This window comes from Micromonospora sp. NPDC048040, from assembly GCF_055587185.1.
Window position 1 is genome coordinate 55061 of record NZ_JBVJGT010000011.1, and the last position, 56730, is coordinate 111790.

Consider the following 56730-nt stretch of genomic DNA (forward strand, 5'->3'; position numbering starts at 1 on the left):
ACGTCGCGCGGCGACGCCTACGTCGACCCGCGCTTCGCCCAGGAGGACGACCTGGCCCGGGTGGTGCGGGAGTTGACCGCCGAGGGGGTGCCGCACACTGTCCGGCAGCTCATGCGCGGGCGGGACGCGGCCGAGGAGATCGCGGAGATCGTCGACACGGAGGAGATCTCGCTGGTGGTGATCGGCATCCGGCACCGCACCCCGGTGGGCAAGCTGATCATGGGTTCGACCGCACAGGAGATCCTGCTGCGGGTGCCCTGCCCGGTGCTCGCGGTGAAGGCCGACTGAGTGGAGTGCCCACCACCGTTCACGGGGACCCCGGGCTGACCGGGGTCCCCGTGCGTACCCAGACGGTTCTGCTGCTCGCCCACACCGTCGCGGTGCAGGCGGTCACCTTCATGCTGCGCCCGGCGTCCGCGTACCAGGCGCTGGACCTGGACGTGCCGGCGGCCTGGCTCGGCGTGCTCGGGGCCAGCTTCGCCGTCGTGCCGCTGGTGCTCGCGGTCCCCTCCGGCCACGCGGTCGACCGGTTCGGCGAACGCCGGATCGTGCTGGCCGGCTCGGGTCTGCTCGCCGCCGCCGGCGCCTGCTTCGTGCTGTTCGCCGACTCGGTCGCCGGCCTGGTCGTGGCCAGCATGGTCCTCGGCACCGGCCACCTCTTCGCGGTGGTCGGCCAGCAGGCGCTGGTCGCCAACCGCACCGCGGCGGACCGGTACGACACGGCGTTCGGCTACTACACCTTCGCCGCCTCGCTCGGCCAGGCGTTCGGTCCCGGCCTCATCGTGGCCTTCGGCGGTGACCGCCCGATCCCGGACACCGGGGCGATCTTCCTCGGCGCCACCGCGCTCGCCCTGCCCCTGCTGGTCGTCGCCGCGTTCCTCCGCCCGTCGGCGCATCACCGGCAGGCGGCGGGGCCGGCCGCCGGCGGGTTGGGCGACCTGCTCCGGCAGCCGGGACTGGTGCGTGCCCTCGCGGTCAGTTGCGTCGTCCTGGCGGCGGTCGACATCACCCTGGTCTACCTGCCCGCCCTCGGCGCCGAGCGGGGCATCGCCGCCGGCACCATCGGCGTGCTGCTGGGGTTACGGGCGGTCGCGTCGATGGCCTCGCGGCTGATGCTCGGCCGGCTGGTCGCCGCCGTCGGTCGGCGCCGGCTGCTCGTCGGCACCGTCGCGATCTCCGCCGCCGGTCTCGGTCTGCTGCTGCCGCCCCTGCCGCTGTGGGCGATGGCCGGGGTGGTCACGGTCTCGGGGTTGGGCCTGGGCGCTGGGCAACCGCTGACCATGTCGTTCCTGGCCGAGGCCGCGCCGCCCGGGCTGCGCGGCCGGGCGATGTCCCTGCGCCTCACCGGCAACCGGCTCGGGCAGGTGCTCATCCCGAGCGCCGCCGGTGCGCTCGCCGCCGGCGCCGGGGCGGCGGGCGTGCTCGCCTGCACCGCCGCCGGCCTGGCCGGCGCGGCCGTCGCCGCGACCGGCCTGCCCCGGCCGCCCCCGGCAACCTGAGCGCGGCCCTCGCTCGCCGGATGGGGAACTGGACCTGACGTGGACACCTGGACGACCACCGCCGGCGCGAACGCCAGCGCACCCACTCGGTCGCCTCCAAGATCACGAACACGTAAACGTCCTTCCCGGACACATCGACGGTGGTTACAGTCTCCGCCGTGAGGATTCCCTGGACTCCACGCGCGTTGCCGGCGGCGGCAGCTGATGTTGCCGCCACGTCGGCCGCCCGCGCATGTCACCGCTGAACGCGACCCTTCGACGACGTGGCGTCATCGCGCATGCCCACGTACGCGAGGTTCGCCGGGCGGAGGCAGACAGCGCCAGACCGGCGCCGTGGTGGGCGCCTCACACTCCCCCATTGCCCGTCCCTGCATCCGAGAGGCACCCATGCTCAGCAACACCCCCCTGCGGCGCCGCACCCTGTTGGCCGCCGCGGCCGGCGCCGCATTCGCGCCCATCGTCGCCGGCCAGGCCCGGGCCGCGATCCCCCGCGTCTACCTCGACCCGGGGCACGGCGGCACCGACCCCGGCGCGGTCGGGAACGGCCTGCAGGAGAAGGCACTCACCCTCGACATCGCCCTGCAGCTGCGCAGCATCCTGCTGGCCAACTGGAGCGTCGACGTGCGGATGTCACGGACGACCGACGTCACCCGCAGCCTCACCTACCGCACCGACGACGCCAACGCATGGGGCGCCGACCTGTTCGTGAGCGTCCACATCAACTCGGGCGGCGGCACCGGCTTCGAAAGCTACCGGTACCCGACGGCGGACTCGGCTACGGTCAACCTGCACAACGCACTGCACTCGAGGGTCCTCTCGGGCATGCGGACGATCGGTGGGGTCGCCGACCGGGGCCAGCGGACGGCCAACTTCCACGTACTCCGCGAGACCACCATGCCGGCGGTCCTCACCGAGAACCTGTTCATCGACACCGTCGCCGACGCGAACCTGCTCAAGCGGGCCGACTTCATCACCGCCACCGCCCACGGGCACGCCCAGGGCATCGCGCAGTACCTGGGGCTCGGCAGCACTCCCCCACCCGCATACAGCACCATCGTGGACAACGCCACCGCGGGTCGCTTCACCGCGAGCACCAACTGGGGCACGTCGACCTACTCGGCACAGCGGTACGGAGCCGACTACCGGTTCGCCAACCCGGTGGCCGCGAGCGACGCGGCATGGTTCAAGGTCAGCATTCCGCAGTCCGGCAACTACCGCGTCGAGGTGCGGCACCCGGCGGACCCCGGCTACAACAGCGCGACGCCGTACGTGATCGTCACCGCGGCGGGAAACCAGACGGTGCACGTGGACCAGCGCGCCAACGGCGGCGTCTGGCGTTCGATCGGCACCTTCAACCTCGCTGCCGGCGACCGCAACCTGGTCGGGGTGAGCCGTTGGAGCAGCGCCGGCGGATACGTGATCGCCGACGCGGTACGGGTCACCCGGGTCTGAGGCGCCGGCCTCAGCGTCGAGTGGGAGGGCGCGGCCCGTGCCTGGTCACGCTCCGCGCCCTCCCTGGCAGAGTGACGACGCGGCCGACGGCAGGTGGTCACGCGGGCTGCCGTCGGTGCTCGTCGTCGGTCACGTGGTTGAGCTGCGTGACCCGGTGGCCGGATTGACGACGGTGCTGCGGCGCGGCGTGCGCTGCCATGGCGGCTGCCCGCTCAAGGTGGCGCGGTTCGTCAGGGATTGAGGAGGACCTTGACGGCCCGTCGCTCGTCCATGGCCTTGTAGCCCTCGGCGGCCTGCTCAAGGGGAAGACTGAGGTCGAAGACCTTGCCAGGGTCGATCTGCCGGTTCCAGATCAGGTCGATCAGGTCTGGCAGGAAACGGCGCACCGGTGCCGGACCGCCGTGCAGGTGTACGTGCGAGAAGAACAGCTCCTCGCCGGGCAGTTGGACATCGTGGGCCACCCCGACGTAGCCGACGTGGCCGCCGGGACGGGTCGAGCGGATGGACGTCATCATCGACTCCTGGGTGCCGACCGCCTCGATCACCGAGTGCGCCCCGACGCCGTCGGTGAGGTCCTTGATGCGTGCGACACCGTCATCGCCGCGCTCGGTGACGATGTCGGTGGCACCGTAGTGGATCGCCAGTTCCTGACGGGGCTCGTACCTGCTCATCGCGATGATGCGTTCCGCGCCGAGCTGCTTCGCCGCCAGAACGGCGAGAAGACCGACCGCACCGTCACCGACCACCGCGACGGTCTTGCCCGGGCCGACCTCGGCGGCCACGGCGCCGAACCAGCCCGTGCCGAGCACGTCGGAGGCAGCGAGCAGATCCGGGATCAGGTCGTCCGAGGGAGTGTCGGGTGCGGCGACCAGGGTGCCGTCGGCCAGAGGGACACGCAGGTACTGGGCCTGGGCGCCGAGTCCGCCCACCGGTTCCCGCTGGATGCACGAGGTCTGGTAGCCAGCCCGGCAGATCAGGCAGGTGTTGTCGGAGGCGAAGAACGAGCCGATGACGAACTGGCCCGGCCTGATGTTCTCGACCTCGCTGCCGACCTCCTGGACGACGCCGACGTACTCGTGGCCCATCGGGGACGGCCCCCTGACCGCTTCGACGCCCCGATACGGCCACAGGTCCGAACCGCAGATACAGGTCGCGGACAGGCGAATGATCGCGTCGGTCGGAAGCAGGATCCGGGGATCCTCCCGCGTTTCCACGCGGACGTCGCCAGGGGCATGCATGACCACACCACGCACAGGTTCTTCCTTTCCGAAGGACCGGACGCGATCCGGTCTGTTACGCTCCCCCGCCTACCCGAGTAGGCCGTGATGATGCCGCCATCCGGGCGTGCTACCCGCCTGGGGACCACGACAGTCGCTCCCACCGGGCGCGGCGGCGCGCTCCTCGCCATCCAGCGAAGCCCGGCAGCGCCCGCTCAGGGAGCTTCTCCTGGAAGGTGTACTGACAGGGCACCCCATTGGCCAACCGTGACACGTACGGTCGAGACGTGGACAACCGCACGGAGGTCCGCGAGTTCCTCGTCTCGCGGCGCGCCAAGATCAGCCCGGAGCAGGTCGGCCTGCCCGCCGGCACCAAGCGGCGGGTCCCGGGACTACGCCGCAGCGAAGTCGCGTCGCTCGCCGGCGTGAGCATCGAGTACTACTCGAAACTCGAACGAGGCACCATCGCCGGAGTGTCGCCTGGTGTGCTGAACGCCATCGCACGGGCGCTCCAACTCGACGACGCAGAGCGGGCGCACCTGTTCGACCTCGCCCGAGCCGCGGAGGGCAGCGGCGCCCTCATGCGGCCCCGGCGCCGCACCGCGCGGCAGTGGTCGGTGCGTCCCAGCCTGCAATGGACCCTCGACGCGGTGACCCAAGGCCCCGCGTTCGTGCGCAACGGCCGCATGGACCTGCTCGCCGCGAACCGGCTCGCCCGCGCGTTCTACGCCGACGTGTACGCCGATCCGCAGCGCCCCGCCAACATCGCGCGGTTCACCTTCCTGGACGAGAAGGCGCACCGCTTCTACCCGGAATGGGACCTCGCCGCCGACGTCTGCGTCGCCATCCTCCGTACGGAAGCGGGCCGCGACCCCCACGACAAGGACCTCCACGACCTCGTGGGTGAGCTCTCCACCCGCAGCGGCGAGTTCCGCGAACGCTGGGGAGCCCACAACGTGAGGCACCACGGCACCGGCGCCAAAACGTTCCGCCACCACATCGTCGGCGACCTGACCCTCGCCTACGAAGGGCTGGAGATGGCCGCGGAGCCCGGCCTCACCCTCACGATCTACACCGCCGAGCCCGGCTCCCCATCCGAGGACGCGCTACGCCTGCTCGCCTCCTGGGCCGCCTCCCAGGAAGCGGACGCCGACGCACAGGCCGCTTTCACGGAGTGACGCAGCGGCCGACCTGACCGCCCCCCACGGCCGTGATGACCGGGCACCCCACGGTCGGATGAGCGGACGTGGCATCCGAGCACCGGACCCGCCGCGAACGCGGAAGAGGCGCATCTTTCGGTCGAGGGGGCGCCCCACCTGATCGACCTGACCCGGCCGAACATCACCACACCCCCGTCCCGCCGTCCGCTCAGTGGGCTTTCTCGGGGCTTTCAAGCGCTCGTGATTGCCTGGCTCACGCGGACCGTCAGCGGCCAACGGAACACGCTCCCCAGCAGTCTCGGAGGAATCAGATGGCAATCGTCACGACAGGCAGACGGTGGCGTGCGGCGTGCGCCGCGCTGCTCATCGTGGGCGTGCTCGCCGGCTGCGGCAGCGGCCCTCGTGGCGGGGACCAGTCCGGTCGAACGCCGCAGGGGGTGGCCACCAGCGCCGCCACCAGCACGCCGTCAGGACGTCCCGATCTCGACGGCGGCGAGGAGATGGCGCGGGGCATCGACGTTCCGTGGGGCCTGGCGTTCCTGCCCGACGGCGACGCCGTGGTCACGGAGCGGAACACGGGCCGGGTGCTGCGGTTGAGCTTGGGCGGTGGAAACCCCCGGCAGATGTACGAGGTGCCGGGTGTGGCGGCGGGCGGTGAGGGCGGACTGCTCGGCCTCGCGGTGTCACCGACGTTTGCCGACGACAACCGGATCTACGCCTACTTCACGGCGGAGCAGGACAATCGGATCATCCGGTTCCGGCTCGACGGCGGACGCCCCGAAGTGATCTTCGACGGCATCGCCAGGGCCAGTTACCACAACGGCGGGCGGATCGCGTTCGGCCCGGACGGCATGCTCTACGTCGGCACCGGGGACGCCGGTGACACGCTGCGGTCGCAGGACCCGGCGAGCCCCAACGGCAAGATCCTGCGGCTGACCCCCGACGGGGCGCCCACCCCCGGAAATCCGAGCGCGGGTTCCCCCGTCTACAGCCTCGGACACCGCAACGTGCAGGGCCTGGCCTGGGACTCGGCTGGACGGCTCTTCGCCACCGAGTTCGGGCAGAACGAACTGGACGAGGTCGACCGCATCGAGCCGGGACGCAACTACGGCTGGCCCCGGGTCGAAGGAACCGGTGACACGGACGGTGGGCGGTACACCAACCCACTCGTCACCTGGACCGTCCGCGAGGCCTCGCCGTCGGGCATGGCCATCGCCGCCGATGTCGCATACGTGGCGGCGCTGCGAGGCGAACGGCTGTGGACCATCCCCCTCGACGGCGGCACCGCCGGCGAGCCGTCGGCGCGACTGGAGCAACGCTACGGCCGCCTGCGGACCGCGCAGGTCGCACCCGACGGAGCGTTGTGGCTGACCACCTCCAACACCGACGGCCGCGGTGACGTACGCGACGGTGACGATCGAATCCTGCGCTTCCCCGCCCGATAGCCACGAGGCGTGGAACCTCGCGGACCTCGATGCGATTGTCCACGTTCCGACGCACCTCTGCGGCTCGCCGTGGGGTGCCCTGCCAGTACACCTTCCATCAGAGACTCCCCAGCAGGTCACAGACGAGGTTTCCTGGATGGCGAGAACGCGCCGAGCAGCGGGCCGCCGCCTGAGCCCACATAATGCGGCACCAGCGCCATCCCGCGCGACGGCGGCACCCCGACGCCCTGCTCGGGCGGGTGCCCGTAAGCGCAACCGGCCGCGCCGCGACCAAGCCTCGTCACGAAGAACAGGAGCAACCATCATGCGTGTTCACGCCTACGCAGCACCCAGCCCGTCCGAGCCGCTGGCCCCCACGATCATCGAGCGGCGTGACGTCGGTCCCAACGACGTGCTCATCGAGATCACGTACGCGGGCATCTGCCACTCCGACATCCACACCGTTCGCGGTGACTGGGGACCCCAGCCCTACCCGCTGGTGCCCGGCCACGAGATCGTCGGCGTCGTCACCGAGGTGGGCCCCGAGGTCACCCGGCACCAGGTCGGGGACCGGGTCGGGGTCGGCTGCATGGTGAACGCCTGCCGGGACTGCGTGAACTGCCGCACCGGCGACGAGCAGTACTGCGTCAACGGCATGGTGCCCACCTACGGCGGAGTCGACCGGGACGGCACCGTCACCCAGGGCGGCTACGCCACCCACGTCGTGGTCGATGCCGATTTTGTCCTGTCGGTGCCCGAGGGAATCGACTTCGCGGCCGCCGCGCCGCTGCTGTGTGCGGGCATCACCACCTACTCGCCGCTGCGCCGTTGGGGCGCCGGCCCGGGCAAGAAGGTCGCCATCGTCGGCCTCGGCGGGCTGGGGCACCTGGCAGTCAAGATCGCCCACGCCCTGGGTGCCGAGGTGACCGTGCTGTCCCAGTCGCTGAAGAAGCAGGAGGACGGACTCCGCTTGGGCGCCGACCACTACCACGCCACGAGCGACCCGGACACCTTCCAGCAGCTCGCCGGCCGGTTCGATCTGATCATCAACACGGTCAGCGCCCCCATCGACGTCGACGCCTACCTGAACCTGCTCGCCGTCGACGGCACCCTCGTCAACGTCGGCGCCCCCGCCGAGCCGCTGACCCTCAACGTCTTCTCCCTCATCGGCGCTCGACGCTCCTACGCCGGCTCGATGATCGGCGGCATCCGCGAGACCCAGGAGATGCTCGACTTCTGCGCCGAACACCGCATCGGCGCCGACGTCGAACTCATCTCCGCCGACAAGATCAACGACGCCTACGAACGCGTCCTCGCCTCCGACGTCCGCTACCGGTTCGTCATCGACACCGCCACCCTCGGCTGACTGTGAGGCTGGCCTGGTCGGTCCGCAGGTGATGGGCTGATGTCGGCAGCAGTGGGCGTGACTCTTCGTCTGACTGGCTTCGTGCCTTTGCGCGGACTTGTCCGTCTGCTGCTGCCGGCGCCGGCCCGGCGGGAGACGTTTGGCCTGATCAGGAGCTTGACCGCCAGTTAGCGGCTGGCGTGTCTCATCACAGTCCTGCCATCTCCGCACCGGACCGGACCCTTGCGTCCCCACGGTGAGGAGAGAACGCATGTCCATGCTGGCAGATCTGGTCGAGGTCGTCATCGGCGTCGACACGCACAAAGACACGCACACCGCCGCGGTGCTCGACGCCCGCACCGGTGGGGTCCTGGGCAGGGCCACGGTGCGCACCGACCCGGACGGCTACGCCGAGTTGATGGCCCTGGCCGACCGGCACTCGGGGCTGCGGGCGTGGGCGCTGGAGGGCTCCGGCGGCTACGGCGCGGGCCTGGCCCGGCACCTGGCCGATAGTGGTGAGCTGGTCGTCGAGTTGGACCGTCCGCAGCGTCCCGCCCGCCGCGGCGGGGCGAAGTCCGACCCGATCGACGCCGAACGCGCCGCCCGCGACGCCCTGGCCCGCACCCGCCTGGCGCAACCCAAGACCGGCCCCGACAGGGCCGCACTGCAGGCACGGCTGACCGCCCGTCGGGCCGCCGTGGAGGCCAGCGCCACCGCTCAGCGGCAGCTGCACGCCCTGGTGATCACCGCCCCCGAGGCGGTGCGGGCCCGATTCCGCGGCCAGAACACCCGGGCCATGCTCACCACCGCCACCCGACTGCGCCCCACCACCAACGCCGACGTCGAGGTGTTCACCTGCCTGAGCGTGCTGCGCGACCTCGCCCGCCGCGTCCGCTTCCTCGAAGCCGAAGCCACCGAACACGAGAAGGCGATCCGAACGATCGTGCGCTCCTGGCGACCGGACCTGCTCGACCTCACCGGCGTCGGACCGATCGTCGCGGCCACCGTGCTCACCGCCTGGTCACACCCCGGCCGCTGCCGCAACGACGCCGCGTTCGCCATGCTCGCCGGCGCCGCCCCCATCCCCGCGTCCTCCGGCAAGACCGTCCGCTACCGCCTCAACCGCTCAGGAGACCGCCAACTCAACCGCGCCCTGCACACCATCGTCCTGACCCGCCTCCAACACGACGAACGCACCCGCGCCTACGCCGACCGCCGCCGCGCCCAAGGCAAAACCGACCGGGAGATCAAACGCTGCCTCAAACGTTACGTCGCCCGAGACCTCTACCGACGCCTCGAAAACCCACCCCAGCCACTTGACGCGGCATAGGAGCGTCCCGAGGTTCCCTGACCGGCTCCGAGGACAACGCTGAGCAACAGCCCGCCAGTCAACTCGGTCCTGCGGTGTCTCGTGCTTCCCACCTATTCCTGTCGGAGCCGCGAGACCAGTCTCGCGACCCGGCGCGCTCGCGTGTCCGGGTTCGGGCCGCGAGGATGGGATGGAGGGCAGCGTACCGGGCGGCGCGGGTGAGCCTCGCGAACGCCGCTTCGGCGGTCGGTTGCGCGCGGAGGGCGTCGGCGAGGTCGATCGGGACCTCCGCGGTCGCCTGGCCCGCGTACGCACGGTTCCATCGCCCGTCCGCTTTCGCGGCGTCGACTCGGCGACGCCGCGAGCTCTCAGGCGTCCTTCCGCGCCGAGCCGGGCGACGGTCTCGACGTTGCGCCGTGACCAGATCGAGCGCGGACGGCGCGGAGTGAATCGCTGGAGGAACGTCTCGCACGTTGGTGCTCGACATCGCGGCAGAGCATCACGCGGCCTGACATGCGGCAAGCGGCCGGCAAGTGACGTTCCCTCTCGCCGGCCGCTTGCGTGGCGGCCGGAACCCGGCGACCGTCTGCGGCGTCAGTCGACGAGCGCGGTGGCCTCCACCTCCACGAGGACGTCCTCCTCGAACAGGGCGTCGACGCCGATGAGCGACGCCGGGGGCATCGGGAGTTCGAGACCGATCTCCCCCGCGACGGCCTCCACGCCGGCCATGAAGTCGCCAATCTTGTCCGGACGCCACTGCGTGACGTAGAACGTCAGCCGCAGCACGTCGGCGAACGTCGCACCGGCACCCGCAAGGCCGGTGGCGGTGTTCCGCAGCGCCTGCGCGACCTGCCCGGCCAGATCACCGGGAGCGACGGGAGTGCCGTCTTCCTGGCGGGCGACCTGCCCGCTGACGTGCACGTGCCGGGTGCCGGCGCCCACGGCCACGTGATGGTAAGGGGTGGGCTGCAGCATGCCTTGCGGTGTGAAGTGCTGGACAGTCATGTCGATCTCCTCCTGGGTGGTATCAGTAAGATACTTAGCATCAGAAGGACACTTCAACGAGACCAGGTTTCAGCATGGATACTGCCGATGAGATCCACATCGCCACCGCACATCGAGAACTCCTCGACCAGGTCCTCGACAAGTGGTCCCTCAGCGTCCTCAACGAACTGTGCGAACGCCCATGCCGCTTCAACGAACTTCGCCGGGCGATCCCCGAAGTCACTCAGAAGTCGCTCACCGCGACGCTCCGGCGGCTCGAGCGCAACGGCATCGTCGAACGACAGGTGACCTCGACGCGGCCGGTCGCGATCACCTACCAGATCACCCCGCTAGGCAAAACCCTCCGCCACCCGGTCGACGTCCTCCTGGAATGGGCCGAGCACCACATGCCGGCGATCGAACGCGCCCGCGACAGATTCGACGGGAGCACTGCAGGCGGCTGAGATCTAGGCGGGCGAAGCTCCCAGTCAGGGTGGGCCGACCGCCGGGTGCTCAATGCGCGCTTCGACGATGAGAGACCTCGTCGTGATGCCGTCGTGATCGGCCCCGGCCCGACGGGAGGCGGCGGTACTCGGCCGGGTGCGCGCGCAGCAACAGATGGCGGCGCTCCAGATCTCTCGCACCAAACCTCCGGCAAGACGGGGCGCGCCTCGGCGGGTGGCACGGGCACCCCTGCGCAGACGGGCGGTGGCCACCTCGACGTTACGGCGCAACCGTTCGGTCTCGGCAGCGAGCAGTGTGTCCCCGTTCGAGGTGGGCAGTCTCCAGGGCAATGCCGGGGACCAACTTTCACTTCTCACAGCACCGCGCTAAGCCGCCGCCGGCTGACCGCGGCTTGAGTAGATCGCTGAATCGGTCGCGCGCTCGGTCTGCGGTCTGTTCGCACCACGACGGTGTTGAGGAGGTGGGATCGGGCGCCGATGAGAAATGGCGCCGACAGTAGTCTGAGTACGGTCTGGTGAAAAGGCGCTGCGCGCATCAAGGGAGAGCAACGAGATGAGACCACTTCGATACTCGATCAACGTCACACTCGACGGCTGCTGCCATCACGAGGCAGGGCTCCTCCCCGACGAGGAGTCGATGCGCTACTGGACCGCTGAGATGGAACGAGCCGATGCCCTGCTATTCGGCCGGGTGACCTACGAGATGATGGAGTCGGCGTGGCGGCAGCCGGCCACGGGCATGTGGCCTGACTGGATGGGTGAGTGGGAGATCCCGTTCGCCGAGACCATCGACCGGGCGAAGAAGTACGTCGTGTCGAGCAAGTTGAGCGGGGTCGATTGGAATGCCGAGCTGGTGCGAGGCGACTTGGGGCATGCGGTTCAGCGGCTCAAGCAGGAGCCAGGCGAGGGCCTGTTCGTGGGTGGCGTGACGCTCCCCCTGGCGTTGGCAGATCTGGGACTGATCGACGAGTACGTGTTCCTTGTGCAGCCGGTCCTTGCCGGACACGGGCCGACGTTGCTCGCCGGTCTGCGCGAGCGCATCCAGCTCGAGCTCGTGGATCGCCATGAGTTCCGGTCGGGGGCGGTCGCCCTGCGATACCGGCCCACGCGAGTAACGGCTTGACGTGATTTGTCCTGGCACGTTGGCCGCTGCCTCGCGACGCAACGACGGTTCTCGCGCCTGATGCGAGGGTTCGGACCGTCCCAAACGTGCGGACAGAACGGCGCAGCCTGCATCCCCGAGTGCCGGTAGATGACGGTTCGGGCGGGGTGTCGAGCTACTCAGCGTCCGCACGCTGCGTGACGAGATGACCATGTCCGGGCAGTTTCAATTGGCCGCCGGCGGGCAGATGCAGCTGGCCGCCCACACTCAATCCACAGGTCTTGACAATTCCTCTCAGTAACGAACTCACACCCGGTGAACGCTCATGGTCATCAAAACCAGGTAGCCGAACCCGAGGCCGGTGCCGGGCGCTGCGCTTGTCAGCGGCGGAGAAGGGCGAACGACCGCGAGGCGGTACCGTATCGGAAACCGAGGCGCTGGAGAAGGCGGGCGGAATCGACTATGGGGCAGCCGGGCCGGGAAACCGGTACGCGGGTCGAGCACCGGGCGGCCCCTGGTGGCCACGTCGACCTCTTCGGACGGTGGTGGAGCCTGCGCACCGTCTGCGAGCTGCGAAGCGGCCCGCTCGATTTTCGGTCGCTGCGACAGCGTCGCGACAACGTGCCGGCATGACCGGCTTCTCCCGCCGCGACGTGACGATCGTCGACGCCTGCACGCTCGGGGGACAAGGCGGCAGCCCCACCGCCGTGCTGATCGACGACCCGGCACTCGGCGATGGCGCGCGCCGCGCGGCAGTTCGCGACGCAGGTACCTCACACGCGGCGTTCGTGGACACCGGTACGGACACTGTCCGGTTCTTCACCACGCATGGCGAGCTCACCAACTGCGGGCACGGCACCGTGGCCGCCCAGGCGTTCCTGCTGCGCCGTCGCGGCTCAGCAGAGCATTACGGGCACCAGCGGACCGGTGGCCGCATCTTCGGCACCACGGCGGTCGAGCGCGACGACGGCATCGAGGTGTGGTTCGACCAGGGCCTCATCGGTCTTCAAAACGGCGTTCCCGCAGGCCTCGACGGGGTCCTCGGCGCCCTCGGTGTCGGGCCGGACGCCATCGCCGCGGACGACACCCCGAGCGTCGCGTCGCCGGGAACGCCGCGACTGCTCGTGCCCGTCAAGACGGCGCCGATCCTGCGCTCCCTGCGTCCGGATCTGCCCCGGCTCGCCGCTGAATGCCGCCGCCTCGGTTATCTCGGCTGCTTTGCCTACGCGATGTCTCCGGTCGACGGCAGGGCGGTGGCGCGCATGTTCGCGCCCGCCATCGGAGTCGGCGAGGATGTCGTCAATGCCAACAGCAGCGGATGCCTCGCCGCGCATCTTCATGTGACACATGGCCGGAGCAGCGTCGAGGTCGAACAGGGACACTCGGCCGGGCGCCCGTCCCTGGTGTTCGCCACCGCGACGACCACCCCTGAGGGCATCTTGACCCGGGTCGGCGGAACGGCCGTTGTGCGAAGCGGAGTCGAGGGCACGGCGGCCTGACGCTCTGTCCTGGATGGCGCCCTGACGCGAGCCAGTGGTGTCCGGGTCGTCTAGGCCTCGGACCGGCGCCTGATCGTTGGGCTACCCCTCGTCTGTCGCCCTCCGAGTTGGCTACCACCCAACCGCAACGCTGCCTAACAGTGCGCCGTGAGCTCCACCGTCAATCGCGGGCTGCTCGTCACGGTCGTCACCGTCGCGGGACAGCGCAACTTTGATCTGACGGCATAGCCGTCAATGACCCAGACAGCGCGGCTTGTGCGACGGCTTGCCGGAAATGGGGGGGGTGTCGATGGCTCCGGTGGAGCCGGGCGTTTAGGTAGGTCGCCGCTCGCCGGCTGGCTCCGCGCCGCCGGTACTCGGCGTCAGCAGCGGCCTGCGGCCGGGCACGGCACTTCGTCACGCCCGCACCGTACGATGCCTCGCCGTACGGTGGGCCGGCATGCCACGCCGTCGAGTGGGTGTGGCATTTCCGTGGCATCCCTCAGGGCCCATCGCTCCAGCGTTGTGGCCGCTCCCGTGGGCCCTGGCTTCTCACCGCCCGACGCAGCGCTGGTCGCCCCTCGTGCGGGTGTGGGGCGAGGCGACGGCCAGGGGCACCCAGGTCGGCCAGACGGGCCGATTCGACAGCGGCTCCGCGGGTAGGCTCGGCCATGGCGGACTCCCGACCACAAGCGCGTGACCGCATGCCGCTTGCTTCGCTTGATGCCAGCGCGCGACGGGTCGCGGCCCGCGCATGGCGGCACGGCGAGCGAGGGGGGCGGCTGCGGCGACGTCAGATGGAGATCATCGCGGTGATCGCGGTGCAATCCGGTCTCGCCGCGGCGCTGGCATGGTGGTTGGCGCATGACCTGCTCGGCAATCCGAGTCCTGTCTTCGCACCCAGCGCAGCGGTCGGCACCATCGTCGCCGCTGTCGGCCAGCGTGCCCGACGTACCGCCGTTCTGCTGGCCGGGGTAGGGCTCGGGATCGCAATCGGCGACGGTCTGATCTTCCTTATCGGCACCGGCCCGTGGCAGACCGGCGTGGTGGTCTGCCTGGCCGTCGGGTTTGCGCTGGGCATCGCCGGAGGCGCCGGAACGCTGGTCAGCCAGGTCGCCGGCACGGCCGTGCTGATCGCGACGTTGTCCCCGAGCGACCGGAACCTCGAGGTGCCCAGGATCGTCGACGCGGTCGCCGGCAGCCTGGTCGGCCTCGTGGTGGTCGCGCTGTTGCTGCCCCTCAACCCGATCAGAGTGCTCAACCGGGCCGCCGCCCCCGTCGTGCACACCCTCAACTGCTACCTACGCGGGATCGCCGAGGCGCTGCGCGCCCACGACGCCGACCAGGCCCAACAGGCACTGGACGGACTGCAGGCGATGGAGCCGGACGTGCAGCGGCTCCGCGAGGCGCTCAGCGGCGCCCAGGAAGTGGTGACCATCGCCCCGGCCCGGTGGAACCGACGCACGGAGTTCGAGCGGTACGCCCGAGCTGTCACCTGCATGTACTGGATCATCGGCGACAGCCGGGACCTCGCCCGCCGAGCGGCGATCCTCATCCGCCACCAGGAACCGCTGCCCGCGGCACTGCCCGACGCCGTCGACACCCTGTCCGACGCGATACGGCAACTGCAGCAGGACTGTCCCCGTGGACGTTCCCTCGATGCCGCCAGGCACCGGGCCGTCCAGGCCGCTGAGACAGCAGGACAAGCCAGCCGCGAGGAGGTGGGAACCTACGGCAACGCCGTCGTGACACAGGTACGCGTCGCCGCCGGCGACCTGCTCCGCGCCACCGGCTGCTCCAGCGACGACGCCGCTCGCCTGATCCGCGACGCGGCGCGCCGCGGCGAGAGCGACTGAAGAGCATCTGATCCGCGTAGTGGCTGATTCATTTCGGCCGTAGCGGTGGGGTTGGTTCGTGGGCGTGCAGCGGCGTGGATATCGGTCGGACTTGTCGGGTCGCCATCGCTGGATGTACGGCTGCTCGACGGGAGGCCGCTGAGCGGGGCGCGCCAGAGAGGTGAGAGTTGCCGGAGGGGATCCGCCCACGGGACGACGAGGGCACTCGTTCTGGTGCGTACTTGATGCGGATTCCGGCTGTTATGCCCTGAATTAACCTTACGATGAGGTCTCTTCATGGAGGTGAAGGACCGATGCCAACGTATGTCGCGTTGCTGAACTGGACCGATCAGGGGATCCGAGGCTACAAGGACACCGCGAAGCGCGCCGAGGCTTTCGCCGCAGCGACCCAGAATCTCGGGGCGAATCTCCTGAACATTTACTGGACCGTCGGTCCGTACGACGTCGTGGCCGTCGTCGAGGCGCCCGACGACGAAACCGCCGCCGCAGCGCTCCTGCAGCTCGGCGGGGCGGGCAACGTCCGTACCACGACCCTGCGGGCCTTCGGTCGAGATGAGATGGAGCGCATCATCGCCAAAGCCGCTGGCTAAGGCCTTCCACACACTGCCATACGACGGGCCGCCACACCTGCAGCGCAAGGGCGGCGTCGAGCGCGGTAGACACCGGTGGCAGGAGGATCACGCCGGGAGCGGCCCGCGGCAACCATCGGCAAGCACGCCGCGCACCGGCCAGCGCCGTCGAGGCCAGCTCGCCGAGGAGGCCCAGGCAGAGCAACGTCGCGTAGCTCACGCCGCCACCCGCCGAAGGCCGCCGGTGAGCGGCCCGGTCGCGCCGGTGTCGACGGCGCTTCCGCCGCGCCCGGGCCGGCCGCCCGTCTCCAGTGCTTCGAAGCCGCCGGGCACGTCGCCGCCATCAACGGGCGGCTGTGACAGACTTCGACACAGCCCCGAGGCGTGGGTGGCCAGGATTGTGGTGCGCAGGCCGACGACCGCGGTGACGTGGAGCAGAACCGCCTTGACCGCCACCGAGACAAGTCCCGTGCCGTCCCCGCAGTTCCGTCATCGCCGTACCGGTCAGTCCGACGGCCCCGACCGCCCGTCCGGCCGGTCGCCGTCCGGGCCGGGACGGTCCGGTCTGCGCTCCCGCCGCCGCTGCGCCAGGGCCGTCACCAGCAGGGACACCCCGAGCGCGGCGTCGCCCCAGCGGCGCAGCGCGGACCGGAGGCCGGGAGCCGGCGGCGGGGGCCCGGGAACGACGACGCGGTCCACCCCCGGGTACGCCAGCCGGGACGCCCGGGCCACCTCCTGCTCCGACTCCCCCGACAGGTTTCCGTGGATGGTGACGTCCCGGGCGTCGTCGCGGTAGCGCCAGCGCCACAGGTCGCCCTCGGACCACACCTCGATCCGCTCGCCCGGCAGCGGCGCCTGCGCGGCAGGCGCGGGCGGCCGGTACGCCCGCCCCGCCTCGCCCCCACGGCGGGGCCCACCGACGGCCCGCCGCAGGTCGGCGCGGGTGAGATCGCCGATCCCGGCGGCGTCGCCGCCCTTCAGGGCCCGCGCCACCAGGTACGCGAGCAGCCCGGCCGCCACGGGCAGCAGCAGGACCAGCACCTGCAGCAGCGAGCGCACGTCATGGGTCGGCACATCCAGCAGCCGGGCGATGAGGTCGTCGCCCGCGGCGACGGTCAGCACCCCGTAGAAGGTGATGGCGGTGACGCCGACGCCGGTGCGCGCGGGGTGGTCGCGGGGGCGGTCGAGCAGTTGGTGCGGCCGGCGGTCCTTCGTGCGCAGCCGCTCGGCGAACGGCCAGGCGTACAGGGCGAGGAAGGTCAGCCCGCCCAGCACCACCCCGGGGACGAACGGGGCGGGCACGAGGTACCCGGCGATTCGGATCTCCCACGGCGGGAAGAGGCGCAGCGCCCCGTCGCCGAAGGCGACGTACCAGTCGGGTTGGGCGGGGGCCGTGGCCTCGGCCGGTTCGAACGGTCCGTAGATCCACACCGGGTTGATCTGCACCAGCCCGCCGAGGGCGAACAGCACGGCGAGCACCCAGGCGAACAGGGCCAGCGAGCGCAGGGCGTAGCTGGGCCAGAGCCGGGAGCCGACGACGTTGTGTTCGGTCCGTCCCGGGCCCGGGAACTGGCTGTGCGTCTGCCGCACGATGATCGCCAGGTGGATCGATACCAGCGCGACGAGGATGGCCGGGACCAGCAGCACGTGGCTGACGAACATCCGGGGAATCATCTCGTCGGAGGGAAATTCGCCGCCGAGAGCCAGGAACGCCAGCCACGGCCCGACCACCGGGACGGACTCCGTCACCGAGACGAGGATCCGCAGGCCCATACCGGAGAGCAGATCGTCCGGCAACGAGTAGCCGGTGAAGCCGTTGAAGAGGGCCAGGGCCAGCATGGTGACGCCGATCAGCCAGTTGATCTCGCGCGGCTTGCGGTACGCCCCGGTGAAGAAGATCCGGATCAGGTGCACCACGATCGCGGCGACGAAGACCAGCGCCGCCCAGTGGTGTGTCTGCCGGATCAGCAACCCGGCAGACACGTCCCAGCTCAACCGCACCGTCGAGGCGTACGCGGCGGAGGTGGGGACGCCATCCAGCGGCGCGTAGCTGCCCTGGTAGACGCGTTCGGCGACGCTGGGGTCGAAGAAGAGGGTCAGGTAGACGCCGGTGAGGATCAGTGCGACGAACGAGTAGAGCGCGATCTCGCCCAGCATGAACGACCAGTGGTCGGGGAACACCTTGGCCAGGGCTTTGCGGGCGACGGGAGACAGCCGCAGCCGGTCGTCGAGGGCGCGGGCGAACCGGTCGACGATCACGGCCGGCCCCAGAAGCCGGCGCCCGGTGGGGCGGTGAAGTCACCGGTGGCGCGCAGGTGGCCGTCCGGACCGGCCTCGATCGGCAACCCGGGCAGCGCCCGGGCGGCCGGCCCAGACACCGGACGGGCCGCGGCGAGCAGGTCGAACGCGGACTGGTGGCAGGGGCAGAGCAGTTGCCCGGTACCTGCCAGGTAGAGGCGGACCGGGCAGCCGGCGTGCGTGCACAGCAGCGAGTAGACGACCAAGCCGTCGAGGTGACCGCCGGCCGGTGGCCGGGTGAAGCGTCGCGGGTCGAGGCGGACCGCGAAGGCGGGCCCGTCACCGGCGTCGACGTCGCCTTCCGGGAAGACCGCGACCATCGTGTCCGCCGGCACGTCCTCGGGGCGCAACAGTCGCCCCTCGCGGGTCACCAGCCGCACACCGAACGCCCAGGGCGTGTCCTTCCGTGCCGTCACCGGGCGGGCGCGGTCGAACGGCAGCAGGGAGCGCAGCGGGAAGAGCGCGGTGACGCCGAGGGCGGCCAGCGCCAGCCCGAGCGCGGCGAGTGGGCCACGGCGGCGCAGCGGGCTGTCCTCGGCCGTGAGCTCCGCCGCCGCCAGCGCCTGCGTGCGCGGCGGTGGGGTGAACCCGGCGTGCTCCTCGACGTAGCCGCCGGACGGCACGAGCCGCCGCCCCCAGACCGCGAGACCCACGGCCAGACCGGCGAAGGCCACCGCGAGCGAGACGCCCTCCCACTGCGTCTGGCCGCCGAGGACGTAGGTCACCGCGAAGCCGACCGCTCCGGCGGCGCTGACCAGGAAGGCCGCGACGATGCGGCGGGTCACACCCCGGTCGGGCACCGGTGCGCCGCTGTCGCTCACTCGCCAGCCCTCCCGCCCAGCCAGCGCGCTGCCGCGACGAGCAGCCCCAGCACGACGATCCACGCCACGAGTCCCTCAGCCAGCGGGCCCAACCGGCCCAACGGGTTCCCGCCCCGGTCCAGTCGGTCGCTCTGCAACCTCCGTACGTAGGTGACCACGTCGTTGACCTGCTGGTCGCTGAGGACCTGGCTGGGAAAGACCGGCATCAGACCGGGACCGACCCGCACCGCCTCGGCCACCTGCACCGCGGTCGCGTCGTACAGGGGTGGGGCGATCGATCCGTCGGTCAGGTACGCGCCCGCCCCGGTCGCGCCGTGGCAGGGTGCGCAGGTGGCGGCGAAGATCTCCCGGCCGTTGGTGACGCTGCCGGGTACGACCTGCGGGATCTGCGGGCCGCCGCCGAAGGTGCCGACGTGGCCGACCAGCGCGGCGATCTCGCCGGCCGAGAACACCGGCTCGGCACGTCGGGGCTGCTGCCGCTCGACCGAGAGCGGCATCCTGCCGGTGGAGACCTGGAAGTCGACCGAGGCGGGCCCGACACCGATCAGGGAGGGCCCCCGCTGGGCGCCCTGGCCCTGGGGGCCGTGGCAGCTGGCGCAGCGCTGCCGGTAGAGCTCGGCGCCGCGGTCCGCCGGTGCCGACGTGGCCGGTGCCGACGTGGCCGGTAGGGGGTCGGGCTGCGCCGCGACGCCGGGTCCGGCGGCGAGCGCCAGCACCGCACCGACGGCGAGGGCCCGCCGGGGGTGCAGCCGCGTCCTGCGGCCCCGTCCGGCGGTGATCGTTGCTGGTTGGTCCACGGCCTCAGTCCAGTGTGTACAGGTAGGCGGCGATGTCCTGCGCGTCGATCGGGTCGATGCCCAGGTCCGGCATGGCGGTGCCGGGCTCGACCGCCTGCGGGTCGGCGATCCAGCGCCGCAGGTTGTCGGCGTTGTTCGGCAACGCGCCGGCGATGTAGGAGCGGGCGCCGAAGCGGGTCAGGGGCGGGCCGACCAGCCCGTTCGCCCGGTCGATGCCCGGGATGACGTGGCAGGAGCCGCAGCCGTGCTCGACGATGAGCTGTGCGCCGCGCTCGGGGAAGCCGACGCGGACCTCCGGCGGTGGCGGCGGGGCGGTGCTGGCGCAGCCGGGCGCGACGAGCACGACCGGCAACACCAACAGGACCGGCCACAGCGACCGGATTCTTCGCGTCATCGCGCCCCCGCTCCGGTATGCGTGGTGACGACCGGGCCGCTCTGTTCCGGCGGGGTCACCCGGTCCGGGCTCTGCCGGTGCAGGCGCAGCAGCCAGCGCAGGAAGATGGTCAACGTCGCGACCAGCACGACCACGTCCATCGGCGCCCACATCAGCAGGCCCGCCACCTGTTGATCGGTGAGCGGGTTGGGGCCGAGCGCCTCGGCCGGGTAGACCGGTCGCGGCGCGAAGGTGAGCACCGCGCCCAGCGCCGAGGCCGGCAGCATCGTGGCGACCAGGAGCAGCACCGCGATCGGGGCGGGCAGGCGGTGCTGCGGCGCGCCGAGCACCGGCGCCCACAGCAGCCAGGCAGCGGTGACGAAGCAGAGATGCTCGACGGCGTGCACGAGCGGCTGTTGCAGGGCGGCGACGTAGGGCCCGGGCAGGTGCCAGACCCACAGCACCAGCGTCTGCACCCCACCGGCCAGCGCAGCCGTGGTCATCGGCCGGCGCAGCCACCGGGCGGTGGGGGCGGCCCGGAGCCGGGCCAGTCGTTGCCGTAGCGGCTGCGGACAGGCGAGGGTCAGCGGCAGCCCGGCGGCGCCTGCGGCGAGCAGCGGCCCGGCGACCAGCAGCAGTGCCATGTGCTGGATCATGTGCCCGGTCAACGACCGCCCGGCCAGGTCGGTCAGCGGAGGGCCCTGCGCGGCGAGCGCGACCAGCACGCCGAGGCCGAAGGTGCCCACCCGCCAGCCCGGCAGGACGCGTCCCGCGCCGCGGCGCGCCCAGAGCTCGTGTACGCCGCGACCGTAGCCGGCGGCCAGCAGAGCCAGCGTCAGCACGAGCAGGATGTCGAGCAGCCCGGCCACGACGGACGCCTCCTGCGGCACGCCGCCGGTCGCGGTCATCCCTGGCATGGCGCCAGCACCAGCAGGGCGGCCCCGCCCAGGACGATGATGGTCAGGAAGAGCAGGTTCAGCCAGATCCCCACGACGGCGAGCATCCTGGTGCGGGAAACAGACCGGTCCGCGCCGTCCTGGCGGATGCGCCGCCAGGCCAGCCCGGCGGCGAGCAGCGATCCCACGGTGGCCAGCGCCGGCAGCACCACCGCCAGGGTGACGACCAGGCGCAGCGGCACGGCGCCGACGCGCGTGGAGCCGGAGGCGCAGGTGAGTTCCTCGACGCCCCAGGCGACGATCAGGTGCACGGCCCAGGCGAGCGCGCCGCCGAGGACCCCGTACCAGAGCAGCAGCCCGCCGGCGAGGCGGGCGCGCTGACCGGGCTGGACGCTCATCACAGCCACGGCGAGAGGTAGACGGTGAACAGGATGGCGGCCCACACCGCGTCGACGAAGTGCCAGTAGATGGCCGTGTTGCGGACCCGGTCGTGGCGGTGGCCCCCAAGGCTGCCGCCGCGCAGCGAGGCGGCGAGCAGCCGGCTCAGCATGGTCAGCCCGACCAGCACGTGCAGGCCGTGGAACCCGGTGATGACGTAGAACAGCGAGCCGTAGACGTTGGTGGTCACGGTGAACTCACGCAGCAGTTCGGCGTACTCGGTGGCCTGCAGGGCCAGGAACGTCAGCCCGAGGAGCAGGGTGGCGGCGACGCCGATGTTCAGCCGCCGGCGCCGCCCGGCGCGGATGCCGCGTTCCGCCCAGATCAGGGGCAGGCTGCTGGGCAGCAGCACCGCGGTCATCACCAGCGGGCGCAGCAGCGCCGGCTCGGCGATTCCGTCGGGGGGCCACGGGGACCCGTGCTGGAAGCGCAGGTAGAAGTAGCTGCCGAGCAGGTAGGCGAACAGGGTCGCCTCGGTGGCGACGAACATGACCATTCCCCACCAGCCGATGGAGCGGCCGACCGGCAGTTCCGTGGTCAGCGCCTCGGCGCCGGTGGCCGCCGCGAGGCCGCCTCGGGCGTCTCTCATCCGGTCACCCCCGGCTCCGCCTCCAGCCGGCGCGGCGGCCAGAGCCAGACGGCCAGCGTCGCGGCGACGGCCAGCGCGGCGGCGGCGGCGACCGGGTACCAGGCGAACAACATCGCGGTGAAGAAGACGAGCAGCTCCACGGCGACCAGGAGCGGCTGCAGGGAGGCCTCGGGCATCTGGACCGCGCGTTCGCGCCGGCCGTCCAGTTCGCTGGTGATCAGCGTCGTCCGGCCGTCGGCGAGGATCCGGTCACCCGTGGCGCCTGCGCCCATCGACTCCATGCTCTGGGCGTCCCAGACGGGATGCAGGCTGTGCACCCGCGGCAGCACCGGGAAGTTGTAGGGCTGCGGTGGTGATGGGGTCGCCCACTCCAGGCTGTCCCCGCCCCACGGATCGGCCGGGGCGGGCCGGCCGCGCCGGATCGCGTGCCCGACCCCGATCAGCACGAGCAGCAGCCCGACCGCGAGAAGGTACGCCCCCGCCGTGCTGACCAGGTTCCACCGCTCCCAGCCCAGCTCTCCGGGATAGGTGTAGACGCGTCGGGGCATGCCCCACAGGCCGTAGAGGTGCATCGGGAAGAACGTGACCTGCATGCCGGTGAACACCAGCCCGAACGCCCACCGGCCGAGCCGCTCGTGGTACATCCTGCCGGTGATCTTCGGCAGCCAGTAGTAGATGCCGGCGAGGATCGGAAACAGCGCGCCGCCGACGAGCACGTAATGGAAGTGCGCCACGACGAAGTACGAGTCGGTGATCTGCTGGTCGAAGGCGGTGATCGCGAACATGGTGCCGGTGAAGCCACCGACCACGAAGGTCACCAGGAATCCGATCAGGAACAGCATCGGCACCCGGAGGACCACCCGGCCGAGCAGCATGGTGGCCAGCCAGGCGAAGATCTGGATGCCCGACGGGATGGTGATGATCGTGCTGGCCGCGCTGAAGAAGCTGTAGGACAGCTGCGGCAGCCCGGTGGCGAACATGTGGTGCACCCACACGCCGAAGGAGATGATCGCGATGGACACGATGGAGAGCACGATCAGCGCGTAGCCGACCACGCCCCGACGGGTGAAGGTCGGCAGCACCGCCGAGACGATGCCCAGTGCCGGCAGCACGATGATGTAGACGTCCGGATGGCCGAAGATCCAGAACAGGTGCTGCCAGAGCAGCACGTTTCCGCCGGCCTCCGGATCGAAGAAGTGGGTGCCGAACCGGCGGTCGAGGAACAGCATCGCGTTGTCCAGGTTCAACGCGGGCAACGCAAAGATCACCATGAACGCGGTGGCGACGATCGCCCAGACGAACAGCGGCACCCGGTCGAGCGACATGCCGGGGGCGCGCAGCTTCAGCGCGGTGACGATGAAGTTGATCGAGCCGGCGGTGGTGGCGATGCCGAGGAACAGCAGCCCGAGGGTGTAGACGTCGATGTTCAACCCGGGCAGGCTCTGCTCACCGGCCAACGGCACGTACGCGAACCAGCCGGCGTTCGGGGCGGCGCCGAAGGGCAGGCTGGCCCACATGAACAGCCCGGCGAAGAGGAAGATCCAGTAGCCGAGCGCGTTCAGCTTCGGAAACGCCATGTCCCGCGAACCGATCATGAGCGGGACCAGGTAGTTGCCGAAGCCGAAGAGCATCGGGGTGGCGAACAGGAAGATCATCGCCGTGCCGTGCATGGTGAACAGCTGGTTGTACTCGTCCGGGGTGAGCAGGGTGGACTCGGGGCGGGCCAGTTGGGTGCGCATCGCCAGCGCGCTGATGCCGGCGAGGGCGAAGAACAGTCCGGCGGTGACCAGGTAGCGCCGCCCGATCCTCTTGTGGTCGACGGTGCCGAACCAGGCGACCAGGGACGGCCGCTCGCCCCAGTGCTGTTGCAGCCGTGCCAGGTCCTCGCGGGTCGCGCCGGTCGGCGGTGCGGCAGCGGTCGACATGTCGTCACCTCCCCCGTGTGGTCACTTCAGCGACTGCAGGTACGCGATGAGGTCCGGCAGCCGCGCGGCATCGATCGGTTGCGGCGGCATGTAGCTGCCGGGTTTGACGGTCTGCGGGTTGGCGATCCAGCCGCCGAGGTGGCCGGCGTCGTTCGGCACCGCGCCGGCACCGAGGCTCCAGCGGGAACCGACGTCGGACAGGTCGGGACCGGCCCGGCCGTCGGCGGTGCCGCGGACGGCGTGGCACCCGGCGCAGGTGCCCTGGACGAACGCCTGCCGCCCGCGCTGTTCGGCGTCGGTCCGCGGCTGCCGGGCCGGCGAGCCGAGTCGGGCCAGCCAGGCGTCGAACTGCGGGCGGGGCTCAGCCACCACCAGGAACGCCATGTGCGCGTGCTGGGTGCCGCAGTACTCGGCGCACTGGCCACGGTAGGTGCCCGCCCGCTCGGCCTCCAGCCACGTCTCACGGGTCTCGCCGGCGATCAGGTCGGTCTTGGGCATCAGCTGCGGCACCCAGAAGCTGTGCAGCACGTCCGCGGACCGTAGCCGCACCCGGACCCGCTCCCCCACCGGGATGTGGAGCTCGTTGGCGGTCGCCCCGGCGATTCCCGGCACCCGCACCTCCCACCACCACTTGTGGCCGGTGACCTCGATGGTCGGCGCCTGCGGCTCCGGGCCGGCGCTGAGCATCGCCAGGTCCCGCAGCCCGACGCCGTAGACCGCGACCAGGATGAGCAGCGGAACGCCGGCGCCGGCGACGGCCACGAAGCGCAGTGGCTGGCCGTGCCGGACCCGGGTCGTCGGGGCGCGGCGGAACAGCAGCGCCCAGGCCAGCAGCGCCATCACCTCGACGAAGACCGCCAGGGCTATCCAGAACAGCAGCCACCAGGTCCGCTCGACGCGCTCGGCGCCGGTCCCCGCGGTGTCGAGCGTCGACGGCGCGTCCGTGGCACAGGAGGTCAGGGCGAACAGCGCCGCCAGGGTGCCGAGCGCCATGACGGTGCGACGGTGCGACCGCCGCGCGGTCCCACCGGCCGTTGACGCCGCTGACCTGTCCACCGCCAGGGACGGTAGCGGCACCAACCGCTTTGGTGCCGCAATTACGCCAAAAGCCGTCTATCGCCTTCTTTGGGCCGCTAGCGTCCTGTTCGAGCGATAGTCAGCGGAAGCGCCCGGTCGGGGCGCGGACAGGGAGATCATGCACCAGCGGGTCCTCGATCTCGTCGCGGATACCCCGCGGGCCGCCGCCGGCCGCCGCACCCTGGCCTGGACCGCCGGCGGGTTGGCTGCCGCGGCGACCCTGACCGGCGGGTTGGTGGCGCCTGCGGACCAACTCCAGGGGCAGGCGCAGCGGCTGATGTACCTGCACGTCCCGGCCGCGTGGGTGGCCTACGCCGCCTTCGCGGTCGTCCTGCTCGGCAGCGGCGCCTACCTGCTCAACCGGGATCTGCGGTTCGACCGCCTGGCCCGGTCGGCGGCCGAGATCGGCGTCGTGCTGACCGCCGCCGCGATCGCCACCGGCGCCGTCTGGGGCCATCTCGTCTGGGGCACCTGGTGGGCCTGGGATCCGCGGCTGGTGAGCAGCGCCCTGCTGCTGGCGGTGTACGCCGGTTACCTGGCGCTGCGCCGCCTGCTCAGCGAGCGGCACGCCGCGGCGGACAGCGCCGACCATCGGGTCGCCCGTCCGGTGGCCGCCGTCGGCGTTGCCGCGTTCCTGCTGGTACCGGTGGTGCACTTCTCGGTCGTCTGGTGGCGCTCCCTGCACCAGCAGGCGACGGTGCTCGCGCCGCAGCGCCCCCCGATCGACCCCCGGATGGGGGCGGCTCTGCTGCTCGCGGTCGCCGCCGCGACGGCCGCCGCTCTCTGCGTCCTGCTGCGCCGGCTGGCAGCCCTGGAACGCCGGTACGCCCCTGCCGTGCAGCAGGCGAGGGCGGCGCGGACGCCGGTCCGGACGGGATGACCCGCCGCATCGGCCGGATCGCAGTCGGCCTGGTCGGCCTTTCCGCCGGTGCCCTGCTGGCGGCCGCCGCCATGCAGGGCACTCTCACCTTCTACCGCACCCCGGCGGAGGTGTCCCGGGATCCGCAGGTCCGTCAGGAACGGCTGCGGGTGAGCGGCCAGGTGGTACCCGGCTCGCTGCGCCGTGCCTCCGATCGGACGGAGTTCCGGCTCGCGGAGGACGGCCACGAGATCGCCGTGCGGCAGCGCGGTGTGCCGCCGGAGACCTTCCGGGAGGGCGAGGCGGCCGTCGTCGAAGGCCGCTTCTCCGCCGACGGGGTCTTCGACGCGGATCAGGTCGTCGTTCGGCACGGCAACGAGTACCGGCCTTCGACCACCCCGGGAGGGCCGGCGGATGGCCGGTGAGTTCGGCACCGCGAGCCTCGCCGCCGGCCTGGTCACGGCCACCCTCGCCGCCCTGCTCTGGCTGCGCGCCGGGCTGTCCGGCGGGCCGGTCAGGGTGGCACGCGCCGCGACCGTCGCCAGTTTCCTGGCCGCCGTCCTCGGTGGCGCCGTGCTGGAGTACGCCCTGCTGCGCCACGACTTCAGCGTCCGGTTCGTGGCCGAGAACGGTGGACGGGACGTGCCTGTCTACTACACCGTCACCAGCCTCTGGTCGGCACTGGACGGCTCGCTGCTGCTGTGGCTGGTCATCCACTGCGCGATCGCCGCGCTGCTGGCAACTCGGGCGTCGCGGTACCCGGCCCGGCTGCACGCGTACGCCATGCTCGTGGTCAGCGCGGTCGGCATGTTCTTCTTCGCGCTGACCTACTTCGCGGCGAACCCGTTCCGGGAGGTGCGGCCGGTGCCGCTCGACGGTCCCGGACCCAACCCACTGCTGCAGCAGCACCCCGCGATGGGGGTGCACCCGCCCCTGCTCTACGTGGGCTACATCGGCCTGGTCGTGCCGTTCGCGTTCGCGCTCGCCGGGCTGCTCGCCGGCCGGGACGGGCACCACTGGCTGCGCGCCGCCCGGCCCTGGGCCCTGGTCGCCTGGTCGGCGCTCACCGCCGGGATCGGGCTCGGCGCCTGGTGGTCCTACGCCGTGCTGGGCTGGGGCGGATACTGGGCCTGGGATCCGGTGGAGAACGCCTCCCTGTTGCCCTGGCTGACCGCCACCGCGCTGCTGCACACGGCGCTCGGCGGTGCGCGGGCGCGGGCGGGTTGGAACGTCGTGCTGGCCTGCGCGAGCTTCCTGCTGGTGCTGCTCGGCACGTTCCTCACCCGCTCCGGCGCGGTGGCCAGCGTGCACGCGTTCACCGAGTCGCCGCTCGGTCCGATGCTGCTGGGCTTCGTCCTGCTCGCCATCGCGGTCTCGACCGTGCTGGTGGGATGGCGGGGCCCGGATGCGGTCCCGCGGAGCCGCACGCCGATGCTGTCGCGGGGCGCGGCCGTTCTGGTCAACGGGGTCCTGCTGCTCACCATCGCGGCGATGGTGCTGGTCGGCACGATCTTCCCGCTGCTGTCCGAGTCGCTCGGTGGGATCCGCACGGCCGTGGGCCCCCGCTACTACCAGCGGACCGCGGTGCCGCTGGCCGTCGTGGTGCTACTGGTGATGGGCGTGGTGCCCGCGGTGGTGTCGGCCCGGCGCGCGGGCGGGCTGCGCCGGCTGGGCGTGCCGTTCGGCGTCGCGCTGGCCGTCGTGGCCGTGCTGGGCTGGGCCGGCCGCCCCGGTGCGCCCGCCCTCGCCGCGTTCGGGGCCGCGGCGTTCGTCCTCACCGGCGTGGCGGGGCAGGCCGCCCGGGCCGCCCGCATCGTGACGGCCGCCCCCCGACTGAGCGCTGCGAGGCTCGGCGGCCTGCTGGCGCATGCCGGGATCGCGCTGGTCGCCGTCGGGGTCGCCGGCTCGTCGGCGTACGGCAGCAGCATCGAGCGGGAGATCCGGGTGGGCGAGGCCCTGCGCGTCGGCGGGGTCCAGGTGCGGCTGCTGGAGGTGCGTCGAACGGGCGACACGGATCGGATGGCGGTGACCGCCCGGCTCGAGCACGACGGCGGCGGGACACTGACGCCGGCCCTGCGCTACTTTCCCGCCCACGACACCGCCGTCACCGTTCCGCAGATCCGCACCGGAGTGGTCCGGGACGTCTACGTCACGCTGATCGCCGCCGGCGCGGACGGCGGCAGCGCGACCGTACGGCTCGCGGTGAATCCGCTGGTGGCTCTGCTGTGGGTCGGTGGCGGGCTGACGGCGGCCGGTGGGCTGCTCGCGGTGCCGGCGGCGGTGCGGCGCCGCCCTGCGCCCGGGGCCGCCGTCCCGACCGCGGCGGCGGTCACGCGGCCGGAGGTGCGGGTGTGAGCGTGCTCCGCGCGCGGCTGTGGCCGGCGCTGGTGCTGGTGGTCACCGCCGCCGTCGGCGCCGGCCTCGCCGCCGGCCTCGGCACGCCGGACCGATCGGCGCCGGTCGGCGCCTCGACCGGGGAACCCGCACCGCCGATCGCCGGCACGACCCTCGACGGGGGCCGGTTCAACCTCGCCGACGTGCGGGGGCATCCGGTGCTGGTGAACGTGTTCGCATCCTGGTGCGGGCCCTGCCGCGACGAGCTGCCGCTGCTGGCGGAGGCCGGCCGGCGGGGGCAGCCCGCCGGGTTGCGGATCGTCGGCATCAACCTGCGCGACGGGCCCGACGCGGTACGGGCGCTGCTGCGCGAGACCGGCGCGGAAGCGATGACGGTGGTGCCGGATCCCGACGGCACGCTGGCGATCGGCTGGGGGGTCCGGGGCGTGCCGGAGACCTTCCTGGTGGACCGGGACGGGCGGGTCGTGGACCGGCGCCAGGGCGTGGTCACCCGGCAGTGGCTGGAACAGCGGCTCGGTCCGCTGCTGGCCGGATGAGGCGGCGTCACGCCCTCGGCGGCGCCGTGCTGGCCGTCCTGCTGGCCGCGGCGGTCCTCGGCATGGTTCGTGCGGGCCAGCCCGCACCACGGCAGGATCCGGTCCGGTCGGTCGCCCTCGGGTTGCGCTGCCCGTCCTGCCAGGGCGAGTCGGTGGCCGACTCGCGTTCCCCGATCGCCGCCGGCATGCGGCAGGTCGTGGCCGACCAGCTCGCACGGGGCCGCGACCCGGACGACATCCGGCGCTGGTTCGTGCAGCGCTACGGCGAGGAGGTGCTGGCCGATCCGCCGGTGCGCGGTTCCGGGCTGCTGCTGTGGGTCGTACCAGCCCTGACGCTGGTCGGCGCCGGGTACGCCGCGGTTCGGACGCTGCGCCCCCGTGCCCGGGGGGCGCCGACGCCGGCACCGACGGAACCGGCGCCGGGCGTCGCGGCGGCCCGCCTGGCCTGGCGGGCCGGCTCGCTCGGTCTGGTCGCCGTCGTCGTGGCGGTGGCGGCCGCCGGGGCCCGCCTCGACGGGTCGACCGAGGGCGGCGAGCCACCGGATCCGGCGGCAGTGGCCGTGCTGCTCGCCCGGGACCTGGAGCAGCAGAGCCGCTTCGACGCGGCGGCGGAGCTGTACCGGCAGGCGTTGCAAACCCGTCCCGACGACGACGGCGTGCGGCTGCGGATGGGATTCGCGTTGGTCCGCGCCGGTGACACGGCCGGCGCGGAACGGGAGGCCCGGCAGGTGCTGGCGCGCGTCCCCGATTCGCCGGACGCGCTGCTGGTGCTCGGGCTGGCCCAGCGGCGGTCCGACCGGGCCCGGGCCGAGGTGACCCTGCGCCGCTTCCTGACCGCCGCCCCGGACCATCCCGCCGCCGCCGAGATCCGCCGGCTGCTCGCCTGACACCCACCCGTGCCACGCGGCGACCTCGTTCGCCGGCGGGGTCGGCGCCCACCTCGCTCCCCCTGCGCCGGCTCATGCCCTCGGCCAGTCGCCCGTCGACAGCACGAGCATCCCCACGTCCGGACCATGCTCACCCGATCCGGTGAGTGCCGTCGTCACACAGGGACGACGAGCACTCACGACCACCCGGCCGGATGGACTGGACCGGGGTGACGGCTCACCGGAGCTGGTTGCGTGCACCACGGAGGGAGCACCATGCAGACGCATCCGCGCGGCGGTGGCATCGACGGCGCCGAGGCGGTCCTGTACGAGGGCTACCTGCTCTACCCCTACCGGCGGTCATCGGGCAAGAACCGCGTCCGTTGGCAGTTCGGTGTCCTCGTGCCCCCCGCCTGGGCGGATGCGCACGGCCTGGCCGACAGCACGGTGGCAGGTTCGGCCGAGTCGCCGTGGCAGCAGACCGAGTGCCTGATGGAGGTGCCGGACAGCGCAGTCGTCCGGATCAGGGTGCGGTTCCTGCACCTGCAAAGACGGGTGACCGAGGAACGGACGGCCGACGGCGGCTACCGGCCTGTCGACAGGAGCGATGCCGGGAGCCGCCCCGCGGCCTGTCGAAGGCGTCCGCCGAGCGCCGCAGGAAGGCATCCATGACGTGGTCCAGTTGCGCCAGGCGGGCGATCCACGACCGGAGGTCGTTGCGTCCCTTCGCCGTCAGCTCGTAGCGCCGACGCGCCGGGCCCGCCTCGGCGGCCTCCCACATCGACAGCAGCGAACGGTCGCGCTCCAGCCCGCGCAGCACCCGGTAGACCTGACCGGATTCCACGTCGGACATTCCCATCGCTTCAAGTCGCTCGATCAGGTCGTACCCGTAACCGGGTCGCTCGAAGATCAGGAGCAGGAGGAACGGATGCAGCAGGCTGCGCAGTTCACGCCCATGCATGTCAGTCCCTTCCGCGGTCGGGCCGCCGCTCCTCCTCGCAGCCAAGCACACCGAACCTCCCGAAAATGGATAAATGTCCAACTTGGGGTTGCGGAGTCGATGGCGTGGGAGCCCGGACCGGTGCCCCTTGAGCCACCGCCGGTCCACACCGTGGGTCACCGGGCGGCGAGTCGGGCCTGCCGGAGCAGGTACTCGCGTTCCGGAATGCTCGCCGTCTGCCGCGCCGCGGCCTGGTAATGGGCGACGGCAGCCTCGTGATCACCGGCTTGGTGGAGCAGGTGGGCCCGCACGGCGGCCAGGCGGTGGTTGCCCGTCATCCGGGGATCGGAGTCGAGCGCTTCCAGTAGTGTCAGGCCGGTCCGGGGCCCGTGGACCATGGCGGCGGCGACGGCGCGGTTGAGCGTCACGACGGGATTGTCGTCGAAACGCTGGAGCATGTCGTACAGGTCGAGGATGTGCGGCCAGTCGGTGTCTTCGGCACGGGCGGCCTGGCTGTGCGCCGCGGCGATCGCCGCCTGAATCTGGTAAGGACCCGGTCGGCGGTGCGCCAGTGCCGCGGCGAGCAGCGTGATGCCTTCGTGAATGGTGCGGTGATCCCAGCGGCCGCGGTCCTGCTCTGCCAGCGGCACCAGTTCACCGGCGGGGCCGGTGCGCGCCGCCCGCCGGGCGTCGGTGAGCAGCAGCAGCGCGAGCAGGCCGGCGACCTCGGCGTCGCCGGGGCGGGCCCGGTGGACCGTACGGGCCAGCCGGATCGCCTCGGTGGCCAGGTCCGTGCGGTGCAGGGCGGCGCCGGAGGTCGCCGTGTGCCCTTCGTTGAAGATGAGGTAGAGCACGTGCAGCACCGCCCGCAACCGACCGTCGTGGTCGTGCCGGGTGGGTGGTTCGAACCTGGCGCCGGAGTCCCTGATGCGCTGCTTGGCCCGGCTGATCCGCTGTGCCAGCGTCGCCTCCGGCACGAGCAGGGCATGGGCGACCTCCGCCGTGGTCAGCCCGCCCACCGCTCGCAGGGTCAGGACGATCTGCGAGGCCGCCGTGAGCGCGGGATGGCAGCACAGGAAGAACAGCGTCAGGGTGTCGTCGGACGCCTCGCCGGTGTCGGCCGCCGGAGCCAGCCAGTCGGCGGGTGGTACCTGCGCCGCGAGTGTCGCCTCGCGCCGCAGACGGGACTGCTCGCTGCGCAGGTGGTCGATCAGGCGTCGGGAGGCGACCCGGATCAGCCAACCCCGCGGGTTGTCCGGTACGCCTTCGGCGGGCCACTGCGTCGTCGCCGCCAGCAGCGCCTCCTGGGTGGCGTCCTCGGCCTCGTCGAAGTGCCCGTAGCGGCGCGTTACCGCTGCCAGGACCTGTGGCGCCAGTTCGCGCAGCAGGTCATCGCTCATCCGTGCACGGGCCGCAGTTCGACGCGGGTGGACACGACGCCGGCGAACCGGGCTGCCAACTCGACCGCACGGTCGTGGCTCGCCACATCGATGATGCCGAACCCGGCGAGAAACTCCTTGGTCTCGGCGTAGGGCCCGTCGGAGACCACCGGCGTGCCGCCGCGCAGGTCGACCGTCTGTGCGCGTGCCGGCTCGGACAGCCCGAAGGCGCTGACCAGCTCGCCGGTGGCGGCCAGTTCCTTCTGCAACGCCTGCATCGCTTCGAAGTGGGCGGCGATCTCCTCGGGCGACATCGCGTCCGGGCCGGTGCCGGCCAGTGCTTCCCAGGCCGACGGGCCACCGTAGGTCATCACCATGTATTTCACCGTCACCCTCCGCGTTCGCTCGATCGGACATTGATACCAGATCACAACGATCGGATTCGGCCGGCGGCCCGCGCACCAGCGGGTGCGGTGTGCCCTCCGCGCGCCACACGTTCCGCCGGCTGCCCACAACGCCGGCCTTGTTCCCCGCCGGCCGCCCCCATCCTCCCGGCGCCTCCGTCACCGGCGGAAAAGATCTTGGCAAAGATTCTCGACCGGCGTGTAGAGAACGGATGGCCGGCTCCGACGTCCCGGGTACAACGACGATCCGACGAGGAGAGCCCGATGACCACCAACGTCACCACCCGTCCCGCCAGCCGCCCGACCGGTCGGCGCCGCACCGGATCGATCGCCCGGTGGATAGTGCAGGTGTTCCTCGCCGTGCAGTTCGTCTCGGGCGGGGTGCTGAAGCTCATCGGCGACGCGCGGATGGTCGACCTGTTCACCGACATCGGTGCGGGGCAGTGGCTGCGCTACCTGGTCGGCGTGTGCGAGGTGGCCGGCGCCCTCGGTCTGCTGGTTCCGCGGCTGGCCGCGCTGGCCGCCCTCGGCCTGGCCGGGCTCATGGCCGGAGCCGTGGTCACCAACGTGCTGATCGGCGCCAACCCCGCGGTGCCAGCCGCGTTCCTGCTGCTCGCGGCGGTCGTCGCCTACGGCCGCCGCGCTCAGCTGCGCCGCCCCACCCCCACCCGTTGACACCCCAACCGTTTCACACGCCCGACCCGTGAAAGGAATCACCGCCATGACCGACGAGATCCTCGGCGGCGCGCCGTCCGCCGGCACCCCCCACCCGACCCTGAAGACCCTCGACGTACTGGTCGGCACCTGGCACGTCTCCGGGCCCGGGCACCATGGCACCGTCACCTACGAGTGGATGCCCGGCGGCCACTTCCTGGTCCAGCGCGTCCACCTCGTCCAGGGCGACGACACCACCTCCGGTGTCGAGTACATCGGACACGACCCCGCGAGCGGCACCCTGAAGTCGCACTTCTTCGGCAGCACGGGAGAGATCCTGGAGTACGTCTACGAGGTCGCCGACCGCGAGTTGACCATCTGGTTCGGCGAGCCAGGCTCGCCGGCGAGGTATCGCGGGACCTTCGACGCGGAGGGCACCAGCGCCACCGGAGCGTGGGCCTGGCCCGGTGGCGGCTACCAGTCCACCATGACCCGCGTCCATCCCGCCATCTGTTGACAGCCTGGTGGGGCGGTGTCTCTCAGCGGGAACGCCGCAGTGCCGAGGCCGTGACGGTGAGCACGGACAGGGCGACCAGCGACAGGCACGGTCCGAAAGCCGTCCACGGGGCGCGTTCCACGTACGGCATGCCCTCGGACAGCACGAGGCCCCAGTCCGGGGTCGGCGGTTGCGGACCGAGGCCGAGGAAGCCGAGTGCCGCCAGGGCCAGCGCGATGCCCGGGATGCGCAGCAGCGCGTGGCGGGTCAGCGGCCCGAGCACGCCGGGAAGGATGTGACACCACAGGATCCGGGTCCGTCCGACACCGAGCACGGGCAGGATCGCCACGTACGGCTGTGCCCGTGCCTCCACGACCAGAGCCGCGGTGTGCGCTGCCAGGGGCGCCCAGCCGACCAGCAGCACGGCGGCGGCAGCGGCCCCGGTCGACGGGCCGGTGACCGCGACGACGAGCAGCCCGGCCAGCACCGGCGGCGCCGCGTTCGCCATCTCGATCGGGCCGGTCGCCGCCCGGGGAAGCAGTCCGACCACGAGCCCGATCAGCAGGCACGCCGCGCACAGCAGCAGCGCGGTGCCGATGGTCGTGGCCGCGCCGTGGCCCAGCCGGGCGAGCAGGTCCCGCCCGGAGGCGTCGGCGCCCAGCGGCAGGTCCCACGAGGGAGCCGTCAACCGGCCACGGTCGGCGGCGTACGGGTCGCCGGCCAGCCCGGCGACGACGAGGACGGTGAGCACGAGCATCGCCACGCCGGTCGTGATCCACAGGCCGCGGTGCGGCGCCGGGGCGTGCGCGGCCACCGGCAGGGCGCCGGAACGCAGCGCGGGGCCGAGCATGGCACGGCGCAGCAGTTCGACGCCGATGCCGGCCACGACGCCGAGAACGAGCAGGATCAGCACGCCGCCCTGCAGCACCGGGAGGTCCTGCGTCTGGGCCGCGCCCAGGGTCGCCCGGCCCAGCCCGGGAACGGCGAAGACCCGTTCGACGGCGACGCCCCCACCGGTCAGGCCGATGAGCACCAGCCCGATCTGCGGGAGCAGCGCGGGCAGCGCCCGCCGGAGCAGGGCGGCCGCGGTACGGGCACGGCCCGCCCCGGCGGTCGCCCAGGTGATCGTCCACGGCTCCCCCGCGGCACGGGACACCGCGTCGGCCAGGAGCATCCCGATCAGCCCGCCGGCCGGGAGTCCCAGCGCCAGCGACGGCAGCACGGCGTGGTGCGCCGAGTCCCACCCGTACGGCGGAAAAGCGCGCAGACCGACCGCCCCGACGATCAGCAGGACCGAGGCGAGCAGGAACTCCGGCAGCGCGGTGAGGGCCGCGGCCCCCGCCCCGCCGCTGCGTCGCGGGGTGCCGCGCAGCGCCGTCCGGAGCGCGGGCAGCGTCAGCAGCCCGGCCACCACGGCGGCGACCAGCCCAGCGAAGGCCGTCAGGGTCAGCGAGACCCCGGTGGCGGTGAGCAGGTCCGGCAGCACGGGCCGGCCGCTGACCCAGGACGTGCCGAGGTCCCCGCGCGGCAGACCGGAGAGCCAGCGGCCGAGCAGCGCGAGCGGTCCCGCGTCGAGGCCGAGTTGCTCGCGGACCGCCGCCAGCGCCTCGGGGGTGGCCTCCCGCTCGGCGGAACGCCCACGCAGCACGGTGAGCGCGGGGTCGCGCCCGGACAGCCAGGGCAGGACGCCGACCAGGGCGATCACCGCCCCGGCCGCGCCGATCCGGGACAGGGCGGCCACCCCGGGAAACGGCCGGGGCGCGGCGTTCAGAAGGCGTGTGCCGGTCACGCTGGCGCGGTTCGGGCCGTGATCAGCGTACGCTCGCGCGAGTCGCGCTCCACGCCGGTGAACGCGCCGGACTCCCCCTGGATGACCCGTTCGTGCAGCAGCGGGATCGCGGCGTCCGACTCCAGGATCAGCTTCTCCGCCCGCATGATGGCCCCCTGTCGCTGCGGTCCGGCCGTGGTGGCCGCGGCGGTCCTCAGGGCAGCGTCGATGGCCGGGTCGCAGAGCTGGGCGATGTTGAACGAGCCCTCGCAGGAGAAGTCGCTGTACATGTAGGCGACCGGGTCGCCGGAGTCCAGGACGGTGGCGCGGGACAGGACGAAGGCGTCGAACCTGCCGGCCAGGGCGTCGGCCTCGATCTGGGCGTACTCGCGTACCTCTTGGCGCACCTCGAAGCCGACGGCTTCGAGCTGCTGCTGGAGTTGCACGGCGACCTCGGGCAGCTCGGCCCGGTCGGTGAAGGTGGCCAGCACGATCGGGGTGCCGTTCACCTTCTTCGCGGCGGTGTTCTCTCGCTCGAGGCGTGCCTCGGCCGCCCAGGGCAGAGCGGGACCGAGCAGGCCGGCGGCGACGTCGGCGCGGCCCTCGTAGACGGTGTCGACGATCGGTTCGCGGTTGATCGCCTGGCGGGCGGCGGCCCGCACGGCGGGGTCGGCGAACGGGCCCTTCTTCGTGTTGAGGTACAGCGTGTTGGTGCGGGGCATCGGGACCTCGAACACCTTGTCGGCGTCGAGCAGACCGGCCTGCGACACCGGGACGGCCTCCGCCACGTCCACCGTGCCGGTCCGCAGCGCCGCCGCCCGCGCGGTGGCGTCCGGGACGAAGCTGACATCGATCCCGGCGGCCTTCGCGGGCCCGCCCCAGTAGCCGTCGTATCGGTCCAGCTTGGCGGTCGTGGTGTTACTGGAGATCAGCTTGAAGGGGCCGGTGCCGTGCCCGGCGGGGTTGACCACGCCGTTCGCTCCGTAGGCCGCGGTGGACAGGATGGAGAGCTGCGGACTGGACAGCCGCTGCGGCAGCAGCGGGTCGGTTTCCCGGGTGGTGACCAGGACCGCCTTGTCGGCGGCCGCGGGGTCCGGCTGCACGGTCAGCTCGACGCCGTCGAGGATGCGGGGCTTGGGGCTGGCCCTGGTCGCCGCGGTCAGGGCGGCCACCACCGACGCCACGGTGAGCGGGCTGCCGTCGTGGAACGTGACCCCGTTGCGGATCTCGAACCGCCACGTCTTCGGGTCGTCGAGCGGGGTGAAGGCGGTGGCGAGGGCGGGCTGCGCGATGCCGTCGGCGTCGAGGGTCACCAGGGTCTCGGCCGTCGACCAGCGGGACAGCTTGAACGCGTCGTCGCTGAACGGGGTCAGCCCGCTGCGCGGCGGCAACAGCATCGCCACCGAGATCCGGTCGTCGCCGGTGGCCCCGGCGGTGTCGCCGCCGGCGTTGAAGCAGCCGCTCAGCAGCAGCACGCCGGCAACGGCGGCGGCGAGGCGTAGGCGGGTTGAAGGCATGTGACTCTCCGATGGGTAGGGGGATTCCGGTGTTTCAGGCCGGGAACCGGGGCACCGCGGCGAGCAGCGCGCGGGTCTCCGGATGTTCGGGTCCGGCGAGCAGGTCGCCGGTCGGGCGGTCCTCGACGATCCGGCCCTCGTGCAGCACCGTGATCCGGTCGCACAGGGCGGCCGCCGCGGAGAGGTCGTGGGAGACCAGCAGCAGCGCGGTCCCCTGGGTCTCGGACGCCTGGCGCAGGGCGTCGACGACGTGCGCCCGCAGCGGGGCGTCGAGGCCGCTGACCGGCTCGTCGGCGATCAGCAGTCGCGGCTCGGGGCTCAGCGCCCGGGCGATCGCCACCCGCTGGGCCTGCCCACCGGAGAGATCCCGGGCGCGGGCCGTCCGCAGGTCCGCCGGCAGCCGTACGGCCTCCAGCGCCGCCACGGCCACAGCGGTGAGCCGGGCCCGGTCGGTGACCCCGCACAGCCGGCGAATCGGCTCCGTGACGATGTCGAGGACCCGGGCGCGCGGGTCGAGCGTGGACCCGGGGTCCTGCGGCACGTACTGGACGACCCGGCGGAACCAGCGCAGCCGGTGAACCGGTCCGGGCGTCACGTCCCGGCCGTCGCAGCGGATCGTCCCGGCCTCCACCGGTTCCAGGGCGAGCAGCGCCCGTACCAGAGTGGATTTGCCGGACCCGGACCGGCCGACCAGCGCGACGCGCTCACCCGCGGCGACCGTGAGATCGACGCCGTCGAGCACGGGCACGGCGGCCGCCGAGCGGTGGGACGGCGGGTAGGCGTGCCGAAGCCGGTGGCACTCGATGACGGTCATCGGCGTGCGGCCAGGGCGTCCGTCGAGAGCCGGGCGGCGTCGACGAGGTCACGGGCCCGGGGATGCCGGGGGTCGTGCAGCACGTCGAGGGCCGGGCGGTCCTCGACGACGCGCCCCTCGTGCATTACCGCGATGCGGGTGCACAGCTCGGCGGCGATGGCGAGGTCGTGCGTGATGAACAGTAGCGCCGGGCCGTCCGGGCCGCCGGTACGCTCCCGCAGCAGCCGCACGATCGCGGCCTGGGTGACGACGTCGAGGGCGGTCGTCGGTTCGTCGGCGATCAGCAGTGGCGGGCGGGCGGCCAGGGCCACGGCGAGGCAGGCGCGTTGGCGTTGCCCGCCCGAGAGCTGGCTCGGGTAGCGGCCGGCGACCTGCTCTGGGTCCGGCAGGCCCACGGCGGCCAGCAGTTCGAGACGCGCCCGCCGGGTGTCGGCGCGTCGGACGTCGCGGTGCAGTGGCAGGGCGACCTGTTCACCGATGGTGACCAAGGGGTGCAGTGCCAGTGCGGGGTCCTGGAGCACCGCAGCGGGCCTGAGCGCGGCGCCGCGGCGGGCGCACGGGAGACCGCGCACCTCCTCGCCGGCGATGCGGATGCTGCCGGCGGCGACCAGGCCCAGGGGCAGGACACCCAGCACGGCCTTCGCGGTGAGGCTCTTGCCGGACCCGGAGGCGCCGACCAACGCGACACGCTCGCCCACCGCGCACGTCAGGTTGACATCGGAGACGAGTACGCGACCGTTCCCGCGTACCCGCAGGTCGGTTGTGGTCAGAACCGCCTGCCCCACCTAACCTCCAGAAAATGAGATCCGTTTTCGTCGTCCGCGTGGCCTGCCGCCCGGCCGTGACGCCACAGGCCTGACCCCTCGAGCCCTGGAGGTTACAATGAAAATCGTTGCCAACAAAATCGTGGCGTCACCCGACCCACGTGTTCAGGTTCTCGAACCCACACATCCAGCTCTCGTCGCAGGCACCCGCCCGCCGTTGGCCTGTCAGTCCCCGAGAGCCATCCGGCGGGCGCCGACGGGCCAGAGGATCGTGGTCGGGATGCCGTAGCGCCGCGCCCAGTCGACGGTCCGGTCCGTCGACGCCGCGTGGCAGCCAGGTTCGCCGTCCCACACCGCCACGAGTCGCTGCACCCGTCGCACCATTTCCCGGTTGGCGGCCACGTAGGCGGCGGTGTGCGAGCGGTCGTAGCCGGTGTGGACGACCGCCGCCGCCCGGGCGAGCAGCTCATCGAAGGCCGTCCGGTTCTCCGGGCTGATCACGGCGGTCCGGTAGTCGCGGGCCGGGAGAATCACCTCGTGCGTGCCGCCCATCTCCAGAATCGTGCGCACGAAGACCTGATCCGCACCGGCCGCCAGGCAGGTGACGCCGTGCACCGGCCGGTCGCTGATCCGGCGCAACTCGACGCGGAGCGCGTCGGCGACGAGCAGCTCGGTGTCGCGGGTCAGGTTGATGTGCCCGGTCATGCCGACGCGCAGCGGTGCGGGATCAGCCGGCATCCCCCGGTCCTCTCCGCTGCGCGGGCACCGCGGGTGCCAGCCGGATCAGCTCGAACCCGCTGTCGGACAGCACGTCGGGCAGCGCCCGGATCTCCTCGCGGTTCTGCTCCTGGACGTCAGGGGGAAGTTCGTCCCACGGCCGCAAGGCGGGATGCCGCCGCCGGGCGTCGTCGCGGGGCTCGCCGTACGTCCAGCCCTCCCCTCGCCGTTCCCGGCACCACCGTTCGTGCTCGAGGCGGGCGAGTTCCTCGATCCGGTCGTCGATGACCTGCCCGGCGGCGGAGGCGTCGCGGGTGCCGCCACGCCGGGGCGCCACGACACACCCGAGATTCAACAGCTTCGCGGCGATGTCCTGGACGTGGGCCCGGTTCGCGCGCCGCAGCGACTCGGGCAGTCGCGACCAGTCCACCATCGCCGGCGCGTCGCCGGGGCGCACCCCGGCGCCCTGCTGGGCCTGGAGGTACCGCTCGTGGATCAGCCGGGCCAGCCGCTCGGTGAGGTCCTCGGCGATCAACCGGGCATCGCAGGCGCGGGTCAGCACCGGATAGAGGCGGAGCTTGCCGTGCACCTCGTCGAGCAGGTCGTGGCGGGAGTCGCCGTGGAAGGCGGCGGCGAGCGCTGCCTGCTGGTAGACCGGCACGAAGACGGAACTCTCGGCGCTCTGCCAGAGGGCGGGCGTGTCCAGCACGAACTGCAGGCCGCTGGTTTCGTCCGGTGCGCAGACGTAGATGCGGTCGTAGCGGCCGCGGTCGAGCTGGTCGAGCCCGACGAGGCCGTCGAGGTCCAGGTTGTGCGCGGTGAGCCGGCAGACGGTGGTCAGGAACGGGTAGCGGGACGCCGCGACGGCGAGTTCGGTGTCGGCGTCCGGGGCCACGAGGTCCACCCGCAGGGGTGGCACGAACTGGCCGGGAGGGGTGTCGGCGTGGCGTGCCCGCCAGTGCCGAGCGGTTTCCACCAGGAGGGCTCGGCGGAAGGTGCCGGTGCCGGCGATGAGGACCTTGGTGGGTCGGCCGGTCGCGTGTGGCAGCGGGTGGTGCCGGTGCAGTGCGCGGGCGGCGACGTCGTCGACGTGGAAGTAGTCCAGCCGCAGCCGGCTGGATCCGGCGGCGCCGAGTCGTCGGGCCTGCAGTGACAGGCACATCTCGGAGTCGTGGACCAGGACGTAGACCCGAGGTGGTTGCCGTCGGTCCTGGATGAGCCGGCTGGCGGTGTTGGCGATGGCGTGGTTGCGGTCGTCGTCCTCGCTGCACGCGTAGATGGTGTGGGCCCGGGGCAGCCCGGCGCCGCGCAACACCTGGGGGCTGGCCGGGTCGCCGATGACGCCGAGATACCGGCGTAAGCGGTACTCCAGCGGTCCGAACGGCTCGGAGCGCACCACGACCACGCGCTCGCCGTCGGCGAAGAGCCGGTCGGCGAGCATGTGGGCGAACTGGGAGTCGCCGCAGACCAGGACGTGACCACGGGACCGCCGGGCCCGCAGGCGGCGGCTCTCGGCGGCCAGCAGCAGCCGGCTGGCCTCGGCCACGGCGAGGAGGGTGAACAGCGGGGCCGCGAACCGGGCGACCTGCAGCTGCCACGGGTACGGTCCGGCGTCCTGGAACGGTTCGGCGCCGAAGACGAAGAGTTGCAGGTCGTAGTAGAGCACGTCGTACGGGTCGTGCGCGGTGTCCGGCCGAGCCTGGAGCAGGCGCTCGAAGCCGACGTAGCCGAGAATGAAGGCGGCCAGTCCGATGACTCCGAACACGACTCGAAGCCACCATTCGACCAGGCGGCGCGAGCCGGCGACCGGGTCTGTCATGGCCCTCATGATATTTGACGAGGTCGATCAGGGCCGCGCTCGGCGCACCCGCCGACGCGCTACCAGCTCGGGCGAATTGGCGGCGGGGACCCGCTCGGGCGGAGGCCGTCTCCGCAGCCGGGACCGGTCGCCCGTGCGGGTACGGGACACGCGCAAGCTGATGCCACGGTCGGTGCGAGCGTGTTGCTGACGGCGGACGGGCTACGGTTGGTGCCCCGTCCGGCTCGACCTGCTCACGGGCGACGGCACCGCCCGCCCGGGCGTCCGGTCGGGCCCGGTCACGGGAAGTCGTCGGGCCTGGTGTCGGGCAGCGCGGCCAGCAGTTGCCCGGCCAGCCGCCGTACGGTGGCGTCGTCCTCCTGGCGAGCAAGCCGCGCGAGCACAACCCGGGTCCGGGCGTCCCGAGAGTAGTGGCGGGTCAACCCGAGCAGCGCGGTCCGGCGGATCTCCCAGTCATTGTCGTCGGCCAGCCGTAGCAGCAGCTCCTGTACCCCCACTCGGCCGGCCAGCGTGGCTCCCAGCTGTTCCACGGCCCGACGTCGCACCTCGAGGTCCGGGTCGTCGCGGACCAACCCCACCAGCAGTACCCGGACCTCCGGGTCGGCTCCGAAGTGCGCGCCGAGCGCGGCGGCGATGCGGGCGCGGATCGCCGGGTCCTGGTCTGCCAGGCGGCGCAGGAGCCGCAGTGTCACCGCCATGGATGCCGAGCCCTGCTCGGTCAGGCAGCACACCGCCGCGTCGAACACGGTAGGGTCGCTGTCCGATTCGACGCACTCCAGCAGCACGTCGGTCACCAGATCGGGGCTCCCGTACGCGCAGAGGGCCTGCACGGCGGCCAGCCGGATGCCGACGTAGCTGTCCCGGCGGGCCCGCCGGCACAGTGTCTCCATCAGGCCGTCGGCCTCGCCGTGGCGGGCGAGCGCCTGGGCGGCCGCGCGCAGCACGTTCGGGTCGGGGTCCCGGCTGACCTGTTCGGCCAGGCACTCCAGCACCTCAGGGTCGGGCGGGTCGGCGAGGCGGGTCAGGCGGAGGGTGACCCGCAGCCGGACGATCGCGTCCCGCTCCTGGGAAGCGCGGCTGATGAGCAGAGCACGAGTGGCGTGCCCGAGTAGCGGCCGGCTGGTGAGCAGGTCGACCCCGGCGAGCCGGACGCTCGCGGTCGGGTCGCGGTGAGCTTTCTCCAGCAGCAGCTCCCCGGTGCGGTGGTCCGGGTACGCCTCAGCCAGCGCGCGCACCGCGGCGAGGCGTACCGTCGCGTCCTCGTCGGCACGGGCCGCGTGCGCCACCACGGTCCATGCGGTGTCGTCGGCGCGGTCCCGGTCGATCAGCGCGGTCACGGCGGCGGCACGCACGGAGGCGTCCTCGTCCTGCTCGATCTGGTCGACCAGCCGGGCTCGGCAGCGCCCCTCCGGGTCGGATACGAGCGCCAGCCGCTGCACGGCGACCGCGCGGAGCCGCGCGGAGGTGTCCGAGCAGGCCAGCTTCAGCAGCAGTTCGGTGCTCTCCGGGCCGGACCGCCCCGGCAGCAGCTCGGTCACCACGCAGCGCCGCACCTCGTCCGGGGAGTCGCCGGTCACCCGCTCCAGCGCCCGGATGCGGGCGGTCTCGGCGTGCTCCGGCAGGGCCAGCAGTCCCTCCAGCGCGCACTGCACCACGCCCGGGTCGGTGTCGGTGGCCAGCAGCCGCTGCAGTGTCTCGGGGGCGTCCGGCAGGTCGGCGCAGCGCGTGGTGAGCACTCCGGCGGCGGCCCGCCGCACCGCGGTGGCGGGGTCTTCGGTGGCCCTGGCCAGCACCTGGCGGACGTCCTCGGAGAGCTCGGTCCGGCCGCCGAGGGACTGCACGGCCAGCGCGCGCACCGCGAGATCGGGTGAGTCGGCAAGGTCGCGCAGCACGTCGACGTGGTCGGGGTCGGCGCCGAAGTGCGCGACCAGAGCCCGCACGGCGGCCTGCCGCACCGCGGTGGAGACCTCGGCCTGTGCCTGGGCGAGCAGGAGGTCCCGGCATCGGCGGCGGCCGCGGCTGGTGGTGGTGCCCAGCCGGCCGGCGGTCTCGGCCAGCCCCGCGACCAGGGTGAGGTGGGCCTGCCGCTCGCGGCCCTGCCCGAGTTCCCGGACCAGCAGTTCCTCCAGCTGCTCCTCGGCGGTGGAGAGCGCCGCGGCGATCCGGGTGGCGAATGCGGAGCCGGAGCGCCAACTGGTCCGCACCCCGCGACGGCGGTACCAGTGCAGGAAGGCCTCCCGGCCGGGCCAGCTCGGTCCGAGCGCCCGGATCGAGGACAGCAGCTCCTGCTCGGTGAGCTCCACCAGGTTGGGGTCGTCGGCGGAAATGCCGTGTTCGACCAGCCGCACGACCTGGCACAGCACCGCGTCGCCCGCGCCGGCCAGCTCGGCGGGCTGCGGCGCCTCCGCCACGCACTGCGCGGCCAGCACCAGGTTCCATGGCGGGCCGGCCAGGTTCAGCGGCGGCCAGGGTTGGTTGGCCTCGGTGGCGAGCAGGATGACCAGGTCGTTGGCGGTCTGGGCGGGCAGGGCGCCGGCGACCAGCCGGAGCACCTCCCGCCAGGACGGGTCGGCCCAGTGCTCCCGGAACAGCGCGCGCAGTTGGTCGAGGCCCCAGGCGTCCGGATCGTGCTCGAACCTGTCCACGATCTCCTCTGCGCAGAAGAACTCCAGGAACGTGCGGTGCACGAACCCGAACAGTCGCAGTCCGTACCGTTCCAGGATGAAGCTTCGCTGACGCAATTTGTCGATCATCGAGTAGGCCATGGCGAGCGCCCGCTCGTTCTCGAAACCGTAGAACGCGACGAGGTCGTCCCGAAAGATGCGCGCCAGTTCGTCGGATTCAATGTAGTTTCCTGCCGGGCCGGATTCCCGGAACTGCATCCAATACGCCAGGTGGCGCACCAACCGGCGCTTCGCCTGCAGGTCCAGCAACGGCACGTCGCTGTGGCTTTCCCGTAACTGTTTGGTCACGTCCCACTCGGAGATCAGGACGTCTGTGACGTGCGCGTAGAGCCGGTGCCGGTTGCGGGGCAGCGGGTGGCCCCGGCCGACGATCGCCATGAGCATCAGCAGCAGGGGATTGCCGGCGATCTCGTGCATCGCTCGGGACCTGCGCACCACGTCAAGAATCTGTCGCCGTTGCCGGTCCGCTTCCGCCGCCGGTGTGGGCATCACGTAGCGGTACCAGTTGCCGAGGAACCGGACGATTCGCTCGTCGTCGAGATCCTCCAAAGTGAAGTGGTCGAAGCCGGCGTTGGCGAAGGTGTGCCGCAGGTACCCGGCCGCCCGCGAGGTGACCATCGTCCGCACCCCCGGGTACTCGCTGGCGAACGTGGCGATCTGCGCGGCCACCTCCTCCCGCTGCGCGGGGTCGAACACCTCGTCCAGGCCGTCGAACAGGAACAGCGCCTGGCCGCCCTGACGCAGGTACGCCTCCAGCACGCCCTGGTCGATTCCGGCCAGTCCCTGCTGGTGGCGGTGCCCCACGTAGTCCAGCAGGCCGTCGCACCGCCCGTCCCCGCAGTGCGCGGCATAGGAGCGCAGCTCGATCAGGACGGGTAGGTACCGCTCCAGCGCCGCCAGCCGGGGCTCGGCGCAGACGCCGGCCAGCGCCAGCGCCAGGTACCGCGCGGCCGCCGACTTGCCGGAGCCGGGGTCGCCGAGCAGCACGATCGCCCGCCGGCCCGGATCGCACACCACGTCGAACAGGGCCAGCGCGTCCTTGGCCGCGTACTCTTCCCAGAGCCGCTCCACCTCCTCCGGGTTGACCACCCCGGGCAGCCCGCTGGCATGATCGTCCCCTGAGGAGCTGGCCCACCGCCACCAGGCCAGTGGCATCTCCGGCCGGGTGTCCTCGTGCACGCGGGGCTCCACGAACATCTTCGGTAACCCGACCGTGAGATATCCGATGGTGGGGCGTGGTGAGACCGCGTCCAGCGGAACGGCCTGATACCTCAGCGCCAGCTGTTTGTAGTACTGGCTGCGCACGGCTTCCGGCAGGTGGGTGTCCGGGTCGGCGGGCTCGCGCGCCGGGGATCGGCCGCTGCGCACCTCGGCCAGCGCCACGGTCACCTTGGCGGCGAGGTCGTCCACGCCGGAGAAGAAGGCACAGAGGTGGCGCTCCTTGAGCTCCCGGCGCAGCGCGACGATCTGCTGCCAGTCGGCGTCCCGGTCGATCATGCCGACCGGCCAGGGTGTGTCCTCGGCGAGCAGGAAGATCAGGCAGGGCTTTCCGGCCGCGAGTGCCTCACGGTATTCCAGTTCGGTGATGGAGGAATCCTGGCCGGGCGGCCGAAACCCGTACCGCCAGGCGAACAGCCCCACGTAGAGATCGCACCGGCGAACGTCGGCCAGGCAGCGTTCCAGCGGTGGCCGGACGTCGGCGCCGTACGCCTCCATGGCCACGTCCTCGATCTCCAGACGACGTGCCACGACGTGCACGGCAGCACGATATTCCAGCAGGTCCTTTTGGGTGGCCGAAATGTAGACCTTCATGAACGGCAAACTCCAGGGGGTAGCTGGCGACCGCACCAATGAAAATATCAGTTGCCTTCACATCCCTCTGACCCGCAAACACCCGCACCCCCCCCGCCGTACATGGGAATCCCGCCAACGGTGGGCCTATGATGGCCACAGGACAGACCCGGATCCGGGCAAGCCGAATCCCGTGCTCACGACAAGTTTCGGCAATCCCACACGGATCCGTGTCGGTGCGGGTCACGGCGGCGTACGTCAATCACCATGGGACCGCACTCCGCGGGGCGACCGCGGACCGGTGCCGGCAATGCGGAGGAAGCCATGCTCACGGTGGGTGAGGTGCACACCAGCCTGCTGCAGCACAGCACGGCGCTGACCCAGGAGCAGAGCTCCGAGGTGCTCGGCCTGGTCGAGGGCGAGGTCGTGCTGACCTCCCGACGCCCTTCGCTCTACGCGGTGTCGCCCGACGTCCGCACCGGCGTGGACTGCTGGCTGCCCAGCGCCAGGAAGCGCCAACTGCGCGGGGTGGGTGCGGTGGTCACCCGGGCCATCGTCACCGGTGGCCGAATCGTCCAGGCCTCCTCGGTCATCCAGGTCGTCGCTGGAGATCGCCGCCAGCCATGGTCGCACTATCTGGCCAACCCCGGTGTCCTTGAGACGGTCGGCAGGCTGGACGTCGCGGACCTGACCGCAGGCTTCCTGCACGGCAACAACGCGGACGTGCTGAACCTGGAGGCGATCACCGGCCGGGTACTCGACGGCGTACAGATGTCCGACCTGCTGGACCGGCACCCGCCACTGCGCGCGGCGCGCACCCGGCTGCGCTGGACCGCGCAGGTCGACCAGCAGCCGGGCCGGGCCGTCTCGGCGGTGGTCACCGTGGACTCCCCCACGCTGCGCACGGTCGAACTCGTGGTCGGCCCGCAGGACGTGCCGGCCGCCGTGGCCGGCCTCTGCGAAGATCTCGCGCTGCACGATTGGCTGCTGACCATGCTGTCCTCCCTGGTGGAGGCCGCGGTCACCCGACCGGCCTCCGGGCAGGAGCACATCGAGCGGCTGCGGCCGGTGCTGGAGCACCTGCTGCACCTGTGGCTGCCCGGCGCTCGGGTCCACCCGCGGCTGCGGCCGATCTGGGACCGCCTGGAGCAGGTGCCCGGGTTCAGCCGGCAGTGGAAGTCGTCGGTCAACTGGATCCGGGATCAGATCAGCGTGAACAACATGGCGCTGCTGCGCGACCTGGCCGACCGGGTGGCGGTCAAGCAGCCGTGCGGTCGCTGACCGCGCTCACTCGCCGATGAACACGTAGCTCAACCGGTCGACCAGCTCGCTCGGCAACCGCAGGCCCTCGCCGCCGGCCCGCTTGGCGACCTGCTGCGCGACTGCCGGCGGTACCGCCACCTGGCCGAGGATGGTCCGTACGGCCAGCTCCACCGGCAGGTACTGGGTGTCCATGAGGGTCAACGTGCGGTACGCGCAGAACGGCGCGGCGACCGGATTCAGCTGGACGATCGCCGGCAGTTCGTCCCAGTCGGTGGGCAACTCCCCAGTAAGCCGGCACGGCTGCCTCATCGTCTCACCCCGGTGCCGTAGCACGCCCAGCCGGGTCAACTGCCAGACCGAGGCGAGCAGCGCGCAGGCCCACACCCGGGTGTTCGGCTCGTCGGACCACAGCTCGATGTCGACGAAGATGGAGTGCTGGGGATCGCCGGACTGCACCGGCGGGGACCACGGCCGCGGCAGGGTCATCGCCGGGGCGTCGACGTGCCCGGGCGACCGCTTACCGTTGGACAGCCAACCCGACTCGCTCAGCGGTGGGCGGCTCCCGGTGGTGTGCCGAGGCGGTTCCACCACCAGCGTGTCGACCACCAGCTGGGCCAGCTCGACGCCGTCGTGCCGCGCGAAGCTGGACTCCCGGGCCACGTAGTCCAGCATCAGGCCGTGCTCCGCCGCGGCGCTCTGCACCTGCGGGATCACCTCACGAGGGGTACCGAAGCGGTGGAAGTAGTCGTCCACCATGAAGCAGGTGCTGATCCGCGGTTGCCGGTGTGGGGGCAGGCCTCGTCGGGCCAGGGCCGGGATCGCGGCCGACCAGTCCGCGATCCGCGCGAACTTGCGCCGCAGCTCCTGACATCCGTCGCCGAAGTCCTCCGCGTAGAAGTGCCCCAACTCCACGGACAGGTGCGAGTACGCCACGCTCTCTGTACGTCGCACCGCAGCTGCCTCCTGGAACCTGACATCCACGCCAATCACACGGTCTCCCATGCCGTCTCGTCGAAGAGCTTCTCGGTCAGATCCACGAAGGCGTCCACGGTCTTGACGTTCGCGATCTTGCTTTGCACGTCGTGGTCCGAGATGAGCTGCTCCCGCCACTGCAACAGAGGATCCAGCGGCACCGCGCCGAAGAGCGTGGTGCGCCCGACGCCCCGCCGTCGGGCCAGCTCCGACAGCTCCGCGTCGCACTTGCGCAGGAAGGCCTGCTGCGCGAGGTCGAGGTAGCCGACCTCGGGGCCGCGTGAATCGATCACCGCCGTGCGGATGAACCGCAGCGACTCCCGCAGCCGGTCCGGCTCGTGACCGTACTCCTTGCCCATGGCCACGATCCCGCCTGCCTCGAAGGCCAGATCCGCGGCCGCGGTGACGTGCTGGGGAGTCCACCGGTGGAAGACCAACCAGCGAACGGTGACCTTGCGCAGGGTCGGGGTGGCGGTGGCGGCCAGCGCGATCTGGCTGGCGTACGACCGGCCGGCGCTGAGGTCCACCAGGGTCAGGTCGAACTCCTCCTCCAGACGGAGGAAGAGTTCGGCGCAGCGCTTGGCGATGTCGTTGGTGAAACCGAACTCGCTGCCGTTGCGCTGCCCGGGCAGGAGCACCAGCGGGCCGGACCCGATGGGACGCTGACGCAGGCTGGCCCGCTCCGACGTGGCCCACACGTCCAACTGCTCCGGAGACGGGATCTCCCCGCGCAGATACCGGTGCAGGCCGCCGCCGTTGGGCCCGGCGCCCTCCACCCCGTTGACGGCCTGCGGGATCTGGAACGTGATACCGGCCGTCGGCGAGCCGAAATCGTAGTCCAGGTAGCAGGTGGGGCGGCCGGACAACGCGCTGCGGTAGGCGATGTTCGCCGCGGTCACCGAGCGCCCGGTACCGCCCTTGTGCGACGTGACGAAGACCAGCATTCAGATCCCCTCGCTGGCCTTCTGCTGCCCGGTGGCAATGTCGTTGAGCAGCAGCAGCAGCGTGTTCGCCAGGGCGGCCGCCGTGCCGGGGCGTTCGTCCACCAGCAGCTGCGCCCGGCGCAGGCTGGCCCGAATGCTGCGCATGCTGCGCTGCATCGCCTCACCGGCGAACGTGCCGCGCATCAACTCCCGGTCGAACAGGTACTCGGCCTCGTCGATGAGATCCTGCGCGTACGCGGCGAGCCGGCCGGCCCGTGGGAACGGCCGATCCCAGAGCAGCTGACCGGCGCTGACCAGCGCCTCCACCACCCGCTCGGTCAGGTACCAGGAGGGTGCGTCCGGCTTCGGCGCCAACCCGGGGAAAGCGCCGCCGGCGTGATCCCACAACCCTCGGTGCTGGCCGTCAGGGATGCGCCGCAGCAGCAGGTGATCCCACACCTCGTCCGCCAGTTCGAGCAGCTCGCTGCGCCGCCGGGCGTTGCTCAGCAGACCGGCGACGGTGGCCGCCCGCTGGAGCAGCACCGTGGAGTACTCGTTCACGTTCCACGTCATGATCGGCTTCGACGTGTCGTCGTTCAGGGTCACCCGCTTGCCCGGCGCGTGCAGGAGCAGCGCCGGCTCGTCGGGCGAGGCACGCCGGGTGATCCGCGCCCGCTGCGCCAGCTCCACCAGCACCGAGGCGATCCGGCCGAGCTCCTCGTCGGCGCCGCGCCCGCCGGCGATCAGGCCCTTCACCGCCAGCGACGTGGCCTGGAGGGTGTAGTAGTCGGTCCGGTCACCGTCGGTCGTCCGCCAGGGAATGTCCTCGATGGGCCACCGCCGTCGGTTGCCGAAGGTCGCCACCGTCGCCCAGTAGGTCCGGGTCAGCTCCCAGCGCAGCTGCAGCGCCCGAGACAGCCGCTGCTGCTCCTCGTTGAGCAAACCGAGCAGGCGGGTGCGTTCGGAGTTCAGGTCCTCGATGGCGTCCATCGCGATGACGGTGAAGTAGAGGTAGGGGGCATTCTCCGCCGAGCCCTCCCGCTGCAGGCCGATCGGCTCGGTGGTCGGGACCTCCTCGGCCCCGGCGATGATCCCCCACGACCAGCCGCACTCGAACAGCATCTCGCTGTTGTCCAGGTCCTCGGTCACCCGGCCCGACCCGATGACCACGCTGCGCAGGCTGGCCATCGTTTCCCGCAGCTGTTCGCGCAGCGCGGCCACGACTTCGCGGCGCGGCAACTCGTCCTGGTTGATCATGTCGCACAGCCGGACGCCGTACTCGTCGCTGGCGGTGAAGACGAAGGTACTGAAGCTGCGGAGCAGGCCGACCATGGCCGCGGTGAGCCGCGCGCTGGCCATCGCTTCCAGGGCGTCCAGCTGCGCCAGCAGGTCACGTCGTTTCGTGGCGCCACGGTAGACCTTGACGAAGCCGATCGTCGCCAGGGTCAGCGTGACGGACACCGCGAACGAGTCGACGATGTCCAGGGAGCGTTGCTCGTCGGTGAGCTCCGAGCCGCCCTCCAGCGGGGCGAGGTAGCTACCGCCGCTGAAGATCGGGGTGCCGGTGTCGTCGGTGTACCGCGTGAAGTAGTCGGTGATCACGCTGACCAGCCGGCGGGGAATCTCGATCGCGCCGCCGATCGGGCTGAGCGCCTCGATCACCTCCTCGTCGGCGCGATCCGGGTCGTCGAGCGACAGCACGGGAACCCTCGCCGCCGGGAGCAGCAGGGTCAGTAGTTGCTCCGCATCGCTGATCGAGTTGCTGCCACTTCGACCACCCCAGTGCCATTCACCGTTCTGCCAGCAACTACGCACCGTGGCCCGCCAGATGTCGAGAATCTCCTGGCGTGGCTGTATCCGCACGATTCACCGCCGTCTGCTGTAGTCGTCGACTCGAAACTGCCGATGTTGCCGTTCACACGATGATCTACGGTGATCCACAATGACGCGCAACAACATGGTAGCGGGCCAGTCGAGTGCCACTCGAACAGCTTCGATGGCCGCGTGTCGGCAACCCGGCCCATCGGCGGCGTGAATGCCCGTACTGGTAGGCCGGGTGAATCCCACGGCGCCGGCGCCTCCCATGATCGGGCGTCGGCACTAACCGCGGGTACGGCCGGTGGTCAGCAGCATGCTCAGGTACCCGTCACGCAGCGGCGGTGTGAGCCGCACCTCGTGAACGGCCAATTCGTACGCGCCGGCCGCGATGCTGGCCACCACCTCGGCGCGCTGCAGCGCCACGGCCGGGAACAATCGCTGGCCGACGCGGTAGCCGCGGGAGCCGAGCATGACCGCCACGGCAAAGGGCGAGCCGGGCCGCAGCGCGTCGAGGAACCGGCCGATCGCGCGCTCGGCCTCCGCGCGGTCGGCCGAGATGGAGCAGGCCACGAAGAACATCGTGCCGGCGTCCCAGGCGTGCCTCGGCGCGTCGAAGACACTGGTCCTCAGCACTCGGCCCACCCGCGCCAGGCGGCCCCGCGGATCGGTCAGCGCCGAGTACGTCGGATGCTCCGCGCACACCTGCCAGTACGGGTCCCAGAGCTCGTCGTAGCTGTCGACCTGCGTACGCAGCCAGCGCACATTCGACATCGACCAGTCACACAGGTCGATCGTGCGCGCGAACGGCAGAAGCGACAGCGCCGGGTAGAGGTTCGCCCCCGACCCCACGTCGACACAGCGCGCGCCGGAGAGCTTCGCCTCGGCGAGAAAATCTCTGGTACGGCAGAGGATCTCACGATCGTCGGCACGCAGGACCGCGTAGTTGTGCCGGACGTATGCCTGGGGGTCGAAGCTGTCCCACTCGACGTCGGAATTCACCGGCCTCGGAGACTGGATCGGCGGGGTTGGCGTCGACGACTCGCCGCAACCGCCGTCAGCCGCCGGGGTCAACGTCATGGACGGGCCTCCATCGATGTCGGCGGATCACAATGATCGTCGTTCCGGCGCGCTCCTTCTCACTGACCATTGTGTATCGAAGGTGGTGTTTGCTTGCAAGCAGCGGCACTTCACCAACTCCAGGACCGGACGATGTTCGCCCTGCCCTCCCAGTTCACCCGGCCGAGGCGTGGGCCTGATCCGCTTTGACGGACATCCGATATCGAAAGCCAGCGGCGCCGCGGAGCCTGTCAGTCAAGGTAGGACGTTTTCGTGGTCAGGTGCTCTGTAGCTCGGTGGGTTGAGTCAGGTCTTGCGGACTGCGCTGGTGAAGCCGGCAATGAAGAGGGTGGCGAAGGTCCAGGCGAGCAGTTGCAGGAACCAGCTGGCGATGGTGAGGGTTTGGCCGGCGGGGGTGTCGGTGGGTTGGCAGCGGTCGCGGGCGCCGGTTTTGATCAGTGGGGTGCCGAGGTCGAGGCCCACGCCGATCTGGTCGATGGCGGTGCAGGCGGCGGCTGCGGCTTCTCCGGTGATCGCCGGCTTCTGGGCCAGCCCGCCGTGGTGGCCGCCGGTGACGCTGAGGGTGACCGCGGCCGCAAGCGTGGCGAGGAGCAGGAGCAGGGCGCGCCAGGGCTGGTAGCCGTATCCGAGGGTGATGCCGGTGAGGCGGCCCCAGGCCCGTTCGGAGCCGGACAGGCCGGCGCGCTGGATCTGGTCGCGGCGTTGGGCGATGAGAATCGTGCGGGCGTCGCGGTCGTGGCCGGCGGCACGGTAGGCGGCGACGAGGTGCTGGTAGGGCTGGGCTGCGTAGCCGGGGGTGTGCTCGCGCAGCAGGGTCAGCCAGCGCGGCAGTGACGCTGGCCGCGGCAGCCCGCTGTAGGTGAGCCCGTCCAACTCGATCAGCGATCCCTGGTCCGGTGCCGTGTGCGTCGTTCGGTCGGTGTCGAGGCGGAAGGTCCCGCCGATCCGCGTACCGGTCAACACGAGCACGGCCCGGCCGTCTGCGCTGGTGGCGGTGAACCCGTCGTCCAGCATCACGTCCTGGTCGACGCGGAGGCCGTCGGTGTTGAGGGCGGGTCCGGTGGCGTTCTCCAGCCGCGCTCCGCCGCAGTACAGGACGCCGCCGATGTGGGCACCGGGCAGCTGGATCGTGCCCAGCTCGCTGGCGCTGGTGGCGGTGAACCGATCGTCCAGGGCCACGTCCCGGTCGACCTGGAGGTGGTCGGCTTCGAGGGCGGGTCCGCTGGTGTTCATCAGCCGTGCCCCGGTGCAGTGCAATGTGCCGAGGTGGGCACCGAGTAGCCGGACCGTGCCCTGCTCGCTGGCGCTGGTGGCGGTGAACCCGCCGAGCAGGAACACGTCCTGGTCGACCTGGAGGCGGTCGGCGTTGAGGGCGGGTCCGGTGGTGTTCCGCAGCCGCGCTCCGCTGCAGTTCAGTTGGCCGCCGAGGTGGGCACCGAGTAGCCGGACCGTGCCTCGCTCGCCGGCGCCGGTGGCGGTGGACCCGCGCAGGAACACGCTCTGGTCGACCTTGAGCCCGTCGGCGTCGAGGGCGGGTCCGGAGGCGTTCTCGAGCCGCGCTCCGCTGCAGTCCAGTGTGCCGAGGTGGGCTGCGAGGAGCCGGACCGTGCCCAGCTCGCTGGCGCTGGTGGCGGTGCTCCCTTCGAGCGAGAGCACCCGCGCGGCGAAGCGTGTGGCGTCGACTGGCGCGTCGTCCGAATCTGCCGCTTGCTCGATGCGGCACCCGGTCAGGGCAACCGCCGACAGTTGGGCGTTGCGGAGATTCAGGCCGCTGGGCAGGAGACAGTCGCGCAGCTCCAGCGCCAGGTCACCGGTGATGTTCTCCAGATCGATCTGACCGGCGATCCGGGCTCCGCGTAGCCGCAGGCCGTGTGGGTCGGGTTCGCTGACCAGACGGCCGCGGACGAGCTCGCGGATGACCGAAGCCGAGACCGTCCGCTCATCGCCCCAGGACCGCATCGCTGCCTCGTCGACCGGCCCGTCACCGGCCAGGTCGAGCACCTCGCCGCAGGCGACGGACTTGATCAGTCGCTGCTCGACACGACTGTGCGCTCGACGGTCCGCATTCCGTACCCGCTGGCGACCTACTGACGTCATGGCACCAATGATGGACAGCCACGCCATCTACCGCGATCCCCCGGACCGGGCCACGGCCCGCGACCCGTCAGACTTTGCGCGTCGCGGACGATGGGAAAGGGACGCGGGCGGATCAGCTCAGCGGCCCGCCCGTCCCACCGGATCCGGTGGCAGCTCGCCCGGCCCCTGCCGCGCTCACCAGCGCCACGAGGTCGTCGAGGGTGTCCAGGGTGCGGCCGGGACCGTTCAGGTCCACCTCGACGCCGTACTCCAGCTCGATCGCGTCGACCAGGCGCAGCAGGCCGAGGGAGTCCACGCCGAGCGCGACCATCGACCCGCCGGCCAGCACGTCGGCCGCCGCGACCTCCCCGGTCGTGGCCTCGCTCACCAGCTCCGCGATCCGCTCGCGCAGGTCGGTGCCACCCATGTCAGAACTCCTTTGCGGACTGCCGGACGATCTCGGCGATCTCGGCGATGGTCGGGGTCTCGAAGAAGTCGTCCAGCGGCACCTCGACCCCGAGCCGCTGCTGGATCCGGCCGCTGATCCGGGTGATGGTCAGCGAGTGCCCGCCCAGGTCGAACAGGTCCTCGTGCACACCGATGTCGGGGACGCGCAGCACCTCCTGCCAGATCTGGCGCAGCTGCTCCACCACCGGGTCGTCGCCGGTTCCGTCGGCAGCGGTCCCGCCCGGGGCCGCCCCGACCGGCTCCCGGGGCGCGGGGGCGGGCAGCGCGGCCCGGTCGACTTTCCCGTTCGGGTTCAGCGGCAGCCGGTCGAGCGTCACGTAGTCGGTGGGCAGCACGGCCTGCGGCAGGCTCAGCGCCAGGTGCTGTCGCAGCTCCGCCGGCTGCGCGGCGGCCCCGGCGCGGCACACCACGTACGCGACGAGGCGCGGCTCGTCCGCGTCGTGCCGCAGCGCGGTGGCCGCCGCGGCCACGGCCGGATGGTCGAGGAGCCGGGCGTCGATCTCCCCCAGCTCGACCCGGTGCCCCCGGATCTTGACCTGGTCGTCGACGCGACCGAGGAACTCGATCCGCCCGTCGGGCAGCCACCGGCAGCGGTCGCCGGTGCGGTAGAGCCGCTCGCCGGCCCGCCCGAACGGGTCCGGCACGAACCGCTCGGCGGTGAGGTCGTCCTGCCCCAGGTAGCCGGTGGCCAGCCCCGCGCCGGCCAGGTGCAGCTCGCCGGGCACCCCGAGCGGCACCGGTCGGCGGGCCTCGTCCAGGACGTACGCCCGCACGTTCGGCAGCGGCCGACCGATGGTGACCTCGTCGGGACCGGCGGGGATCTCCGCCATGGTCGCGTAGACGGTCGCCTCCGTGGGCCCGTACCCGTTGACCAGGCGGGCGGTGCGGGCCCGCAGGTCCCGCGCGAGGGCGACCGGCAGCGCCTCCCCGCCGGCGACCGCGACCAGCGGCGCCGGCGTGTCCCCGGCGCCCGGGGCCGGCACGCCGAGGCCGGCGTCCAGCAGCACCCGCCAGCCGGACGGGGTGGCCTGGGCGTGGGTCACGCCGGTGTCGCGGACCAGCCGCAGCACGCCCGCGCCGTCCAGCGCGCTGACGGCCGAGGCGACGACCACCCGGCCGCCGGTGACCAGCGGCAGGAACACCTCCACGGTGGAGATGTCGAACGACAGCGACGTCAGGTGCAGCCACCGGTCCCGTGGCCCGCTGCCCAGCAGGTCGCGGACGCCCAGCAGCAGGTTCGCCAACGCGCCGTGCCGCACCGCCACGCCCTTGGGCCGGCCGGTCGACCCGGAGGTGTAGAGCACGTACGCGAGATCGTCGGCGTCCGGCGGCCCGTCGGCGGGCCCGGTCGGGACCGGGCCGTGGAGCAGGTCGGTCCCGTCGAGGGCGAGGGTCGGCCGGCTCGTCTCGACGGCGGGGCCCGTCACGACCAGCGCCGGGGCGGCGTCGGCGAGGATCGCCTCCCGCCGGGCCGGCGGGTTGCCCGGGTCGACCGGCAGGTAGGCGGCGCGGCAGCGCAGCACCGCCAGCACGGCCACCACCGCCTGCCAGGAGCGGTCCAGCGCGACGGCCACCAGTGTGCCGGGGCCGATCGCGCGCTGGCGCAGCAGCGCGGCGAGCCGGAGGACGGCGGCGTCGAGCTGGGCGTAGGTCAGCGTCATGTCGCCGTCGACCAGGGCCGGCGCGTCCGGTTCTGCGGCGACCCGGGCGGCGAACAGGACCGGCACCGTCACGGCGGGGTACGCCCGGACGGTGTCGTTGACGGCGCGGGTGACCCGGTCGAGTTCGTCGGCGGGCAGCAGCGGCAGGTCCGCCACAGGGCGGTCGGGTTCGGCGACCGCCGCGGCGAGCATGGTGCGCAGGTGCCCGCCGATCCGGCGTACGGAGTCGGTGTCGATGGCCGCCGGGCTGTGCTGGAGGCTCACCGTGACGCCTGTCGGGGCGTCGACGATCTGCACGTGCAGGGCGTTGCGGGCGGCGCCGCAGAACAGGGTCCAGTCGACCTCGCTGGCCACTCCGGGGAACGTCGGTTCCGCACCGCGCCGCCGGTAGGCGACGCTGACCGGGGTCAGGGCCGGGGCGGGCCGCAACCCGGGCACGGCGTGGGCCAGCGGCACGGCGCGGTGCCGGTACGTCTCGCGCAGCCGGGCCCGGACGGCGAGGGCGTGGTCGCGGAACGTGCCCCGCGCCGGGGCGACCGCGACGGGCAGCTCGTTGACGAACAGCCCGACCCGGTCGGCCTGGTCGGGGGTGCGGGTGGACAGGGCCACCCCGACCGGCGCGCCCTGGTTGCCGTAGCGCCCGAGCAGGGCGTGCAGCACGGCGAACAGCAGCTCGAAGCGGGTCACCCCGATCGACCGGGCGGCCTGGTCGACGCCGTCGACCAGGCCGGCGGGCAGGTCCAGGGGCACGGCCTCGCCGGGCTCCGCGGCGGTGGGCAGCCGACGTAGGCCGGGCAGGACGACGTCTCCGGGGCCGGACCAGTGCCGCGCCCAGTGGTCGCGGGCGGCGGGCAGGTCGGCCGCGACGCGTTGCTGCTCGGCGGCGGCGAGGCCGGCGTACCCGTCGGCGCGGGGTGACGGCGCGGCCGGGCCGCCGGCGCGGGCGGCGGCGTAGGCGGCGGCCAGGTCGCGGACGAGCACGTCCTTGGACGTGCCGTCGAAGGCCAGGTGGTGCGCGGTGACGAGCAGCAGGTGG

At 72.1% G+C, this 56730-nt stretch carries 51 protein-coding genes (2 of these 51 only partly in view); 21 read left to right on the top strand and 30 right to left on the bottom strand.

What is annotated here, in order from left to right; translation table 11 throughout:
- From ACZ6O2_RS14190 to ACZ6O2_RS14205, 4 genes are all read left to right on the top strand, one after another.
- On the top strand, nt 1-288 hold the 3' portion of the coding sequence (locus ACZ6O2_RS14190) for a universal stress protein (RefSeq protein ID WP_350704433.1). It extends 105 nt beyond the left edge of the window; the window shows 288 of its 393 coding nt (coding positions 106-393); its start codon lies off the left edge, out of view; the stop codon is at nt 286-288.
- A gap of 50 nt (nt 289-338) precedes the next feature.
- A complete protein-coding gene (locus ACZ6O2_RS14195) occupies nt 339-1499 on the top strand; it encodes an MFS transporter (RefSeq protein WP_466023102.1) in 1161 nt (386 codons plus the stop codon).
- A 387-nt stretch (nt 1500-1886) separates the two neighbouring features.
- Nucleotides 1887-2951 (top strand): golvesin C-terminal-like domain-containing protein, encoded by a 1065-nt coding sequence (locus tag ACZ6O2_RS14200; RefSeq protein WP_466023103.1) that lies wholly within the window; start codon nt 1887-1889, stop codon nt 2949-2951.
- 115 nt (nt 2952-3066) lie between these two features.
- Complete coding sequence (locus ACZ6O2_RS14205) at nt 3067-3192, top strand: hypothetical protein (RefSeq protein WP_350704438.1); 126 nt, start codon at nt 3067-3069, stop codon at nt 3190-3192.
- Here ACZ6O2_RS14205 and ACZ6O2_RS14210 read toward each other — a convergent pair.
- Entirely contained in the window at nt 3182-4189 is a 1008-nt protein-coding gene (locus ACZ6O2_RS14210; RefSeq protein ID WP_466023104.1) for a zinc-dependent alcohol dehydrogenase family protein, read from the bottom strand. The genes ACZ6O2_RS14205 and ACZ6O2_RS14210 overlap by 11 nt on opposite strands.
- A gap of 266 nt (nt 4190-4455) precedes the next feature.
- Here ACZ6O2_RS14210 and ACZ6O2_RS14215 point away from each other — a divergent pair, with 266 nt between their 5' ends.
- From ACZ6O2_RS14215 to ACZ6O2_RS14230, 4 genes are all read left to right on the top strand, one after another.
- On the top strand, nt 4456-5346 hold the full coding sequence (locus ACZ6O2_RS14215) for a helix-turn-helix transcriptional regulator (protein ID WP_466023105.1): 891 nt from the start codon (nt 4456-4458) through the stop codon (nt 5344-5346).
- Between the two features lie 293 nt (nt 5347-5639).
- Nucleotides 5640-6773, top strand: coding sequence for a PQQ-dependent sugar dehydrogenase (locus ACZ6O2_RS14220; RefSeq protein WP_466023106.1), 1134 nt, complete (start codon nt 5640-5642; stop codon nt 6771-6773).
- 304 nt (nt 6774-7077) lie between these two features.
- Entirely contained in the window at nt 7078-8118 is a 1041-nt protein-coding gene (locus ACZ6O2_RS14225; RefSeq protein WP_466023107.1) for an NAD(P)-dependent alcohol dehydrogenase, read from the top strand.
- 250 nt (nt 8119-8368) lie between these two features.
- Nucleotides 8369-9427: an IS110 family RNA-guided transposase gene (locus ACZ6O2_RS14230; protein WP_466023108.1), complete on the top strand. Its 1059-nt coding sequence runs from the start codon at nt 8369-8371 to the stop codon at nt 9425-9427.
- A gap of 58 nt (nt 9428-9485) precedes the next feature.
- On the opposite strand, the gene ACZ6O2_RS14235 is transcribed toward ACZ6O2_RS14230, so the two are convergent.
- Both ACZ6O2_RS14235 and ACZ6O2_RS14240 read right to left on the bottom strand, forming a co-directional pair.
- The gene (locus tag ACZ6O2_RS14235) at nt 9486-9893 is read right to left on the bottom strand and encodes a YdeI/OmpD-associated family protein (RefSeq protein WP_466023109.1); all 408 of its coding nucleotides are present in this window, start codon (nt 9891-9893) and stop codon (nt 9486-9488) included.
- Between the two features lie 107 nt (nt 9894-10000).
- Entirely contained in the window at nt 10001-10411 is a 411-nt protein-coding gene (locus ACZ6O2_RS14240; protein WP_466023110.1) for a RidA family protein, read from the bottom strand.
- Nucleotides 10412-10485: 74 nt separating this feature from the next.
- Here ACZ6O2_RS14240 and ACZ6O2_RS14245 point away from each other — a divergent pair, with 74 nt between their 5' ends.
- From ACZ6O2_RS14245 to ACZ6O2_RS14265, 5 genes are all read left to right on the top strand, one after another.
- A complete protein-coding gene (locus ACZ6O2_RS14245; protein WP_466023111.1) occupies nt 10486-10854 on the top strand; it encodes a winged helix-turn-helix transcriptional regulator in 369 nt (122 codons plus the stop codon).
- Between the two features lie 553 nt (nt 10855-11407).
- Nucleotides 11408-11977 (top strand): dihydrofolate reductase family protein, encoded by a 570-nt coding sequence (locus tag ACZ6O2_RS14250; protein WP_466023112.1) that lies wholly within the window; start codon nt 11408-11410, stop codon nt 11975-11977.
- A 608-nt stretch (nt 11978-12585) separates the two neighbouring features.
- A complete protein-coding gene (locus ACZ6O2_RS14255; RefSeq protein ID WP_466023113.1) occupies nt 12586-13455 on the top strand; it encodes a PhzF family phenazine biosynthesis protein in 870 nt (289 codons plus the stop codon).
- Between the two features lie 776 nt (nt 13456-14231).
- Entirely contained in the window at nt 14232-15290 is a 1059-nt protein-coding gene (locus ACZ6O2_RS14260; RefSeq protein WP_466023114.1) for an FUSC family protein, read from the top strand.
- Between the two features lie 293 nt (nt 15291-15583).
- Nucleotides 15584-15880 carry a GYD domain-containing protein gene (locus ACZ6O2_RS14265; protein WP_466023115.1) on the top strand — a complete coding sequence of 99 codons (297 nt, stop codon included), beginning with the start codon at nt 15584-15586 and terminating at the stop codon, nt 15878-15880.
- Between the two features lie 195 nt (nt 15881-16075).
- Here the strand turns inward: ACZ6O2_RS14265 and ACZ6O2_RS14270 are convergent, their stop codons facing one another.
- Genes ACZ6O2_RS14270 through coxB form a run of 10 tightly spaced genes read right to left on the bottom strand, consistent with a single transcriptional unit; the run spans nt 16076 to nt 24989 of the window.
- Entirely contained in the window at nt 16076-16315 is a 240-nt protein-coding gene (locus tag ACZ6O2_RS14270; protein WP_466023116.1) for a hypothetical protein, read from the bottom strand.
- A gap of 48 nt (nt 16316-16363) precedes the next feature.
- Nucleotides 16364-18118, bottom strand: coding sequence for a cytochrome bc1 complex cytochrome b subunit (qcrB, locus tag ACZ6O2_RS14275; protein WP_466023117.1), 1755 nt, complete (start codon nt 18116-18118; stop codon nt 16364-16366).
- On the bottom strand, nt 18115-18978 hold the full coding sequence (locus tag ACZ6O2_RS14280) for a QcrA and Rieske domain-containing protein (protein ID WP_466023118.1): 864 nt from the start codon (nt 18976-18978) through the stop codon (nt 18115-18117). The genes qcrB and ACZ6O2_RS14280 overlap by 4 nt, the downstream gene beginning before the upstream one ends.
- Nucleotides 18975-19775: a cytochrome bc1 complex diheme cytochrome c subunit gene (gene qcrC, locus ACZ6O2_RS14285; RefSeq protein ID WP_466023119.1), complete on the bottom strand. Its 801-nt coding sequence runs from the start codon at nt 19773-19775 to the stop codon at nt 18975-18977. Before qcrC ends, ACZ6O2_RS14280 begins: the two co-directional genes overlap by 4 nt.
- Before the next feature lie 4 nt (nt 19776-19779).
- Entirely contained in the window at nt 19780-20169 is a 390-nt protein-coding gene (locus ACZ6O2_RS14290) for a c-type cytochrome (protein ID WP_357460771.1), read from the bottom strand.
- Nucleotides 20166-21056 carry a cytochrome c oxidase assembly protein gene (locus tag ACZ6O2_RS14295; RefSeq protein WP_466023120.1) on the bottom strand — a complete coding sequence of 297 codons (891 nt, stop codon included), beginning with the start codon at nt 21054-21056 and terminating at the stop codon, nt 20166-20168. Before ACZ6O2_RS14295 ends, ACZ6O2_RS14290 begins: the two co-directional genes overlap by 4 nt.
- Nucleotides 21053-21442, bottom strand: coding sequence for a hypothetical protein (locus ACZ6O2_RS14300; RefSeq protein WP_350704465.1), 390 nt, complete (start codon nt 21440-21442; stop codon nt 21053-21055). The genes ACZ6O2_RS14295 and ACZ6O2_RS14300 overlap by 4 nt, the downstream gene beginning before the upstream one ends.
- A complete protein-coding gene (locus ACZ6O2_RS14305; RefSeq protein ID WP_350704467.1) occupies nt 21442-22071 on the bottom strand; it encodes a cytochrome c oxidase subunit 3 in 630 nt (209 codons plus the stop codon). Before ACZ6O2_RS14305 ends, ACZ6O2_RS14300 begins: the two co-directional genes overlap by 1 nt.
- On the bottom strand, nt 22068-23996 hold the full coding sequence (gene ctaD / locus ACZ6O2_RS14310) for a cytochrome c oxidase subunit I (protein WP_466023121.1): 1929 nt from the start codon (nt 23994-23996) through the stop codon (nt 22068-22070). The genes ACZ6O2_RS14305 and ctaD overlap by 4 nt, the downstream gene beginning before the upstream one ends.
- A gap of 21 nt (nt 23997-24017) precedes the next feature.
- Nucleotides 24018-24989: a cytochrome c oxidase subunit II gene (gene coxB / locus ACZ6O2_RS14315; protein ID WP_466023122.1), complete on the bottom strand. Its 972-nt coding sequence runs from the start codon at nt 24987-24989 to the stop codon at nt 24018-24020.
- A 202-nt stretch (nt 24990-25191) separates the two neighbouring features.
- Here coxB and ccsA point away from each other — a divergent pair, with 202 nt between their 5' ends.
- The 5 genes from ccsA to ACZ6O2_RS14340 are packed head-to-tail and all read left to right on the top strand — an operon-like array spanning nt 25192 to nt 29710.
- Nucleotides 25192-25953 (top strand): cytochrome c biogenesis protein CcsA, encoded by a 762-nt coding sequence (gene ccsA / locus ACZ6O2_RS14320; RefSeq protein ID WP_466023123.1) that lies wholly within the window; start codon nt 25192-25194, stop codon nt 25951-25953.
- Nucleotides 25950-26357 (top strand): cytochrome c maturation protein CcmE, encoded by a 408-nt coding sequence (locus ACZ6O2_RS14325; protein WP_350704474.1) that lies wholly within the window; start codon nt 25950-25952, stop codon nt 26355-26357. Before ccsA ends, ACZ6O2_RS14325 begins: the two co-directional genes overlap by 4 nt.
- Complete coding sequence (locus ACZ6O2_RS14330) at nt 26347-28287, top strand: heme lyase CcmF/NrfE family subunit (RefSeq protein WP_466023124.1); 1941 nt, start codon at nt 26347-26349, stop codon at nt 28285-28287. The genes ACZ6O2_RS14325 and ACZ6O2_RS14330 overlap by 11 nt, the downstream gene beginning before the upstream one ends.
- Complete coding sequence (locus tag ACZ6O2_RS14335; RefSeq protein ID WP_350704478.1) at nt 28284-28823, top strand: TlpA family protein disulfide reductase; 540 nt, start codon at nt 28284-28286, stop codon at nt 28821-28823. Before ACZ6O2_RS14330 ends, ACZ6O2_RS14335 begins: the two co-directional genes overlap by 4 nt.
- Complete coding sequence (locus tag ACZ6O2_RS14340) at nt 28820-29710, top strand: cytochrome c-type biogenesis protein CcmH (protein WP_466023125.1); 891 nt, start codon at nt 28820-28822, stop codon at nt 29708-29710. Before ACZ6O2_RS14335 ends, ACZ6O2_RS14340 begins: the two co-directional genes overlap by 4 nt.
- Nucleotides 29711-30212: 502 nt before the next feature.
- On the opposite strand, the gene ACZ6O2_RS14345 is transcribed toward ACZ6O2_RS14340, so the two are convergent.
- The 3 genes from ACZ6O2_RS14345 to ACZ6O2_RS14355 form a co-directional block, all read right to left on the bottom strand.
- A complete protein-coding gene (locus tag ACZ6O2_RS14345; RefSeq protein WP_350704482.1) occupies nt 30213-30650 on the bottom strand; it encodes a helix-turn-helix transcriptional regulator in 438 nt (145 codons plus the stop codon).
- Nucleotides 30651-30805: 155 nt separating this feature from the next.
- Nucleotides 30806-32029, bottom strand: a complete 1224-nt coding sequence (locus ACZ6O2_RS14350) for an RNA polymerase sigma factor (RefSeq protein ID WP_466023126.1) — start codon at nt 32027-32029, stop codon at nt 30806-30808.
- The gene (locus ACZ6O2_RS14355; protein WP_350704486.1) at nt 32026-32385 is read right to left on the bottom strand and encodes a YciI family protein; all 360 of its coding nucleotides are present in this window, start codon (nt 32383-32385) and stop codon (nt 32026-32028) included. Before ACZ6O2_RS14355 ends, ACZ6O2_RS14350 begins: the two co-directional genes overlap by 4 nt.
- A 291-nt stretch (nt 32386-32676) precedes the next feature.
- Here ACZ6O2_RS14355 and ACZ6O2_RS14360 point away from each other — a divergent pair, with 291 nt between their 5' ends.
- Together ACZ6O2_RS14360 and ACZ6O2_RS14365 are read left to right on the top strand one after the other, a co-directional pair.
- The gene (locus ACZ6O2_RS14360) at nt 32677-33087 is read left to right on the top strand and encodes a DoxX family protein (protein ID WP_466023127.1); all 411 of its coding nucleotides are present in this window, start codon (nt 32677-32679) and stop codon (nt 33085-33087) included.
- Nucleotides 33088-33133: 46 nt separating this feature from the next.
- Nucleotides 33134-33583 carry a hypothetical protein gene (locus ACZ6O2_RS14365; RefSeq protein WP_350704489.1) on the top strand — a complete coding sequence of 150 codons (450 nt, stop codon included), beginning with the start codon at nt 33134-33136 and terminating at the stop codon, nt 33581-33583.
- A 22-nt stretch (nt 33584-33605) separates the two neighbouring features.
- Here the strand turns inward: ACZ6O2_RS14365 and ACZ6O2_RS14370 are convergent, their stop codons facing one another.
- From ACZ6O2_RS14370 to ACZ6O2_RS14400, 7 genes are all read right to left on the bottom strand, one after another.
- A complete protein-coding gene (locus tag ACZ6O2_RS14370; protein WP_466023128.1) occupies nt 33606-35351 on the bottom strand; it encodes an ABC transporter permease subunit in 1746 nt (581 codons plus the stop codon).
- Entirely contained in the window at nt 35348-36847 is a 1500-nt protein-coding gene (locus ACZ6O2_RS14375) for an ABC transporter substrate-binding protein (RefSeq protein WP_466023129.1), read from the bottom strand. The genes ACZ6O2_RS14370 and ACZ6O2_RS14375 overlap by 4 nt, the downstream gene beginning before the upstream one ends.
- A gap of 34 nt (nt 36848-36881) precedes the next feature.
- Nucleotides 36882-37661, bottom strand: coding sequence for an ABC transporter ATP-binding protein (locus ACZ6O2_RS14380; RefSeq protein ID WP_466023130.1), 780 nt, complete (start codon nt 37659-37661; stop codon nt 36882-36884).
- Nucleotides 37658-38446 carry an ATP-binding cassette domain-containing protein gene (locus tag ACZ6O2_RS14385; RefSeq protein ID WP_466023131.1) on the bottom strand — a complete coding sequence of 263 codons (789 nt, stop codon included), beginning with the start codon at nt 38444-38446 and terminating at the stop codon, nt 37658-37660. Before ACZ6O2_RS14385 ends, ACZ6O2_RS14380 begins: the two co-directional genes overlap by 4 nt.
- A gap of 204 nt (nt 38447-38650) precedes the next feature.
- On the bottom strand, nt 38651-39163 hold the full coding sequence (locus tag ACZ6O2_RS14390) for a hypothetical protein (RefSeq protein ID WP_466023132.1): 513 nt from the start codon (nt 39161-39163) through the stop codon (nt 38651-38653).
- On the bottom strand, nt 39153-40961 hold the full coding sequence (locus ACZ6O2_RS14395) for a RyR domain-containing protein (RefSeq protein WP_466023133.1): 1809 nt from the start codon (nt 40959-40961) through the stop codon (nt 39153-39155). Before ACZ6O2_RS14395 ends, ACZ6O2_RS14390 begins: the two co-directional genes overlap by 11 nt.
- Nucleotides 40962-41239: 278 nt before the next feature.
- The gene (locus tag ACZ6O2_RS14400; RefSeq protein ID WP_466023134.1) at nt 41240-45457 is read right to left on the bottom strand and encodes a HEAT repeat domain-containing protein; all 4218 of its coding nucleotides are present in this window, start codon (nt 45455-45457) and stop codon (nt 41240-41242) included.
- A gap of 303 nt (nt 45458-45760) precedes the next feature.
- On the opposite strand from ACZ6O2_RS14400, the gene ACZ6O2_RS14405 reads away from it, so the two are divergent.
- Nucleotides 45761-46717: an SCO2521 family protein gene (locus ACZ6O2_RS14405; protein ID WP_466023135.1), complete on the top strand. Its 957-nt coding sequence runs from the start codon at nt 45761-45763 to the stop codon at nt 46715-46717.
- 6 nt (nt 46718-46723) lie between these two features.
- Here ACZ6O2_RS14405 and ACZ6O2_RS14410 read toward each other — a convergent pair whose 3' ends face one another.
- The 7 genes from ACZ6O2_RS14410 to ACZ6O2_RS14440 form a co-directional block, all read right to left on the bottom strand.
- Nucleotides 46724-47701: an SCO2522 family protein gene (locus ACZ6O2_RS14410; RefSeq protein ID WP_466023136.1), complete on the bottom strand. Its 978-nt coding sequence runs from the start codon at nt 47699-47701 to the stop codon at nt 46724-46726.
- Entirely contained in the window at nt 47686-48615 is a 930-nt protein-coding gene (locus tag ACZ6O2_RS14415; protein ID WP_350704506.1) for an SCO2523 family variant P-loop protein, read from the bottom strand. Before ACZ6O2_RS14415 ends, ACZ6O2_RS14410 begins: the two co-directional genes overlap by 16 nt.
- The gene (locus ACZ6O2_RS14420) at nt 48616-50457 is read right to left on the bottom strand and encodes an SCO2524 family protein (protein ID WP_350704508.1); all 1842 of its coding nucleotides are present in this window, start codon (nt 50455-50457) and stop codon (nt 48616-48618) included.
- Nucleotides 50458-50694: 237 nt separating this feature from the next.
- The gene (locus tag ACZ6O2_RS14425; protein WP_466023137.1) at nt 50695-51411 is read right to left on the bottom strand and encodes an SCO2525 family SAM-dependent methyltransferase; all 717 of its coding nucleotides are present in this window, start codon (nt 51409-51411) and stop codon (nt 50695-50697) included.
- A 363-nt stretch (nt 51412-51774) separates the two neighbouring features.
- Nucleotides 51775-53586 carry a hypothetical protein gene (locus tag ACZ6O2_RS14430; protein ID WP_466023138.1) on the bottom strand — a complete coding sequence of 604 codons (1812 nt, stop codon included), beginning with the start codon at nt 53584-53586 and terminating at the stop codon, nt 51775-51777.
- A 112-nt stretch (nt 53587-53698) separates the two neighbouring features.
- The gene (locus tag ACZ6O2_RS14435) at nt 53699-53992 is read right to left on the bottom strand and encodes an acyl carrier protein (protein WP_466023139.1); all 294 of its coding nucleotides are present in this window, start codon (nt 53990-53992) and stop codon (nt 53699-53701) included.
- A gap of 1 nt (nt 53993) precedes the next feature.
- A protein-coding gene (locus ACZ6O2_RS14440) for a non-ribosomal peptide synthetase (RefSeq protein ID WP_466023140.1) crosses the window boundary here: on the bottom strand, nt 53994-56730 show its 3' portion. The gene runs 350 nt beyond the window's last position; 2737 of the gene's 3087 nt are visible here — the last part of the coding sequence; its start codon lies off the right edge, out of view; it ends in the stop codon at nt 53994-53996.

Coding starts and splice junctions, on each gene's coding strand:
- ACZ6O2_RS14255 (WP_466023113.1), top strand. CDS start 12,586: ATGACCGGCTTCTCCCGCCGCGACGTGACGATCGTCGACGCCTGCACG.
- ACZ6O2_RS14395 (WP_466023133.1), bottom strand. CDS start 40,961: ATGACAGACCCGGTCGCCGGCTCGCGCCGCCTGGTCGAATGGTGGCTT.
- ACZ6O2_RS14355 (WP_350704486.1), bottom strand. CDS start 32,385: ATGGTGATGACCTACGGTGGCCCGTCGGCCTGGGAAGCACTGGCCGGC.
- ACZ6O2_RS14325 (WP_350704474.1), top strand. CDS start 25,950: ATGACCCGCCGCATCGGCCGGATCGCAGTCGGCCTGGTCGGCCTTTCC.
- coxB (WP_466023122.1), bottom strand. CDS start 24,989: ATGGCGCTCGGCACCCTGGCGGCGCTGTTCGCCCTGACCTCCTGTGCC.
- ACZ6O2_RS14260 (WP_466023114.1), top strand. CDS start 14,232: ATGGAGATCATCGCGGTGATCGCGGTGCAATCCGGTCTCGCCGCGGCG.
- ACZ6O2_RS14405 (WP_466023135.1), top strand. CDS start 45,761: ATGCTCACGGTGGGTGAGGTGCACACCAGCCTGCTGCAGCACAGCACG.
- ACZ6O2_RS14430 (WP_466023138.1), bottom strand. CDS start 53,586: ATGACGTCAGTAGGTCGCCAGCGGGTACGGAATGCGGACCGTCGAGCG.
- ACZ6O2_RS14290 (WP_357460771.1), bottom strand. CDS start 20,169: ATGACGCGAAGAATCCGGTCGCTGTGGCCGGTCCTGTTGGTGTTGCCG.
- ACZ6O2_RS14380 (WP_466023130.1), bottom strand. CDS start 37,661: ATGACCGTCATCGAGTGCCACCGGCTTCGGCACGCCTACCCGCCGTCC.
- ACZ6O2_RS14220 (WP_466023106.1), top strand. CDS start 5,640: ATGGCAATCGTCACGACAGGCAGACGGTGGCGTGCGGCGTGCGCCGCG.
- ACZ6O2_RS14245 (WP_466023111.1), top strand. CDS start 10,486: ATGGATACTGCCGATGAGATCCACATCGCCACCGCACATCGAGAACTC.
- ACZ6O2_RS14330 (WP_466023124.1), top strand. CDS start 26,347: ATGGCCGGTGAGTTCGGCACCGCGAGCCTCGCCGCCGGCCTGGTCACG.
- ACZ6O2_RS14375 (WP_466023129.1), bottom strand. CDS start 36,847: ATGCCTTCAACCCGCCTACGCCTCGCCGCCGCCGTTGCCGGCGTGCTG.
- ACZ6O2_RS14365 (WP_350704489.1), top strand. CDS start 33,134: ATGACCGACGAGATCCTCGGCGGCGCGCCGTCCGCCGGCACCCCCCAC.
- ACZ6O2_RS14295 (WP_466023120.1), bottom strand. CDS start 21,056: ATGACCGCGACCGGCGGCGTGCCGCAGGAGGCGTCCGTCGTGGCCGGG.
- ACZ6O2_RS14225 (WP_466023107.1), top strand. CDS start 7,078: ATGCGTGTTCACGCCTACGCAGCACCCAGCCCGTCCGAGCCGCTGGCC.
- ACZ6O2_RS14410 (WP_466023136.1), bottom strand. CDS start 47,701: ATGGGAGACCGTGTGATTGGCGTGGATGTCAGGTTCCAGGAGGCAGCT.
- ACZ6O2_RS14350 (WP_466023126.1), bottom strand. CDS start 32,029: ATGAGCGATGACCTGCTGCGCGAACTGGCGCCACAGGTCCTGGCAGCG.
- ACZ6O2_RS14360 (WP_466023127.1), top strand. CDS start 32,677: ATGACCACCAACGTCACCACCCGTCCCGCCAGCCGCCCGACCGGTCGG.
- ACZ6O2_RS14200 (WP_466023103.1), top strand. CDS start 1,887: ATGCTCAGCAACACCCCCCTGCGGCGCCGCACCCTGTTGGCCGCCGCG.
- ACZ6O2_RS14240 (WP_466023110.1), bottom strand. CDS start 10,411: ATGACTGTCCAGCACTTCACACCGCAAGGCATGCTGCAGCCCACCCCT.
- ACZ6O2_RS14435 (WP_466023139.1), bottom strand. CDS start 53,992: ATGGGTGGCACCGACCTGCGCGAGCGGATCGCGGAGCTGGTGAGCGAG.
- ACZ6O2_RS14415 (WP_350704506.1), bottom strand. CDS start 48,615: ATGCTGGTCTTCGTCACGTCGCACAAGGGCGGTACCGGGCGCTCGGTG.
- ACZ6O2_RS14230 (WP_466023108.1), top strand. CDS start 8,369: ATGTCCATGCTGGCAGATCTGGTCGAGGTCGTCATCGGCGTCGACACG.
- ccsA (WP_466023123.1), top strand. CDS start 25,192: ATGCACCAGCGGGTCCTCGATCTCGTCGCGGATACCCCGCGGGCCGCC.
- ACZ6O2_RS14305 (WP_350704467.1), bottom strand. CDS start 22,071: ATGAGAGACGCCCGAGGCGGCCTCGCGGCGGCCACCGGCGCCGAGGCG.
- ACZ6O2_RS14265 (WP_466023115.1), top strand. CDS start 15,584: ATGCCAACGTATGTCGCGTTGCTGAACTGGACCGATCAGGGGATCCGA.
- ACZ6O2_RS14250 (WP_466023112.1), top strand. CDS start 11,408: ATGAGACCACTTCGATACTCGATCAACGTCACACTCGACGGCTGCTGC.
- ACZ6O2_RS14390 (WP_466023132.1), bottom strand. CDS start 39,163: ATGCCGGCTGATCCCGCACCGCTGCGCGTCGGCATGACCGGGCACATC.
- ACZ6O2_RS14340 (WP_466023125.1), top strand. CDS start 28,820: ATGAGGCGGCGTCACGCCCTCGGCGGCGCCGTGCTGGCCGTCCTGCTG.
- ACZ6O2_RS14235 (WP_466023109.1), bottom strand. CDS start 9,893: ATGTCGAGCACCAACGTGCGAGACGTTCCTCCAGCGATTCACTCCGCG.
- ACZ6O2_RS14300 (WP_350704465.1), bottom strand. CDS start 21,442: ATGAGCGTCCAGCCCGGTCAGCGCGCCCGCCTCGCCGGCGGGCTGCTG.
- ACZ6O2_RS14345 (WP_350704482.1), bottom strand. CDS start 30,650: ATGCATGGGCGTGAACTGCGCAGCCTGCTGCATCCGTTCCTCCTGCTC.
- ACZ6O2_RS14400 (WP_466023134.1), bottom strand. CDS start 45,457: ATGAAGGTCTACATTTCGGCCACCCAAAAGGACCTGCTGGAATATCGT.
- ACZ6O2_RS14210 (WP_466023104.1), bottom strand. CDS start 4,189: ATGCATGCCCCTGGCGACGTCCGCGTGGAAACGCGGGAGGATCCCCGG.
- ctaD (WP_466023121.1), bottom strand. CDS start 23,996: ATGTCGACCGCTGCCGCACCGCCGACCGGCGCGACCCGCGAGGACCTG.